This window comes from Streptomyces sp. TP-A0874 (assembly GCF_001748085.1).
Lineage (GTDB): Bacteria > Actinomycetota > Actinomycetes > Streptomycetales > Streptomycetaceae > Streptomyces.
In genome coordinates this window covers 288,358-346,028 of the sequence record NZ_BBZK01000003.1, presented here as the reverse complement: position 1 = coordinate 346,028, position 57,671 = coordinate 288,358, and the positions used below count along the sequence as shown (strand labels likewise).

The window sequence follows — 57,671 nt, the reverse complement described above, 5'->3', positions numbered from 1 at the left end:
TCGCGGCCCGGCTCTACCGCTTCGGCGCCTATCCCGCGGCCAACGTCGCCACCACGCTGGTGGCGCGTGGCGAGTTCGCTCTCATCCTCGCCACGATGGCCGCACTCGCCGGACTGGACGAGCGGCTCTCCCCCTTCATCGCCGGATACGTCCTGATCATGGCGGTACTCGGCCCGCTGGCCGCAGGACGTTCGCACTGGCTGGCCAGGCTGCTGCCGGGCGGTCGAGCCACCCCACCAGACCTCTATCCGGCCGACGAGCAGGAGGAACCGGCCGGCGGGAGCGGCGAGCCGGACCCGGCCCAGCGGGCCGCCACCTCATAGGCGCGAGCCGGTCAGCCCTCGGGCCGGCCGCCGTGCGGCGGGGCGTACTCCGATTCGGGGTACGCCCCATGCTTCTTCCCGGCTTACCCGATCGCCCGGCCTCCGGTGCCCCGGTCAGTCCCGGCAGAGGAGCAGCAGCGCCCGGTCGTCGTTGACGTCCTTCGCGACCGCCTCGATCAGGTGCCAGGCCGCACCGCGGAAGCTGGAGGTGATGTAGCGGTCGGCTTCTCCGGTGAGCCGGTCGATGCCCTCCGCCAGCTCGCGGTCGGCGGACTCGACCAGCCCGTCGGTGAACAGCATCAGCACGTCCCCGGGGCGCAGGGTGCCTTTGACCGAGTCGAACTGCGCCCCGTCGTACACCCCGAGCAGCGGGCCCTCGGCGCCTTTCTCCTCCCACCGTCCGGTTCCGGCGATGAGTTGCAGCCCGGGTGGGTGCCCCGCGGAGAGCAGCTCGTAGTCTCCGCTGTCGAGGTCGAGGACGAGGTGGATCGAGGTGGCGAAGCCTTCGTCCCAGTCCTGCCGCAGGAGGTAGCCGTTGGCGGCCGGGAGGAAGTTGTGCGGGGGCAGCGAGCCGAGCAGTCCGCCGAAGGCACCGGACAGCAGCAGGGAGCGGGAGGCCGCGTCCATGCCCTTGCCGGACACGTCGGTCAGCACCACCTCGAGGGTGCGCCCGCCGTTGGTCCGGGCCGCGACGACGAAGTCGCCGGAGAAGGACTGGCCTCCGGCCGGGCGCAGCGCCATCTCGTGGTGCCAGCCCTTCGGCAGCCGCGGCAGCTTGCTCTGGACGCGGATCCGCTCGCGGAGGTCGAAGAGCATGGTGCCGCCGCGCCGCCACGGCACCCCGACCCGGCTCCGGAACTGTGCGATGACCAGCCCGGCGAAGCCGACGGCGGCCACCACCAGGATCGTTCCGGGGGTGACCCGACCCGGTCCCCGGGTATAGGGGCCAAGCAGCGCGGACTCGACGATCAGCGCCGTGGCGGAGGCCGCGTACAGCAGCAGCAGACTTGAGGGCCGCAGCAGCAGCCCGCCGACCACGATCGGCAGGACGAGCGCGGCCGGCGGGCACCAGACGGGGGTACTCACCGTCAGGATGGCGATGGCGGGCACGGTGAGCAGCAGCGCGGCCAGTACGATCCAGTCGGAGCCGTCGCCGCGGAAGTAGTCGACCCCTGCTCGGCGCAGGCCGATTCGGGCCCGGTGCAGCGTTTTGCGCATTCGGGCCGTGAAAGTCTCAACTCCCGCGACGCGTGCCATTTCACCGGGACCCTATCCACCCGTTCGGCGGTGCGTCGATTCGCGGCGCGCCGAACCACACCCCGGTGCCGTCCGGGCACGGGGCAGAAGCAGCCAGAAGAACCCGCGTAAGCGTTGCCGCGGAGCCTTTCACAGACGCTGCCCACGGCGGCGCGCCGCAAACCGGCTTCGGGTCACCGAAGTGGTGTCCGGTGGGGGGCCAAGCCGGGCTCGGTTCAGGGGAGTTGGGTTCCCGGGCCGGCGGTCTCAGCGCCGTTGGCAGCCGGGGCACCAGAAGAGGTTGCGGGCGGCGAGTTCGGCGATACGCACCGGCTCGCCGCAGACCAGGCAGGGCTGCCCGGCCCGCCGGTAGACGTAGACCTCGCCGCCGTGGTCGTCGACGCGGGGCGGCCGGCCCATCGCCTCGGGCGTGTGCTCGGGTCGTACGGTGTCGATCCGGCTGTCGCGGACGCCCTGCCGCATGAGGGTCGACAGGTCGGACCAGAGGGTGTCCCATTCACCGCGGTCCAGGTCCCGGCCGGCGCGGTAGGGGTCGATGCCGTGGCGGAAGAGCGCTTCGGCCCGGTAGACGTTGCCGACGCCCGCGATGACCTTCTGGTCCATCAGCAGTGCGGCGATGCTGCTGCGGCTGCGGGATATCCGGGCCCAGGCGGGCTCCCCGGCGGCGGGCTCGCCGGCCGGGGATCGCAGCGGATCCGGGCCCAGGCGCTGGTGGACGGCTCGCTTCTCGTCCTCGGTGATCAGTGCGCAGAGGTTGGGGCCGCGCAGGTCGGCCCAGTGGCCGCCGTCCCCGGTGCCGCCGACGAGGCGCAGCCGGACGGCGCCCACCGGCGCCGGCGCCGGGCCGGCACCGAAGCGGAGCGATCCGTACAGACCGAGGTGGACGTGGACCCAGCCACCGTCCTCGAAGCCGAGGAAGAGGTGTTTGCCGTGGGCGTCGGTTTCCTCGAGGAGGCGTCCGTCGAGCAGGGCGGCGCCGTCGGAGAACTTCCCCTGCGGGCTGCTGGCCCGCACCGGCCGGCCCGCGAAGCGCAGCCGGCAGTCCGCGGCGAGCCGGTGGATGATGTGCCCCTCGGGCACCGGTCAGTCCTGGGCCGGGTGGTGGGCGGGGATGTCCGGCAGTGTCCCTTCGTTCTCGTAGGCGCTCAGCATCTCGATACGGCGGGTGTGGCGCTCCTCGCCGGAGTACGGGGTGTTCAGGAAGACCTCGACGAACCCGGTGGCCTCCTCGGCGGTGTGCATCCGGCCACCGATGCTGATCACGTTGGCGTTGTTGTGCTCCCGCCCGAGAGCCGCGATCTCCTTGTTCCAGACCAGCGCGGCGCGTACGCCCCTGACCTTGTTGGCCGCCATGGCCTCCCCGTTTCCGGAGCCGCCGATCACGATCCCCAGGCTCTCCGGGTCCGCGGCCGTGCGCTGGGCGGCTCGGAGGCAGAAGGGCGGGTAGTCGTCCTGGGCGTCGTAGATGTGCGGGCCGCAGTCGACGGGGTCGTGGCCCTGAGCCCGGAGCCACTCGACGAGGTGGTTCTTGAGTTCGAAGCCGGCGTGATCGGAGCCGAGGTAGACGCGCATGGCGCAGAGTCTGCCATGGGCCCGGGCGGGCACGCGTTCCCGGGTGGCCAGCACGTTCGCGGTTCGCCCGGTGCCGGTGCCCGCCACCGGGCGGGCACCGGCACCTGTTCTTCGCCTCTCCCGGTGGCCGGTGTCAGCCCCTGCGCCCCGCGAGCTTCCAGGCGGTGGGCAGCGCGCCCATCGCCAGGGCCGCCTTGAGGGCGTCGCCGATCAGGAACGGGACCAGTCCGGCGGCGACGGCCTCGCCGAGCGAGAGGTCGGCCGCGACCGCCAGATAGGGCACACCGACCGCGTAGATCACCGCCGAGCCGAGCGCCATGGTGCCCGCGGTGCGCAGCACGTGCCGGTCGCCGCCGCGGCGGGCCAGCGCGCCGACGAGGGTGCCGGCCAGCAGCATGCCGAGGACGTAGCCGAAGGAGGGGGCGAGGGCTCCGGAGCTGGCCTCCGCGAACCACGGCACGCCGACCATGCCCATCACGGTGTAGAGGGCGAGCGAGAGGAAGCCGCGGCCGGTTCCGAGCGAGGCGCCGACGAGCAGCGCGGCGAAGGTCTGGCCGGTCACCGGGACCGGCGAACCCGGAACCGGCACGACGAGTTGCGCGGCGACCCCGGTGAGGGCCGCGCCGCCGAGGACCAGGGCCGCGTCCCGGACCCGCGCCCGGGTGGCGGTGGCGGCGGGCAGCAGGTCGGCGAGGACCGTACCCGGGTGGGTGGTGACAGTGGTGCTGCTCATCAGGATCGCTCCAGCGAGTGAGGTGGACGAGGGCGCGGACCGGGCGGCCCGGGCCGCCGGGCGGCGGCACCCGGCCGGGGGACGGAGGTGTGGAGTTCGGACAGCGGGGCACGGCGGCGCCGCCTCCCGGGGTCAGACGCTAGCCCAGGAGTCAACGGTCGTTCACCGTCTGCCGTAGACAAAGGCCGCTCGGCGGGCTTGGTGACATCCACACAACGGGCGGCTCACCGGCGTTCCGCGCCCGCCTGGCCCGCGGCGTGATCCTGCTCACCCGCACGCTCCCCGTGACGGGGACGCCTCTCGGCCGCGCACCTCCTGGGCTCGGATCGGGCGACCTCCCCCACCGGAAGATCTATTGCTGTTAGCCTGCACTTGCAATTGATGCGCAACAGTGGAGGGCAAGGCTCGGTATGGCTACCTACACACTCCCTGAACTCCCCTACGACTACTCCACCTTGGAGCCGGTCATCAGCGGCGAGATCATCGAGCTGCACCACGACAAGCACCACGCGGCGTATGTCAAGGGCGCGAACGACACACTCGAGCAGTTGGCCGAGGCCAGGGAGAAGGACCAGTGGGGCGCGCTCAACGCGCTGGAGAAGAACCTCGCGTTCCATCTCTCCGGCCACATCCTGCACAGCATCTACTGGCGGAACATGTCCGGCGACGGCGGCGGTGAGCCGCTGGAGAAGGACGGCACCGGAGAGCTGGCCGACGCCATCGCCGAGCACTTCGGTTCCTTCGCCCGGTTCAAGGCGCAGCTCTCCAAGGCCTCCGCCAGCACCCAGGGATCCGGCTGGGGGGTCCTCGCCTACGAGCCGGTCAGCGAGCGGCTGATCGTGGAGCAGGTCTACGACCACCAGGGCAACGTCGGCCAGGGGAGCATCCCGATCCTGGTCTTCGACGCCTGGGAGCACGCCTTCTACCTGCAGTACCGCAACCAGAAGGTCGACTTCATCGAGGCGATGTGGCAGGTCGTCAACTGGCAGGACGTCTCCGAGCGCTATCTCGCCGCCAAGGAGCGGGCCGCCGGGCTCATCGTCGCCCCCTGACGACCCGCGGCGCCACTCCGGCGGGAGCGGGAGACGCGCCCGCTGTCGCGCACCAGACCGCGAACTCCGCGTACCGCACCGTCCGGGTCCGCCCCGGCCGGTGACGTCGCAGGCCCCTGCTCGTGATCGTCTTCTCACCCTTCACGGCAGGCGGAAGGCGAGGCCCCCGCACGGTCCGTGCCGTGCGGGGGCCTCGCCGTCCCTCCTCCGAGCGTCGGCGAGCGGTGCCCGCCCCGGGCCGGGTGCCAGAGGACGGGACGGTGGTCAGTCGAAGGACGGCCGCTCGGTGCGGGTCCGCTTGATCTCGTAGAAGCCCGGGGTCGAGGCGACCAGCAGGCTGCCGTCCCACAGCCGGGCCGCGGCCTCCCCCTTGGGGGCGGGCGTGACCACCGGGCCGAAGAAGGCGACCTGCTCGCCCTCGGGGCCCGGCACCGCGATCACCGGTGTGCCGACGTCCTGCCCGACCAGCTCGATGCCCTTCTGGTGTGAGGCCCTCAGCTCCGCGTCGTAGCGGTCGGAGTCGCCCGCCTCTGCCAGCTCGGCGGGCAGACCGGTGTCGCGCAGAGCCGCCTCGATCACCTCGCGGCCGCGCCCCTCGCCCCGGTTGTGGAAACGGGTGCCGAGCGCCGTGTAGAGCCGTCCGAGCACCTCGCTCCCGTGCTCCTGCTCGGCTGCGACGCAGACCCGTACCGGAGCCCAGGCCGTCCTGATCGTCTCCTGGTACTCCTTGGGCAACTCGTCCATCCGGGGCTCGTTGAGGACCGCCAGGCTCATCACGTGCCAGCGCACCTCCACCGCTCGGACCTTCTCCACCTCGGCCATCCAGCGCGAGGTCAGCCAGGCCCAGGGGCAGATGGGGTCGAACCAGAAGTCGGCAGGGGTCTTCTCGGGTGCGGTGGTCACGGAGCTCCTCCTCAGGAGAGTCGGGACAGCGGTCGTGGGCCGTTCGGACGGCGGCGCTTGAGGGGGAACCAGGCCGCAGCCCCCACCATTCCCGCACCGGCGTCCGTCGGACCTCCGTGACACTATGGCGATGTCCGGAGAATGAGACGCGGATATTCAGCCGTGAAGAGAACGAAGGAGCCGTCGTGCCCGGTGAGAACTTGACCCGTGACGAGGCCCGTGAACGGTCCAGGCTGCTGTCCGTGGACGGTTACGAGATCGCCCTCGATCTGCGGTCGGCCACCGGGGAGGCGGCTGAGGAGCCCCGGACCTTCCGGTCCACCACCACCATTCGCTTCCGCTGCGCCGAGCCCGGCGCCGCCACCTTCGTGGACCTGCTCGCCCCCGCGGTGGACTCCGCGGTGCTCAACGGCAGGCGGCTGGACCCGGCCGCCGCCTTCGACGGTACCCGGCTCGAGCTGGAGGACCTGCGGGCGGAGAACGTCCTCACCGTCGACGCCCGCTGCGCCTACAGCCGTACGGGTGAGGGGATGCACCGCTTCGTCGACCCCGCGGACGGCGAGGTCTACCTCTACACCCAGTACGAGCCGGCCGACGCACGCCGGGTGTTCGCCAACTTCGAGCAGCCGGACCTCAAGGCGCCCTTCTCCTTCTCGGTGACGGCTCCGGAAGAGTGGACGGTGCTGAGCAACGGCGCGCAGGACGGCGGGGTCTCACCCGCGGCCGACGGAGCCGGCGCGACCTGGCGGTTCCTGCCCACCGAGCCGATCTCCACCTACATCACCACGGTGCTCGCCGGCCCCTACCACCTGGTGCGCGACGACTACCGCCGGGTCTTCGAGGACGGCACCGAGCTGGAGATCCCGCTGGCCGCGCTCTGCCGCAGGAGCCTCGCCCCGCACTTCGACGCGGACGACATCTTCACCGTCACCAAACAGGGACTGGACTTCTTCCACGAACACTTCGACTACCCGTACCCCTTCGGGAAGTACGACCAGGCGTTCGTGCCCGAGTACAACCTGGGGGCGATGGAGAACCCGGGCTGCGTCACCTTCAACGAGGCGTTCGTCTTCCGCGGGAAGGTGACCGACACCTCCTACGAGAACCGGGCCACCGTCATCCTCCACGAGATGGCCCACATGTGGTTCGGCGACCTGGTCACCATGGAGTGGTGGGACGACCTGTGGCTCAAGGAGTCCTTCGCCGACTTCATGGGCACCTTCTCGTTGGTGGAGTCGACCCGCTTCCGCGACGGCTGGATCACCTTCGCCAACCGCCGCAAGGCGTGGGCCTACCGGGCCGACCAACTGCCCTCCACCCACCCGATCACGGCCGACATCCGCGACCTTGAGGACGCCAAGCTCAACTTCGACGGCATCACCTACGCCAAGGGCGCGGCCGTGCTCAAGCAACTGGTGGCGTACGTCGGCCGGGACGCCTTCCTGGAGGGCGCCCGCCGCTACTTCAAGCGGCACGCCTACGGCAACACCCGGCTGGAGCACCTGTTGTCGGTGCTGGAGGAGACCTCCGGCCGGGACATGGCGGCCTGGTCGCGGGCCTGGCTGCAGACCTCGGGCGTCAACACCCTGACCCCGCAGGCCACCTACGACGCCAACGACCGGATCACCCAGCTGACCGTCCACCAGGAGGCCGACCCGGCCGCCGACGGCACGGTGCGGCTGCGCCCCCACCGGGTGGCGGTCGGCCTGTACCACCGCCCCGACGCCGGCGGCTCCCTGGTCCGCTACGCCCGCGCGGAGCTGGACGTGACCGGTCCGAGCACCGTCGTCGAGGAGCTGACCGGCGTCCAGCGGCCAGAGCTGATCCTGGTGAACGACGAGGACCTGACCTACTGCAAGACCCGCTTCGACGAGGTCTCGCTCGACACCCTCCGCCACCACCTCGGCGACCTGAGCGAACCGCTGGCCCGGGCGCAGTGCTGGACGGCGCTGTGGAACCTCACCCGGGACGCGCTGATGCCGGCCCGGGACTTCCTCGACCTGGTGCTGCGCTGCGCCGGCGGGGAGAGCGACATCGGCGTGCTGCAGATGGTGCACGCCTGGGCCCGGTCGGCGCTGGTCCACTACACCGCGCCGGAGCGCCGGGAGCGCAGCGCCCGGGCGTTGGCGGAGGGTGCCCTCGGCGAACTGCGGCTCGCCGCTCCCGGTAGCGACCACCAGTTGGCCTGGGCGCGGTTCTTCGCCCAGGTGGCGGGCGAGTCGGCCGATCTCCAACTGCTGCGGGGGCTGCTCGCGGGCTCCGCGAAGATCGACGGGCTGGAGGTCGACCAGGAGCTCCGCTGGGCCTTCCTGGAGCCACTGGCCGCGCACGGTCTCGCGGACGACACGGTGCTCACCGCGGAGCTGACCCGCGACAACACCGCCTCGGGCCAGCGCCACCACATGCGCTGTCTGGCGGCCCGCCCGTCCACCAAGGTCAAGGCGGAGGCGTGGGCCGATGTCATCGAGTCGGACCGGCGCTCGAACGCGCTGGTCGCCTCGGTTGTCGCCGGCTTCAACCAGTCGGGGCAGCGGGAGCTCCTCGCTCCGTACGCGCCCCGGTACTTCGAGATGCTGGAACGGGTCTGGCAGGAGCGTTCCATCGAGATCGCGATGGAGATCGTCCGGGGCTTCTTCCCGGCGCTCCAGGCCGACCAGAAGACTCTGGACCTGGCCCGGGACTGGCTGGAGCAGCACCCGGACGCCCCGCCCGCCCTACGCCGGCTGGTGCTGGAGGCACAGGACGATCTGGCGCGCGGACTGCGCGGTCAGGCGTGCGACGCCGCGGCGGGCTGATCCCGGCCCGCCTCGGCTCGCAGCAGCCCGCTGACGGGGGCCGCGCCCGGCAGGCGCGGCCCCCCGCTCAGTCGGTGCCGCAGAACTCGGCCTCCGAGAGTTTCGAGAGGTCGCCCGCGTAGTCGGCGTTGATGTTGAAGACGGCCGAGTGGTCGCCGTCGCGGGTGGTGTGGGCGAGTGAACTCGATCCGTGGATGCCTCCGCCGTGTCCGTAGACGGTCACACCGCAGGAGAGGCGCTCGACGGAGAGGCCGAGCCCGTACCGCATGCTCCCCTGCCCGGTGGGCACGGTGGTCAGCAGCTCGCGCTGCTGGGGCTCGGGGAGCAGCTCACCGCGGAGCAGGGCCCGGTAGAAGCGGTTGAGGTCCCCGGCGGTGGAGATGATCTCGCCCGCCGGGCCCGCGATGGTGGGGCTGAGCTCGGTGGTGTCGCGGACCTCGTCGGTCAGCCCGGTGGCGCCGAGCGAGGAGTAGGCCCGACCGTGCGGCACGGGCATCGTGACGGCCACCCCCGGCAGGGCGGTGGAGCGCATCCCGAGGGGGGCGAGGATGCGCCGCTCGACCGCCTCGGCGTATGTGCCGTGCGTCGCCTTCTCCACGATCATGCCGGCGAGTACGTAGTTGGTGTTCGAGTAGCCCCAGGCGGTCCCCGGTGCGAAGTCCGGCTCGTGCCGCATGGCGATATCCACCAGCTGCCGCGGCGCCCAGGTGTCGAAGCGGTGCTTCTCGAAGCCCGGGCCGAAGACGCCCTCCTGGAGCTCGGGGTCGGCGTTGTAGCTGTAGACGCCGCTGGTGTGGTTGAGCAACTGCCGGATGGTGACGGCGCTGCCGTCGTGGCCGTGGCCCCGGACCACGCCGGGCAGCCACTCCTCCACGGTGTCGTCCAGGCTGAGCCTCCCCTCCGCCTCGAGCTGGAGTACGAGGGTGGCCACGAAGCTCTTGGTGATGCTGCCGGCCCGGAAGCGGTCCTCTGGCAGTCGCGGGCGCTCGGTCCGCAGGTCGGCGACGCCCGCAGTGCCTCCCCAGACCCGTCCGTCACCCGGCCCGACCCGGACCTCCCCGAGCACGCCGGGGACCCCTGCCGCCACCTGCGCGTCCATGGCTTCCCTGGTCGCCTGGTGCCCGGCGGGCGCCGAGTGGTCGAGGGCGGTCGCCGTGGGAATGGCGAACACGGCTCCGGTGGTGGCCAGCGCCACCAGGACTCCCACGATCTTGCCGCGCGCCGTACGTACGCCCATGAAGCCGTCCTTTCGCTGAGACCGCCGAGGTCGTCGGGCGCGCCGCGGCGCCCGTCCGACACCCGGGAGGACTCCAGCGTCCTCGCAGACCGTTGCTCCCCCCGGCGTGCTACCGGCCAAACTGACCGGAACCATTCCTCTGGCCGAATCCGGCAGTACAGAACACCATGAGGAAAGCGACATAAAGGGCGGAAAGCGGTCCGTGGGGGCGACCTGAGAAACTGGAGTGCCGGGGTGGGCGCGTATGCGCCTCCCCGATCCACCGGAAACACGGAAAGGCGTCTCATGAGGATCGGAATCGTCGGAGCCACCGGCCAGGTCGGCGGCGTCGCGCTGGGCCTGCTGGCGGAACGGGACTTCCCGGTCCGGAAACTGCGGCTGTTCGCCTCGGCCAGGTCGGCCGGCCGGACCGTGGAGTGGCAGGGCTCGGAGATCACCGTCGAGGACGCGGCCACCGCCGACTACTCGGACCTGGACATCGTGCTCTTCTCGGCCGGCGGCGCGACCTCCCGCGCGCTGGCCGCCCAGGTCGCGGCGGCCGGACCGGTGGTGATCGACAACTCCTCCGCCTGGCGGCTGGACCCGCAGGTGCCGCTGGTGGTCGCCGAGGTCAACCCGCACGCGGCGGCCCAGCGCCCCAAGGGGATCATCGCCAACCCGAACTGCACCACGATGGCCGCCATGCCGGTGCTCCGGCCGCTGCACGCCGAAGCCGGGCTGCGGAGCCTGGTGGTCTCCACCTACCAGGCGGTCTCCGGCAGCGGGCTGAGCGGCGTCGCCGAGCTGCACGAGCAGGTCCGCAAGGTCGCCGAGGACGCGGCGGCGCTGACCCATGACGGCTCCGCGGTCGAGTTCCCCGCACCGGAGACCTACGTCCGGCCGATCGCCTTCAACGTGCTGCCGATGGCCGGCTCGGTGGTCGAGGACGGGTCGAACGAGACCGACGAGGAGCAGAAGCTGCGCAACGAGAGCCGGAAGATCCTGGAGATCCCGGAGCTGAAGGTCTCCGGCACCTGCGTCCGGGTACCGGTCTTCACCGGTCACTCGCTGCAGATCAACGCCTCCTTCGACCGCCCGCTCAGCCCGGAGCAGGCCCGCGAGCTGCTCGCGCGGGCACCCGGGGTGGCGCTGTCGGAGATCCCGACACCGCTTGGGGCCGCCGGCCAGGACCCGACCCTCGTCGGTCGGATCCGGGCCGACGAGACCGTCGAGCACGGCCTGTCGCTGTTCTGCTCCGGCGACAACCTCCGCAAGGGCGCGGCGCTCAACGCCGTCCAGATCGCCGAGCTGGTCGCGGCGGAACTGGCCGGGTGAGTCCGTCCGTCGGAGCGGCGAGCTGGGGCCCGGACTGATCGTCCGGGCCCCGTCGCGTGGAAGGATGGCCCGAGTCCGAGAAAGCAAGGAGATGACCCGGTGCCTGGCACGAATCTGACCCGCGAAGAAGCCCGCGAGCGGGCACGCCTGCTGACCGTCGACTCCTACGAGGTCGACCTCGATCTGAGCGGGGCCCGGGAGGGCGGTACCTACCGCTCGGTCACCACGGTCCGCTTCGACTCCGCGGAGGGCGGCGCCTCCTCCTTCATCGACCTGGTGGCGCCCCGCGTGCTGGAGGTGGTGCTGAACGGCACCGCGCTCGACCCGGCCGCGGTCTTCCAGGACTGCCGGATCGCGCTGGCGGACCTCCGCGCCGGCGGCAACGAACTCCGGGTCGTCGCGGAGTGCGCGTACACCAACACCGGCGAAGGGCTCCACCGCTTCGTCGATCCGGTGGACCAGGAGACGTACCTCTACACGCAGTTCGAGGTGCCGGACGCCCGGAGGGTCTTCGCCTCCTTCGAGCAGCCCGACCTCAAGGCGACCTTCCGGTTCACCGTGAAGGCCCCGGAGGGCTGGACGGTGGTCTCCAACTCGCCCGCGCCGGAGAGCGTCGAGGACGGCGTGTGGCGCTTCGCCCCGACACCACGGATCTCGACTTACATCACCGCGCTCATCGCCGGCCCCTACCACAGCGTGCACAGCAGCTGGGAGGGCGGCGGGCGCACCGTGCCGCTGGGGCTGTACTGCCGTCCCTCGCTCGCCGAGCACCTGGACGCGGAGGCCATCTTCGACGTCACCCGGCAGGGGTTCGACTGGTTCGAGGAGCAGTTCGACTACCCCTACCCGTTCGAGAAGTACGACCAGCTGTTCGTGCCGGAGTTCAACGCCGGGGCGATGGAGAACGCGGGCGCGGTGACCATCCGCGACCAGTACGTCTTCCGTTCGAAGGTGACCGACACCGCCTACGAGACGCGGGCCGAGACCATCCTCCACGAGCTGGCCCACATGTGGTTCGGCGACCTGGTCACCATGGAGTGGTGGAACGACCTGTGGCTGAACGAGTCGTTCGCCACCTACACCTCGATCGCCTGCCTGGCCCACGCGCCAGGAAGCCGGTGGCCGCACGCCTGGACCACCTTCGCCAACACCATGAAGACCTGGGCCTACCGGCAGGACCAACTGCCCTCGACCCACCCCATCATGGCCGACATCAAGGACCTGGACGACGTCCTGGTCAACTTCGACGGCATCACCTACGCCAAGGGCGCCTCGGTGCTCAAGCAACTGGTCGCCTATGTCGGCCGGGACGAGTTCTTCAAGGGCGTGCAGAAGTACTTCCGCCGCCACGAGTGGGGCAACACCCGCCTCTCCGACCTGCTCAACGCGCTGGAAGAGACCTCGGGGCGGGACCTGAAGGCCTGGTCCGAGGCATGGCTCCAGACCGCCGGGATCAACGTACTGCGCCCCGAGATCGAGACCGCCGAGGACGGCACGGTCAGCTCCTTCGCGATCCGGCAGGAGGCGCCCGAGCTGCCGGCGGGCGCCCACGGCCGTCCGACGCTGCGGCCGCACCGGATCGCCGTCGGCGCCTACGAGCTGGTCGACGGCCGGCTGGTCCGCACCGAGCGGATCGAGCTGGACGTCGACGGCGAGCTGACCCCCGTACCGCAGTTGGTCGGCCGGGCGCGCCCGGCCGTGGTGCTGCTCAACGACGACGACCTCTCCTACGCGAAGGTGCGCCTCGACCCGGAGTCGCTGGCGGTGGTCACCCGGCATCTGGCCGACTTCGAGACCTCGCTGCCGCGCGCTCTGTGCTGGGCTTCCGCCTGGGACATGACCCGGGACGGGGAGCTGCCCACCCGGGACTACCTGGACCTGGTGCTCTCCGGCATCGCCGGGGAACCCGACATCGGGCTGGTCCAGTCGCTGCACCGCCAGGTGAAGCTGGCCCTGGACCTCTACGCCGCCCCGGAGTGGCGGGAGACCGGGCTGGCCAGGTGGACCGAGGCGACGCTGGACGGTCTCCGCTCCGCGGAGCCAGGCAGCGACCACCAGCTGGCCTGGGCCCGGGCGTTCATCGCCACGGCCCGTACCGATGAGCAACTCGACCTGCTCTCCCGGCTCCTGGAGGGAACCGAGACCATCGAGGGGCTGGCGGTCGACACCGAACTGCGGTGGGGGCTGCTCCAGCGGCTGGCCGCGACCGGCCGCGCCGGCGCCGAGGCCATCGAGGCCGAGCTGGAGCGGGACCGGACCTCGGCGGGTGAACAGCACGCGGCCGCCGCTCGGGCGGCGCGGCCGACCGCCGAGGCCAAGGCCGAGGCGTGGGCCGCCGTCCTCGACCCGGTCACCAAGAAGGCCGAGGGGCTGCCCAACGCCGTGCAGGAAGCCGTGATCGGCGGCTTCGTCCAGCCCGACCAGCGGGCCCTGCTGGCCCCGTACACGGGTGACTACTTCGCCGTCCTGAGCCAGGTCTGGCAGGAGCTCAGCCACGAGATGGCGCAGCAGATCGTGGTCGGCCTCTACCCGCGGCTCGAGGTATCGCAGGAGACCCTGGACGCCACGGACGCCTGGCTGGCGGAGGCGGAGCCGACACCGGCGCTGCGTCGGCTGGTGCTGGAGTCCCGGGCGGGCGTGGAGCGGGCCATGCACGCCCAGCGGGCCGACCTGGCGGCGGGCGAGCGCGGCTGAGCCGGTGCGGGTGGGGCGGGGCCGGTCGATCACGCCCCACCCCACCCGCGACGCCGGGACCGGTAGATGTGGCCCGTGACCGTCCTGCGGTGGAGGGCAGTCGGGTGCATGAGCGGGGCCCGTCCGGACTGAGTCGACGCTCGACCACTCCCGCCTGCCGAGGCCGCTCCGGCGCCGGTCCCCCCACCGACCGGTAAAGGGGAGTCACCGGCACCCCGCGACCGGACCAGCTGTCCACCTCAAGCAGAACGACGAGGCTACGGCGGGCTGGGTCAGCAGCTCCTGCAGCGGCGGGCCCGGGGGCCAGGCGCTGAGCCCGGATGGAGGGCCGCCCCCGGGTGGGGCCGCGGAGGCGTCCGCCGGCCGCACAGCGGTGCGGCCCGCCCCGAGCAGCGCTCGGGGCGGGCCGCACTTCACGGTCGGTCGCCGTTATCCGGTGACGTAACCCATGTAGGCGTCCCAGTCCCAGTGCGGACCGGGGTCGGTGTGGTCGTTGCCCGGCACCTCGACGTGTCCGACGATGTGGTCGCGGTCCTTCGGGATGCCGTAGGTGTCGCACAGGTGCTTGGTGAGCGCCGCGGAGGAGCGGTACATCGTGTCGGTGAACCAGGACGGGTCGTCCACGTACCCCTCGTGCTCGATGCCGAGGGAGTGCGGGTTGGCCGAGCGCGCGTGCCAGGCGGTGTCCGCGTCACGCACCATCTGGGTGATGTCGCCGTCCGAGGAGCGGACCACGTAGTGCGCGCTGACCTCGGCGTCCGGGTTCTGGAACCAGCTGATGGTGCCGGCGTAGGACCCCTGGGTGACGTGGATGACCACGGTGTCGATCGCGGCCGTCCGGCCGCTCGCGTAGTTGCCGCTGTCCGCCGGCACCCAGTGCGCCGGCGGGTAGTCGTCGCTACGGGTGCCGGCACCGCTCCGGGCGCCGCTGCCCACCGGCCCGTCCAGCGGGGTCACCCTGGCGTACTCGCCGCGTTCGGGCCGCACCCGGCGGGCCGCGCTGACGACGGACTCACCGCCTTCGACACCGGCCCGGACACCCTCGCTGACGGTCCGGTAGACGGTGTCGGCGTAGAGTCGCGCCAGCCGTGCGTCGGATGCGCCGCTGTACCGGGCGACCACCTGGTACCACTGGTCGAGGTCGGCTCGCTGGGAGGGCTTCAGCTCCAGTTCGTCGGCGTAGGCGCTCAGCAGCGCCGCGCCGCCGCGGATGTTCGCCGCCGACTCCTTCTTCAGGTCGGCCACCGACTCACCGGTGAGCTGGGCGGCCTGCTGGAGGGTGTGCTGCTCGGGGTTGCTGACCAGGTGCATCACGCCGTATCCGCCGGCCTGGCTGGGCTTGCCGGCGTGGCCGTCGAGATGGGTCTCCCCGTAGCCCACCGCCACCAGGAGGGCGCGGGGGACGTTGAACTCTGCGGCCGCCTGGGAGAACGCGTCGTCCATCGCGACCTGGGAGGGCCGCTCTGTGGGGGCGGCGGTCGCCGACTGGCCGGTGAGCGTCACGGTCACGGCGATGAGACCGCCGAGGAGGGCGGTTCCCCCTCGCTTCCAAGGGAGCTTGCTGGCTGCCATCGGATTCCTCTCCGTGTCCCGGCGGGAATGAGCGGCGCGCGGTTGCCGCCGTCCGCCCTCCGCCGGAGGATGGGCGCCGTCAGTCCGGCCGGGATCCGGGACGGCGACGAAAGCAGTTCCCCACAAGCCACTTCCGGTACGCACCTGCGCCCCCGTCTGTCGCAGGGGCGGTCACCTCCGGAGCCGGCCGCGTCCGGCTACTCGTCGGTCAACGAGCCCTAGCAGTCAAGGACATGACAAGTCGAAGGTCAAGACGACCACCGGGCAGCATCCGGCCACCGTCCCGGCAGGAAGAGCACACTCCTCCGAAGAGGGTCTCCCGTCCGTCGACTCCCTCCGCCGCGCCACGCAGAGCACCGTCCGCGGGCACACCGAAGGCCGCTCCGGCGTACCACATACCGGAACGGCCCTTCGTCGATCACCTGCGGAGCGGAGGCGCCCCCGGTGCGTCGGTCAGCGCTCCTTCTGGCCCATCCGCTCCCCCGCCACCACCAGGCCGGCGATCACCAGGAAGGCGACGATCGGGGTCACCACGTAGAGGCCCAGCGTCTCACCGACGCTCAGCCCGGGGCCGGGGTCGTCACCGTCATCGCGCACGAGCGCGAGCGCGGGGGACGACATCAGCAGCATCATCAGCGTCGAACCGGCGGCCACAGCTCCGGCGCGCAGTGAGTTCTTCTTGTCCACACCCCAAACGTAGCGAACCGGCCGCCGGAGCGGACACCCGGGTCCCCTCAGACCGGTTTTCGGACGCCGTCCCGCCGACCGCCGGGACCGGTCCCGGCGCGCGCCGGGGCCGCCGGGGAGGGGGCACCGGCGCGACCGGCCCCGGCGGCCGCCACCGCGGCCACCAGGGAACGCAGTCTGTCCGAGGCCATGAGCTGCCCGAGCGTGACCGGCCGGCCCCGGTCGTCGGCGATCGGCAGCCGCCAGTTCGGGTACTCCCGGCAGGTGCCGGGGAGGTTCTGCGGGCGGCGGTCGCCGACCCCGTCGGGCAGCCAGATGCCCACCATCCGGGCCGGGGTGCCGGCCACGAAACGGTGGACGGCCTCGATCACCGCCCGCTCGTCCGGCGCCCCGCTGCCGCCCCAGGCACCCTCGGGCAGCAGCCCCAGCCGGTCCAGCAGCACCCGCCACTGCCCCAACTCGGCATCGAGTTCGGCCTGCTCCACGGCGAGCGGACGAGCGAGCAGACCGAGCCGGTGCCGCAGCCGGAGGTGGTCGCCGGTGAGCCGGGCCGCGGTGCTGGGCAGGTCGTGCGTGGTGACGGTGGCCAGGCATCCGCTCCGCCAGGCCCCCGGCGCCAGGGGCTGCGAGAGCGGCTCAGCCGGCGGCGGAGCCGGCTCCCCGGCGGGCCGCCGCTCGGCGCCGGAAGGCCGGCCCTCGCCGCGCTCGAACCAGAGCACCGAGGTACCCAGCACTCCGCTGTCCGCCAGCCGCTCCCGGACACCCGGTTCGACGGTACCCAGATCCTCCCCCACCACCACCGCGTTCGCCCGGTGCGCGGCCAGGGCGAGCGTCCCGAGCATCGCCTCGGCGTCGTACCGGACGTACGTCCCCTCCGCCGGGTCGCGTCCCTCGGGCACCCACCAGAGCCGGAACAGGCCCATCGCGTGGTCGAGCCGCAGCCCTCCGGCATGGCGCAGCGCCGCCTGGAGCAGCTCCCGGTAGGGGGTGTATCCGGAGTCGGCCAGGACGTCCGGCCGCCATGGCGGAAGGCCCCAGTCCTGGCCTCGGGTGTTGAAGGCGTCCGGTGGCGCGCCGACGGACATGCCGGAGGCGAAGAGTTCCTGCTGAGCCCAGCTGTCCGCGCCTTCCGGGTGCACCCCCACCGCCAGGTCGTGGACGAGGCCGACGGGCATACCGGCCTCTTCGGCGGCCCGCTGGGCCCCCGCGAGCTGCTCGTCGGTGAGCCAGCTCAGCCAGCGGTGGAAGTCGACCCGGCCGCGCAGTTCCTCCCGGGCCCGCTCGGTCCGGGCCGAGCGGGGATCGTCGAGCCCGGCCGGCCAGGAGCGCCACCGCGGGCCGTGCACCTCGGCGAGCGCACACCAGGTCGCGTGGTCCTCCAGCGCCTGTCCCCGCTCGTCCAGGAAACGCCGGTAGGCGGCGTGCCGCCGGGAGGAGAGCGGCACGGTCCACACCAGTTCGAGGGCCGTACGCTTCAGCCGCCAGACCGCGTCCCGGTCGATCAGCGCTCCGCGGTGCAGCACGCCCGCGCGGAGCTCCCCGGCCCGGGCTGCGAGCTCCGCGGCCCGGGCCCGCAGTTCGCCGGGGAGCCGGGCGAACTCCGGTACGTCCGCCACCCGCAGGTACACCGGATCGGGGAAGCGCCGGGAGCCGGGCCGGTAGGGCGATGGGTCGGTCGGGCGGCCGGGTACGGCCGCGTGCAGCGGGTTGAGCTGGACGAATCCGGCGGCTGGCGCGCGCCCCGCCCAGGAGGCGAACTCGGAGAGGTCGCCGAGGTCGCCAAGGCCCCAGGATCGGTCGGAGAGGAGCGAGTAGAGCTGGAGCAGGAAGCCGTGCGTGCGCTCGGGGGGAGCCGGCATCCGGGCCGGTGCGACGATCAGCGTGGCGCGGCTCGAGCGCCCGTCCGGAGCGTGGGCGCGGAGGGTGTGGACGCCCAGTGGCAGCCGGATTTCGGGGGAGCTCCGGTCGAGTCCCCAGTCGAGGGAGTCACCGGACTCGGTCTGGACCCGCAGGACGGCGCCCTCGGGCAGATCGGGCAGTGTGCCGGGGCCTGGTGGACGGCCGGAGCGCAGCACGAGGGTGGGTGGTAGCAGTCGTTGGCGGGCGCCGTGGTCGTGGTGGTCGAGGGCGGCGCGGACGGCACCCGGGGTCGAGGCGTCGATCCCCAGGGCGGCGAGCACGGCGACGACGGTGGAGTCGGGGACCGCGACCGTGCCGCGGGGTGTGGGCTGATAGGAGGTGGCGACGCCGTGGAGGGCGGCGAGTCGCGCGCGGCCCATCAGACCTCCAGGGGCTCCGTACCCATGCCGGTGACGGTCGGTTCGCTGGTGAGCGGGGGTTCGGTGGCCAGCGGGGGCTCACTGGTGAGCGGGGCGCTGTCGGCCAGCGGCGGTTCGCTGGTCAGGGGCGGCTCGGCGTACTCGCCGGAGCTGGCGCCGTCCAGTCCGCAGTCGGGGTCGGAGAGGCCGTGGGCGTCCAACGGGTTGACGGGTTCCAGGCCGCCCGGAGGGGTGAGGTCGACGGGGCCGGCGGGTTTGGGGACGGCGGAGAGCATCAGCGGGACTGTGGCGACCACGGGGGCCTCCGGTCATTGGCGACAGGACAGGGCATAGCCCTACCCAGCAGACGGATCCGCAGACGTGAACACCACACGAACGTGTCTCAGGTCACACCATCGTGTTCGTCTTTTTCCCTGCGGAAGCCGAATTCGAGCGCAGAGGTTTGCGTCCGACCCCGCTCTTCGCGGCGGATTTGCGGCGCTCCGTGGTGACCGGACACCGTCGGCCGTCCGAGCCGGGAAGTGCACCTCACCACACGGCCGGTCGCCGGTGGGACCAGGGTGCGGCCGCCTCGAGCTGGGCCGCCAGCGCCAGCAGACGGGCCTCCTCACCATGCGCCGCGCCGAGCATCATGCCCACCGGCAGCCCGGCCTCCGTCCATCCCAGCGGCAGCGAGACCGCGGGCAGCCCGGCGATGTTCCACGGCCCCGTGAAGGGGGTGAAGGCGATCTGCGCCTGGAAGTCGGCGGCCGGATCCGCGTCGTTCCGCAGCGCTCCCACCGGGGCGGGCAACTGGGCGAGGGTGGGGGTGAGCACCGCGTCGTAGCGCGCCACGGCCGTGGCGAAGCGGCGCCCCACCCGCTGCATGGCGGCGAGTCTGCGGGCGTAGTCGACCCCGCTCACCCCGCGGCTCCGCTCGCGCAGCCAGCGGGTGAGCGGCAGCAGCTCCGCCTCGCGGTCCGCCGGCACCGGGGTGAGCGCCGCGAGCACCGCCCAGACCGGGGTGAAGGTGTCCCGGTCACCGGGGCGCAGCGGCTGCTCCACGTCGACCACCTCGTGGCCGAGGTCGGTCAACAGCCGGGAGGTCTCCTCGTAGACGGCCAGGACCTCGGGGTCCACCGCCACGTCCGGCACGTCCGGCTGGGCCCAGCGGCCGATGCGCAGACGCCCGGGGGGCCGGTCGCAGCCGCCCAGGAAGGTCTCCTCCGGCGCGGCCATCGGCACCGGGTCGCCGGGGAACGGCACCGCCAGCACATCGAGGAGGGCGGCGACGTCCCGCACGGTACGGGCGAGCGGGCCGTCGGTGGCCAGGCCGCTGACGTCCCCGTGGGGGGCCGGGCTGATCCGGCCCCGGCTGGGCTTGAGGCCGACCAGGCCGCAGCAGCTGGCTGGGATGCGGATGGATCCGCCGCCGTCACTGCCCTGCGCGGCGGGGGCGAGCCCGGCCGCGACGGCCGCGGCGGCCCCGCCGCTCGAACCGCCGGCGCCCCGGCCCGGGTCGTAGGGGGTGCGGGCCGGTGGTCCGACGTCGCCCTCGGTGTACGCCGGCAGCCCGAACTCGGGCGTGTTGGTCTTGCCCAGCAGCACCGTGCCGGCGTCCCGCACCAGTTCCACCAGGGAGGTGTCGCTCCCCTTCGGCGCGATCCGGTCGGCGAAGACCACCGATCCGGCGGTGAACCGCACCCCCGGCACCGGGTCCAGGTCCTTGATCGGCAGCGGCACTCCCAGCAGCGGCGGCGGTTCGCCGCCGTCGACCAGTAGCTGCTCGGCCCGCCGGGCGTCGTCCAAGGCCCGGTCCGCGGTCACGGTGAGATACGCGCCGACCGCGCCGTCCAGCCGCTCGATGCGGCGCAGGTAGTGCTCCGTCAGCTCGACGGGCGACAGCTCCGCCCGCCGAAGGGCGGCGGCCTGCTCCAGCATCGTCAGTTCGTGGGGTTCCGCCACGGCGCCATCATAGGGACCCGGTCCCGGGAACGGGGAGAGCGGCGTCCCGCCCGGCCGAAGTGGGGCGAACACGTCACACCGGGCGTGGTCGTTGACACTCCCAGCGGCCGGTGATGGGCTCTTTGTCCCGACTGCCACCAGGCGCGGGACGAGCGACCGCGCGCAACCGCGGCACGAGGTCACGGGTACTCAGTTCCAGGGCGAGGAGATGGCCGTGCAGTACCGCAGCCCGAAGCCGGCGGACGAGGAGCCCCGCGGCGCGCCGGGAAGCGCCCCCCGGCCGGGCCGCCGGCCTCGCGTCGCGCGGGCCACGGCGCTCGCCGCGGCCCTCGTCGGCGGGTTGCTCGGCGGCGCGCCCGGGGCAGCCGCGGCTCCCGTGAAGCCTTCGGAGGGTCCGGCCACCGCGGCCCCGCAGGAGCGGAACCGCTCCGGCGGCCGGTCCGTCCCGGCCGTCTGGCCGCGCCCGCACGACATCCGGGCCCAGGGCCGCTCCGTCCCGGTGGGCACCGAGGTCGCCCTGGTGGCCGCCGAGGGGGTGGACCCCCACGCGCTGGAGGCGCTGCGCGAGGTGCTGCGTTCGGCCGGGGCCGAAGAGGTCGGCGAGCTGGCCCCCGGGGCCGGACTCCCCTCCGAGGCGCTGGTGGTGCGGGCCGGCGGCCCTGGCGCCGAAGAGGCGCTGCGCGGTCTGCGCGCCCCGCTCCGCGCCGATCTGCCCGCTGGCGGCTACCGGCTCGCCGTCGGCCGGTTCGAGGGCCGGGACACCGTGGCGCTTTCCGGCGAGGGCCCCGACGGCCTCTTCCACGCCGTTCAGACCCTCCGCCAACTGGTGGTCGGGCCCTCCGGGGGCGGCGAGCGCGCCACCATCGCCGGAGCGGTCGTCCGCGACTGGCCCGGGATCGCCGAGCGCGGCACGACGGAGGGCTTCTACGGCACCCCCTGGACCCCCCGGGAGCGGCTGGCGCACCTGGACTTCCTGGGACGGACCAAGCAGAACCACTTCCTGTACGCCCCGGGCGACGACGCCTACCGGCAGGCCCGCTGGCGCGACCCCTACCCGGCCGAGCAGCGCGCCGCCTTCCGGGAGCTCGCCGACCGCGCCCGCCGCAACCACGTCACCCTGGGCTGGGCGGTGGCCCCGGGGCAGGCGCTCTGCTTCGCGGACGAGGACGATCTTCGGGCCCTCAACCGCAAGCTGGACGCGATGTGGGCGCTGGGGGTGCGCTCCTTCCAACTGCAGTTCCAGGACGTCAGCTACGACGAGTGGCACTGCGGGGAGGACCGCGACCGCTTCGGGTCCGGGCCGCGGGCCGCGGCGCGGGCGCAGGCGCACTTCGCGAACGCGGTGGCCGAGCACCTCGCCCGGCGCCACCCGGGCTCGGCCGCGCTGACGCTGATGCCGACCGAGTACTACCAGGACGGGCAGACCGAATACCGGCGGGCGCTCTCGAAGGCGCTGAGTCCCCGGGTGCGGGTCGCCTGGACCGGGGTGGGCGTGGTGCCGAGGACGATCACCGGGTCCGAGGTCGCGACCGCGCGGCAGGTCTTCGCACACCCGCTGGTCACCGTGGACAACTACCCGGTCAACGACTACGCCCGGGACCGGATCTTCCTGGGCCCCTACACGGGCCGGGAGCCGGGTGTGGCCACCGGCTCGGAGGCGCTGCTCGCCAACGCCATGGAGCAGCCGACGGCCTCCCGGATACCGCTGTTCACGGCCGCCGACTACGCCTGGAACCCCCGCGGGTACCGGCCCGCGGACTCCTGGCGGGCGGCCGTCGACGACCTCGCCGGCGCCGACCCCGGCCCCCGGGCGGCGCTGCGCGCCCTCGCCGGCAACGACGCGTCCTCGGTGCTCGGAGCGGAGGAGTCGGCCTATCTGCGTCCGCTGATCGAGGCCGTGTGGCGGAGCGACGACGGTGACGACGCCGAGCGGTTCGGCACGGCCACCGAACGGCTCCGGAAGGCCTTCGGGGTGATGCGGGGCGCACCCCGGCAGCTGTCCGAGGCACAGGGCGGCGCGCTGGCGCGGGAGGTGGGCCCGTGGCTGGAGCAACTGGCCCGCTACGGCGAGGCCGGGCAGCGGGCCGTCGATGTGCTGCTCGCCCTGCGGAAGGGGGACGGCGCCGCCGCCTGGCGGGCGGAGTTGGAGGTCCGGCGGCTCCGGAAGGCGATCGGCCGGGCACCGGAGACCGTGGGTGAGGGGGTCCTCGACCCCTTCCTGGACCGCACGCTGGCCCGGGCGGAGGCGTGGTCCGGCGGGGCGAACACCCGCCCGGAGTCCTCCGTGGAGGCGGGCGGCACCGAGTTCCGCGTCTCCCTCGGGCGTCCCCGTCCGCTGGAGGCGGTGACCGTCCTGACCTCCCCGACCGGTGACGGCGCCGGCCGCCGCACCGCGGTGGAGGTGCGGGTGCCGGGCGAGGGCTGGCGGCGGATCGGCCCGCTGTCGGGCAGCGGCTGGACGGAGCTGCCGGCCCGCGGGGTGCGTGCGGACGCGGTACGGCTCTCCTGGCCGCAGGGTGCCCGCCCGCCCGAGGTGCACCGGCTGGCGCCCTGGCACACGGACAACCCGGATGCCCGCTCGGCACTGGAACGCGAGGAGACCGACGTGGAGATCGGCGGCGGCCCGCAGCAGGTGCTGGCCGAGCTGACCTCCGACCGCCCCCGGGAGGTGCGGGGCCGGTTGCGCGCCAAGGCTCCCCGAGGCATCACCGTGGACCTGCCCGAGCGGGTGTCGCTCCGGCGCGGGGCGAAGACGTCGCTGCCGGTCCGGGTGCGGGCCGAGAAGGGCACCCCGCCCGGCAGCTACCGGGTGCCGCTGGACCTCGCCGGGCAGACCCGCACGCTGACCGTGCGGGTCTCCCACCGGACCGGCGGACCGGACCTGGCGCGCGGCGCCGAGACGGTCTCCTCCGGGGAGGAGACCGCGGACTTCCCGGCCTCGGCGGCCGTCGACGGGGATCGTCGGACCCGCTGGTCCTCACCCGCGGAGGACGGCGCCTGGCTCCAAGTGGAGCTGGACCGCCCGCGCCACCTCGGCCAGGCGGTGCTGCACTGGCAGGAGGCGTACGCCGCCCGCTACCGGATCCAGGTCTCCGCCGACGGCCGTACCTGGCGCACCGCGGCCACCGTGCGGAACGGCGGCGGCGGCCGCGAGGTGGTGCGGTTCGACGCGCCAGGCGCCCGGTTCGTCCGGATCCAGGGCGAGCGGCGGGCCACCCGGTTCGGCTACTCGCTCTGGTCGGTTGAGCTCTACGCGGTCGCCAGCGGCGACGGCCCGGCGGACGACCGGGGGCGCTGAACCGGTCCTCCACCGCGGCGAGCCGGGGTACGGCCTCCTCAGGCCGACACCCCGTCGATCCGACTCAGCGCGTCCTCCGCCCCGTACGGCTCCAGATAGGGCAGCCAGCGCGGGTCCCGGTGCCCGGTGCCGATGATCCGCCAGGCCAGGCCGGACGGTGGCGCCGGCTGGTGGCGCAGCCGCCAGCCGAGCTCGGCGACGTGCCGGTCGGCCTTGACGTGGTTGCAGCGCCGGCAGGCGGCGACCACGTTCTCCCAGACGTGCGGTCCGCCCCGGCTGCGCGGCACGACGTGGTCGACGCTGGTCGCGGTGGCACCGCAGTAGACGCAGCGGCCACCGTCCCGGGCGAACAGGGCGCGGCGGGTGAGCGGCACCGGCCCCCGGAAGGGGACCCGCACGAAGCGCTTCAGCCGCACCACACTGGGAGCGGGGATGACGCGGGTCGCACTGCGCATCAGGGCGCCGGAGTCCTCCAGGCTGACCGCCTTGTCGTTGAGGACGAGAATGAGCGCGCGTCGGAGCGGTACGACGCCGAGCGGCTCGTACGACGCGTTGAGGACCAGGACATGCGGCACGGGTGCCTCCTTGTACACCGCGGCGCGTGGCTCGCGCCCGGCGATCTGCCACACAGTCTCTCCTCAGCCCCGCCCACCGCGCCACCACGTACAGGTAACGCATGGGGGGTGTTTTCCACCACATGGGGCTGTTCCGGACCACCGCGGCCAGCCCCCGCGAGACGGACTGCGGCTCCGCTACGGGCGGCTCCGGGTGCCCGTACCACGGTGGCGGGGGCGGCGGAGCGGGTTCTGGCCGCGGCGCGGCCCCGCTCCCGGGGGATGCCACCGCGGCGGGTGTCACCGGTCACCCCGGCGGCTCGGGGACGACCGCGCCGCCGGGAGCGCCGTCCGGAGCGCCCGGTCGGCGGTGTCGGAAACGTCCAGTCGTTAGTGTGGTGAGCCGCGCCCGCCCGCAGCACACGGGACGGGTCGATCGACAGGGGGTTTCCACCGTGACGTGGTCGTCCGCACTCGGTACCACCGGATGGCCGCACCCGCTCGCGGCGGACTCGGGCGGCGGCCCGCTGGCCGCCGTCTGGACCCGGCTGGACTGGTCCCACTGGCTCTCCGTGGGCCTGCGGATCCTGCTCATCACGCTGACCGCCTTCGCCGTCCGGTACCTCCTCCGGCGGGCGATCACCAAGTTGGTCTCCCGGATGAACCGCCGCCGGGGAGCGGACGGAACCGCGCTCCGCGGCCTGCTGGGCAACGCCGAGCGCCGCCGCCAGCGCTCCGAGGCGATCGGGTCGGTGCTCCGCAGCGTCACCTCCTTCGTGATCTTCGGCACGGCGGTGATGAGCGTGCTCTCCGTGCTGGACATCGACCTCGCCCCACTCGCCGCCAGCGCGGGTGTCCTCGGTGTCGCGCTGGGCTTCGGCGCGCGCAACCTGGTCTCGGACTTCCTCTCCGGCACCTTCACCATCCTGGAGGACCAGTACGGCGTGGGGGACACCATCGACGCCGGGGCCGCCTGCGGCGAAGTGGTGGAGGTGGGGCTTCGGGTCACCAAGCTCCGCGGCGAGGGCGGCGAGATCTGGTACGTCCGCAACGGGGAGATGAAGCGGGTCGGGAACAAGAGTCAGGGCTGGGCGACGGCCGTCGTCGACGTCCAGGTCCACTACGAGGAGGACTTGGAGAAGGTCCGCCGGACCATCGAGGAGGCCGGCGAGCGACTGGCCGGCGAGGAGGCCTGGATCGAACGGCTGTGGAGCCCGGTCGAGGTGCTGGGGCTGGAGGCGGTGACGCTGGAGTCCATGATGGTGCGGACCCAGGTCAGGACGATGCCCGGCGAGTCGCTCGCAGTCGAGCGGGAGCTGCGCTGGCGGATCAAACAGGCGCTCGACGCCGCAGGTATCCGGATCGTGGGCGGTGCGGACACCGGTGTCCTGCCCACCACGGCGCCCAGGCAGGGGGCCGAACCGGCAGCTCCCGCCGGACCGTCCGGCTCCGGAGGCTCGGGCGGCTCCGGAGGCTCGGGCGGCTCCGGCGGCAGCCCCTCAGCGACCACCGGCACCGGGCCGCTGCCGTCCGCTCGCGGGCCGGGGGCACCGGGCCCCGCCGCGTCGCACGAGGGTTGACGGAGAATCAAGTTCCCGGGGGCGTCATCACGGGGCGCTTCGACCGAGCCCCGCGACCACCGGAGGAAGGGGCTGAACGAACATGCGACTGGCAGTGGTCGGCGGGGGGTCCACCTACACCCCCGAGCTCATCGACGGATTCGCCCGGCTGCGCGACGTCCTGCCGTTGACGGAGCTGGTCCTGATCGACCCGGACGCGGACCGGCTGGAACTGGTCGGCGGTCTGGCGCGGCGGATCTTCGCCCGGCAGGCCCACCCGGGGCGGATCTCCAGGACCGGTGACCTGGACGCCGGGGTGGACGGCGCCGAGGCCGTGCTGCTGCAGCTCCGCGTCGGCGGGCAGGCGGCCCGCCGGCAGGACGAGAGCTGGCCGCTGGAGTGCGGTTGCGTCGGTCAGGAGACGACCGGGGCGGGCGGCCTGGCCAAGGCGCTGCGCACCGTGCCGGTGGTGCTGGACATCGCCGAGCGGGTGCGCCGGCGCAACCCGGACGCCTGGATCGTGGACTTCACCAACCCGGTCGGCATCGTCACCCGGGCGCTGCTGACCGCCGGCCACCGGGCGGTGGGGTTGTGCAACGTGGCCATCGGCTTCCAACGGAAGTTCGCCCGGCTGCTGGAGGTCCCGCCGGAGCAGATCGAACTGGATCACGTCGGGCTGAACCACCTGACCTGGGAGCGCGGCGTCCGGGTCGGCGGTGTCGACCTGCTCCCCAAGCTCCTGGCCGAACACGGCGGGACGATCGCCGCGGACCTGCGGATGCCGCCCGCGTTCCTGGAGCGCCTGGGGGTGGTGCCCTCGTACTACCTCCGGTACTTCTACCAGCACGACGAGGTGGTCCGGGAGATGGCCACCAAGCCCTCCCGGGCGGCCGAGGTGTCCGCGATGGAGGAGCGGCTGCTGGAGATGTACGCGGACCCCGCGCTGGACGAGAAGCCCGCGCTGCTCGCCAAGCGCGGCGGCGCCTTCTACTCGGAGGCCGCCGTCGCCCTCGCCGCCGCGCTCCTGGGCACCGGCGGCGGGACGGGCGTCCCCGGCACCCAGGTGGTCAACACCTTCAACCGCGGCACCCTGCCCTTCCTCCCGGACGACGCGGTCGTCGAGGTCCCGGCGGCGGTGGACGCCGAAGGCACCCGTCCGCTGCCCGTCGACCCCGTGGAACCGCTGTTCGCCGGACTCATCGCGCAGGTCACGGCGTATGAGCGGCTGGCCCTGGAGGCGGCGCTCCACGGCGGCCGGGGCCGGGTCTTCGACGCACTGCTGAGCCACCCGCTCATCGGACAGATCGAGTACGCCGAGCGGCTGACGGACGATCTGATCGCACACAACCGGGAGTACCTGCCGTGGGCTTGACCGAGGTCGCCGGGGTGCTCGCGATCGACGCGGGCAACAGCAAGACCGATGTGGCACTGATCGGCGCGGACGGCGGTGTGCTGGCCACCGCCCGCGGTGGGGGCTTCCGCCCGCCGGCCGTCGGCGTCGGGCCCGCGGTGGACGTGCTGGCCGAGGCGGTGGCCCGGGCCGTGGCCGCCCGCGGCGGAGCCGGCGGCTCCGGAACGAGCGGCCCGCCGTACGCCCGCCGGGTGTCGGCCTGCCTCGCCAACGCCGACCTGCCGGTCGAGGAGCGGCGGCTGCGGGAGGAGTTGGAGCGGCGCGGCTGGGGGGTGGACACGGACGTCGCCAACGACACCTTCGCGGTCCTGCGGGCCGGCACCGACGAGCCGCGCGGGGTCGCCGTGGTGTGCGGGGCCGGCATCAACTGCGCGGGCATGCTGCCGGACGGCCGCACCGCACGCTTCCCCGCCGTCGGACGGCTCTCGGGAGACTGGGGCGGCGGAGCCGGACTCGCCGAGGAGGCGATCTGGTTCGCGGTCCGCGCCGAGGACGGGCGCGGCGAGCCGACGGAGCTGGCCCGCGCCCTGCCGGAGCACTTCGGGCTGCCCAGCATGTACGCGTTGATCGAGGCCGTGCACCTGGGGCGGATCGCGAGGGGGCGGCAACACGAGCTGGCCCCGGTGCTGTTCGCCACGGCGTCCGGGGGCGACCGGGTCGCGCGCTCGATCGTGTACCGGCAGGCCGAGGAGATCGTCCTGATGGCCTGTGTGGCGCTGGAGCGGCTCAGTCTCCTCGGTGAGGAGGCGCCGGTGCTGCTCGGTGGCAGTGTGGCCGCCGCCCGCCACCCGCTGCTGCACGACCGGGTGGTCGAACTGCTCGCCGACCGGGCGCCGAAGGCCGTGCCCCGGGTGGTGACCGCTCCGCCGGTGCTGGGGGCGGCGCTGCTGGGGCTGGACCGCCTCGGCAGCGGTCCGGAGGCCGCCGCCCGGCTCCGCTCGTACTACGCGTCCGCGCCGGACGGCCCGGCGCTCGGCGCCGCGCACTGAGGACGCCGGACCGGGGAGAGCGGCGCGCTCCGGCAGTCACCTGACGGCAAGTCAGTTGATAGCCGGGCCATGACGATTCGGCGTCCAACCGGGGCCGTTCCTGGTGTGGAGGTTGTGTGTGGGGCCATACTGCTGGCCGGGCACCTGTCCCCCGCCGCCCCGGGTGACGGGTCGGGGCCAGTGATCGTGGGGGAGGGCAAGTGACGTATCCGCCGAGCGGGAGGGTTCCGCCCCCGCCCGTTCTCCACCACGGAGCGGAACTGCGGGCGGGGCCGCCGGCCGCCGGGTGGCCGCAGCAGGCGGTGGCGGAGGCACCGGACCCCGAGCCGCACGACTCCTGGTCCGACCGGGTGCGTCGGCTGCGGCGGGCGGCGACCACCGAGCCCGGCCGGCTGCGCATCATCAGCGTCGTGGTCGCGGTGCTCGTGATGGCCTTCGGCTCGGTGACGGCCTGGCAGGTCTCCGACCGGTCGGACGGTGCGACCCGGGTGGTGCCCGGCAGCCAGCAGCTGAGCGCCGACGCCGCGAGCCTCTACCGCTCACTGGCCGACGCCGACACCACCGCCGCCGCCGGCTTCCTCTCCGAGGGCCAGTGGTCACCGGAGATCCGGGAGCGCTACCAGCAGGACATCGACCGGGCGTCCGAACTGCTGGTGAAGGCGGCGGCCGACAGCCACGCACCCGGATCGGCCCGCACCCAGATCGACCGGATCAGCCAGCAACTCCCGGTCTACACCGGCTTGGTCGAGCAGGCCCGGGCCAACAACCGGCAGGGCCTGCCGCTCGGCGGCGCGTACCTGCGCTACGCCAACGAGCGGATGCGGACCGAACTACTGCCCGCCGCCCGCGCGCTCTACGAGGCCGAGACGGCCCAGCTGCAGACGGACCACCGGAAGGCGATGGAGTGGCCGTGGTTCGCCCTCGGGCTGGGTGCGGCCGCCCTGCTGGCGCTGGGGTGGGCCCAGCGGCGCGACTTCCTGAGAACCAACCGGGTGTTCAACCGGGGCCTGCTCGCGGCCACCGCCGCCAGCACCGTCGTCCTGCTCTGGCTGGTCGCCGGGCACGGCCTGGCCAGGTCCGGGCTGACGGACTCCTACGAGTACGGGTTCAAGTCGCTCCAGGTACTCAACGAGGCCCGGATCAGCACCCTCCAGGCCCGCGGGGACGAGAGCCTGACACTGGTGGCCCGGGGCGCGGTCCTCACCGACGACGGTGAGGACTTCTACGAGCAGGGCTACCAGGCCGCGATGCGGGAGACCGCGGGCGGCTCCGAGGACGGGGTCAGCCCGGAGAGCCTGCTCGGGCGGGCGCAGGATCTGGCCAACGACTTCAAGGGGCGGAAGCCGGTGGCCGAGGCGGTCACCGGGGTCCGCGAGTGGCGCGAGCGGCACGCCGCCGCCCGGGCCACCGACGAGAGCGGTGACTACGCCGGAGCGCTGAAGAAGGTGATCGGCGCGGAGGGCACCACCGCTGAGTGCTTCGACCAGGTGGACGCCAGTCTGAAGGCCGCGCTGGCGCACGAGCAGCAGGAGTTCAAACAGGCCGTGGAGCGTGGGGGCGGCGCCCTCACCGCACTGCCGACCAGCGCCGTCCTGCTCGCCCTGCTCGGGGCCGTCGCGGCCGTGCTGGGCGTCGGCCGGCGGCTTGCGGAGTACCGGTGAACAGGGCCCGCACGGCCGGGTACGCGGAGCAGGTGGAGAGCGGACGCGCGGCGGTACGGCGTGCGGGGATGAGGAGCGGAATGCGGAGTGACGGGTCTCGGGCGACCCCCGCGCGGAGGTTGCGCGGCTGGGGCGGCGTCGCGGCCATGGCGGTGACGTGCGCCCTGGTCAGCACGGTGCTGCCGCTGGCCGCCGACAGCGAGCGGGATTCGAGCGCCGGCAGAGCGTCCGGCCCGGGGCCCGTGCGGGCCGTGCGGGCGGCCGAGGAGGACTGCCGGGATCCGGAGGCCAGTCTGCCGCCGTCCGAGGTCGACGGTGCGGCCGTCAAGCGGATCAAGAAGAACGGCAAGCTGATCGCCGGTGTCGACCAGAACAGCTTCCGCTGGGGCTACCGGGACCCGGCCAACGGCAGACTCAGCGGCTTCGACATCGACTTGGTGCGGGCCGTCGCCGAGGAGATCCTCGGCGACCCGGACGCCGTCATCTACCGGACGATCCCCACCAACCAGCGCATCACCGCGCTCCAACAGCACAAAGTGGACATCGTGGCCCGTACGATGACCATCAACTGCGCACGGATCAAGGAGGTCGCCTTCTCCACCGCCTATTTCGAAGCGGGACAGCAGGTCCTCGCGCCGAAGGACTCCCCCATCACGGCCTTCGACAACTCGCTGCGCGGCAAGAAGGTGTGCACCGCGTCCGGTTCCACCGGTGAGAGCGAGTTGGAGAAGGAGTCGCACGGCGCCGAGGTCATGACCGTCCCCAACCAACTCGACTGCCTGGTGCGGCTGCAACTGGGCGAGGTGGACGCGGTGGTCACCGACAACGCGCTCGCCGCCGGCCAAGCCGCCCAGGACCCCTCCGTGCGCCTGGTCGGTGAGCCGTTCACCGAGGAGCCCTACGGCGTGGCGATGAACCTGGAGGACAAGGACCTGGTGCGCCGGGTGAACAAGGTCCTGGAGGACTACCGGAGCGGTGGGTCGGGCAGCCCCTGGATGCAGGCGTACCACCGGTGGCTCGCGGCGGACCTGAAGGGCATCGACGGCCCTCCGGCCCCCAAGTACCGGGGTTCTTGACGATCGACGGCCGGTGGCCGCACACATTGGAGAGGTGATCGATGGGGGTCTCAGGGCCGCCCCTCCCCGACTCCGCGGGGCAGGCACGGGGTCCGGTCATGGACCGGGAAGCGGTGGACCAGGCCCTGGCCCGGCTCAGCGCCGAGCACCAGGCCATCGAGGCCTCGCTGCTGACGCTCCAGGAGCACGCCGGCCGCCGAATGCTGGAGGGCACCGAGCTGACCGGGGAGACCAGAGCCCGCTGGGCCGCGGCCGAGGAGGCCACCGCCCGCCTGTGGACCCACTTCGAGGCGTACACCGAGGGGCTCCGCCGGGCCCGCGCCGTCCGGGAGCGCCGGCGTTGGCCCGACCACGCGGAGCTGAGCGAGCTCACCGAGCTGCTGAGCGGCGGCTGCGTCGTCCCCCCGGTCGGCCGCGCCCCGGAGCGCAGCACCGAGCAGCCGGCGGCCGGCGGGCCGGAGCCGGCCCCGTCCGGCGAACCGCTCGGCTTCCGGGAGCTCGTCGACCGGATCAACGGCTGGTACCGGCAGGCGCTGGACGTGGTCATCGCCGCCGACAAGGTCTGGTCGGCGCTGCCCGCCCGGATGGACATGCTCGGCGCCGAACTGCGGCGGATCCGGTCGCTGGCGCGCTCCGTCGGGGTGCGTCCCGGCGAGCACCCCGCCGGTGACGAGCTGGAGCACATCACCGCCGAACTGACCGCCCTCCGGGCGCGGGTGGTCTCCGATCCACTGGCCTTCTGGTCGGCGGCCGGAGGCGGCTCGGCGAGTTCGGCACCCGGCAGCGGACGGCCCGACACCTCGGCCTACGACCGCGCGGCCCGCGCCTTGGAGGACGTCCGCCGGGACGTCGAGGCGGTGCTGACCGTCCGGCAGGACGCGGAACAGCGGCTGTACCGGCTCCGCGACGTCCTCTCGCGCGCCGACCGCACGTTGGCCGAGGCCCGCACCGCGCGGGGCGAGGTCCTCGCCAAGATCGCCGCGTCCGAGGTCCCCGCGGTCAGCGGCCCGCCGACGGTGCTGCACGAGCAGTTGACGGCCGCCGCCCGCTACCGCCGCCACTCCCAGTGGCACCGGCTGTCCCCCCTGCTGGACAGCCTGGAGGAGCGTGCGGAGGAGGAGCTGTCCCGGGCACGGGAGTCACTCACCGCGGTGACGGCCCCGCTGGCGGTCCGGGCCGGACTGCGCAGCCGGCTCGACGCCTGCCGGGCGCGGGCCACCCACCAGGGGGTCGCCGGGGATCCGCTCCTCGAGGAGCTCTACGACACCGCCCGCCGACTGCTGTGGAGCGCACCGTGTGATCTGCGCGCCGCCGAGCGGGCCGTCAGCAGGTACCAGCGGGCCACCGCCGAGTCGGCGACCACGGGCCCGGCGGCGGGACCGCTCCCCGGCGACGGGCCGGTGAGCGGCGGGCCGCCGAACAGTTCAGCGGAGAGCGGGAGACCATGTTGACCAGGTGCCAGCGGCCCGACTGCCCGGGCTCGTACGAGGACGTCGGGGGCGGCGAACTCTACTGCGACACCTGCGGGCTGGCTCCTGAGGTCGCCTCGAAGGGCGTGGTCTACTCTGCCGCCACCAGCACCGCGAGCGCGGGGCGCCGCGCGGCGGCGCCCTCCTCCCGGCCCTCCGCCTCCTCCTCGGCCGCCTCCTCCGGACGGTCCTCCCGCTCGTCCTCCTCCCACCGGTCGGTCTCCGGCCGCCTCTCCCGGTCCTCTTCCGGGCAGTCCAGCGCCCGATCGGTGTCGGTGCGCACCTCGGGGTCGGTGGCGGCGGCGACCTCGGGCCGCAGCAAGCTGGGCGCGGGGCTGGTCACGGTGCCGGACGTGCCTCGCCCGGACCCGCGGACGGTGGTGCTGCCCAATCCGGAGGTGCCCGAGCGGAAGCGGTTCTGCAGCCGCGGGGACTGCGGAGCGCCGGTCGGCCGGTCCCGCGGCGACCAGCCCGGCCGCACCGAGGGGTTCTGCACCAAGTGCGGCCACCCGTACTCCTTCGTGCCGAAACTGCACGTCGGCGAGGTGCTGCACGGCCAGTACCAGGTCGCCGGCTGCCTGGCGCACGGCGGGCTGGGCTGGATCTACCTCGCCGTGGACCGGGCGGTGAGCGACCGCTGGGTGGTACTGAAGGGCCTGCTGGACACCGGTGACGAGGACGCGCTGGCGGCGGCCGTCTCGGAGCGCCGCTTCCTCGCCGAGATCGAGCACTCCAACATCGTCCGGATCTACAACTTCGTCGAACACCTCGACCGGCGGACCGGCAGCCTCGACGGCTACATAGTGATGGAGTACGTCGGCGGCAAGTCGCTGAAGGAAATCGCCAACGGTCTGCGCACCCCGGAGGGGCGGCGCCAGCCGCTTCCGGTGGAGCAGGCGTGCGCCTACGGCCTGGAGGCTCTGGAGGCGCTCGGCCACCTGCACAGCCGGAACCTCCTCTACTGCGACTTCAAGGTCGACAACGCCATACAGCAGGACGACCAGCTCAAGCTGATCGACATGGGCGCCGTCCGGCGGATGGACGACACCGAGAGCCCGATCTACGGCACGGTCGGCTACCAGGCCCCGGAGGTCCCGGAGATCGGGCCGTCCATCGCCTCGGACCTCTACACCGTCGCCCGTACCCTCGCCGTGCTGACCTTCGACTTCCAGGGCTACACCAACGTCTTCGTGGACAGCCTGCCCCCGCCTGACGGCATCGAGCCGTTCACCCGCTACGAGTCGTTCTACCGGTTCCTCGTCCGGGCCACCGACCCCGATCCGAAACGGCGGTTCGCCTCCGCGGAGGAGATGTCCGAGCAGTTGACCGGGGTGCTGCGGGAGGTCGTGGCGCTGCGGACGGACCGGCCCCGGCCGGCGCTGTCCCGGCTCTTCGGCCCCGAGCTGCGGGTCACCGACAGCCGTCTCTTCGCCGAGCGGTCGGAACCGGTGTCGCCGCTCGGTCTCCGCCGGCCACCCCGGTGGTGGCCGGCGCGGTCGGGCTCCCGGCCCGCCGCCCCGGCCGGCTTGATCCCCGCGCAGCCGGCCGGTCCGCACCCCGCCCACCGGCCCGGCGGCTCCAGCGCGCCCGCGGTGGCCGACGGAACGGCGCACCACCCCGGTTGGACAGGTGGCGGCGCCCCGGACCGGGGCCTCGGCGTGGAACCGCTGGACGTCACGGCCGCCGCGCTGGCGCTGCCCGTCCCCCGAGTCGACCCCGCAGATCCCAACGCGGGCTTTCTGGCCGGGCTGTCGGCCTCCAACCCGGCCGATCTGCTCCTCGCCCTCTGGTCGGTCCCGGTCGACTCGGTGGAGCGGCAGTTGCGTGAACTCCGCGCCCGACTGGAGCTGAACGACTCGGCGTCCGCCTCCCAGGCGCTGGACACCCTGGAGTGGCGCCATCCGACCGACTGGCGGGTGGTCTGGCACCGCGGGCTCTTCTCGCTGGTGGCGGGCGACCGGGAGATGGCCGCGCTCTCCTTCGACGCGGTCTACGACGCCTTCCCCGGGGAGCCCGCGCCGAAGCTCGCACTCGCCGTCTGCGCCGAGGTGCTGGGCCAGTTGGACAACGCCGCCGAGTACTACCGTCTGGTGTGGACCACCGACCCGGGCTTCGTCAGCGCCGCCTTCGGCCTGGCCCGGGTGCGGCTGGCCACCGGGGACCGGCCCGGCGCGGTACGGGCGTTGGAATCCGTCCCCGAGGGGTCGATCCACTACACGGCGGCGCGGATGGCGGCGATCCGCGCCCGGCTGCGGGGGCGCGCCCCCACCGAACCGCTCCTCGACGACCTGGTCGCCGCGGCCGAGCAGGTCGAACTGTTGCGAGAGGTCGGATTGGACACGGTACGCGAACAGCTGCTGGCGACCGAGGTACTGGGCGCCGCACTCGACTGGGTACTCTCCGGGGAGCGCGGCGCGCCACCCAGCGCTCCGGCCGAAGCCGGCCTCGCGTCAACGACCGGACCGTGGCCGAGCGGTGACGTCGGCGGCCGGCCGTCGACGCTGCTCGGCACCAGGCTGGACGAGCGGGGTCTGCGTTCGGGCCTGGAGCGCTCCTACCGGGTCCTGGCACGGCTCGCTCAGCGCGGCGAAGAAAGAATCGAACTGGTGGAGCGGGCCAACCGCTTCCGCCCCAGGACGTGGGTGTGATAGATGCCGCAGCTGCCTCGACTGTCCGTCTGCCCGAGCTGCGATGAGCCACTGGAACCGGGCGACAACTTCTGCGGGGCCTGCGGTGCCGACCTCGCAACCGCGGACCCGACGACGGGTGGGGGTGCCCCGGCACTCTCCTACCCGGCCCCCGGAGCCCCCTGGACCGCGGGCGGCGAGCCTCCGGCCGGGCCGTCCGCCGGCTGGCCGGCCGCGGATCCGAGCGGCCCCGGGGCGCACCGGCCGGACGATCTGCTGACCACCGACTCGGCCGACCCGGGAGCAGCCGCTCCCGGCGGCGCGCCTGGGGGCGCGGAGTCGGGCCTCCAGCCGGCCACCGGGGACTGTGTGGCCTGCCGGGCGGGCCGTGTCGACCGGGACGGCTACTGCGAGCACTGCGGTCACGCCCAGCCCCGGGAACGCGACCACATGGAGCAGGAGTTGGCGGGGGTGGCCGCGGTAACCGACCGGGGACTGCGGCACCACCGCAACGAGGACGCGTTCAGCATCGCGACCGCCGCGCTGCCCGACGGCTCGCCCGCCGTACTCGCCGTCGTCTGTGACGGCGTCTCCTCGGCGAGCCGCCCGGACGAGGCCTCGGAGGCGGCGGCCGGGGCGGCCACCGAGTCCCTGCTGTCCGCCGTCTCCCGCGGGGTGGCCGCCGAGCCCGCCACCCACGAGGCGATCGTCGCCGCGGCCCAGGCCGTCAACCAGCTCGCCGAGACCGGTCCGTCCCCCGGTCCGGAACAGCAGAACGCGCCGGCCTGCACCATTGTGACCGCGGTCCTCGCTTCCGGCGTACTCACCGTCGGCTGGATCGGCGACAGCCGGGCGTACTGGGTACCCGACGACCGGGCGGCGCAGTCCGCCCGGCTGACCGAGGACGACTCCTGGGCCGCGCAGATGGTCGCCGGCGGCCTGCTGTCGGAGGCCGAGGCCTACGCCGACGACCGGGCGCACGCGATCACCGGCTGGCTCGGGGCGGACGCCTACGAACTCCAGCCGCACACCGCCTCCTTCACCCCGGACCGGCCCGGCGTGGTGGTGGTGTGCACCGACGGCCTGTGGAACTATGCCGAGGCGGCCGGCGAAATGGCGCTGGCCGTCCCGCCGGAGTCACGCAACCGCCCCCTGCACGGCGCACAGGCCCTGGTCGGCTACGCCCTCGACGGTGGCGGCCACGACAACGTGACCGTGGCGGTGCTCCCCGTTCCGGAGCCGCCGAGCCGGGCCGTCTCCGCCTGAGACCGGACGCTTCCGCGGGCCTCGGCGGCTGATGCCCGCCGAGGCCGGCCCCCCGGGGCCGCCGTCCGGTCCGTCTTCGTCCGAGTCCGTCCACACCGGAGCGCCGAGGAGCTGGCCATGGCTGTTTTCTCCAAGTCGTACGTGCCCCGGTTCTCCGTCCAGGTGCACCAGAACCCCTACCTCCCCGGCGACGGCTGCGAGGTGAACGCCGTCCTGACGGTGACCGCCACCGGCGGCGGCACCATCGGCGGCGAGTACCTCCGGTCCTCCGGCGCCCGGCACACCCACACCGGCGGCGGGCCCGACGCCGCCGTCGCCCTGATGGTCGACTGCTCGGGCTCGATGGCCTACCCGCCGGCCAAGCTCGCCAACGCCCGCACGGCCACGGCCGCCGCCATCGACGCGCTGCGCGACGGGGTCCGGTTCACCGTGATCGCCGGCACCCACCGGGCCACCGAGGTCTACCCCGGTGGCAGTCGGCTGGCCACGGCCGACGCGGCCAGCCGGGTCCGTGCCAAGGAGGCGCTGGCCGGGCTCACCGCGGGCGGCGGCACGGCCATCGGCACCTGGCTGCGGCGGGCCGACCAGCTCCTGGCCACCGCCGACGTCTCGATCCGGCACGGGATCCTGCTGACCGACGGGCGCAACGAACACGAGCCGCCGGAGGCGCTGCAGGCCGCTCTGGACGCCTGTGCGGGACGGTTCACCTGCGACGCCCGCGGCGTCGGCACGGACTGGGAGGTCGCGGAGGTGACCCAGATCGCCGCGGCGCTGCTGGGCACCGCCGACATCGTCGCCGATCCGACGGGCCTCGCCGCCGACTTCGTCCGGATGATGGAGAGCACCATGGGCAAGGAGGTGTCCGGGGTGGCCCTGCGGCTGTGGACACCGGTCGGCAGCGAGGTGCTCTCGGTCCGACAGGTGGCCCCCACGGTGCAGGAACTGACACACCGGCGCGCCGATGCGGGTCCGCGCAACGGCGACTACCCCACCGGCTCCTGGGGGGACGAGTCCCGCGACTACCACCTGCGCCTCCGGGTTCGGGCCGCCGGGGTCGGCCAGGAGATGCTGGCGGCGCGGGTCTCGCTGCTCCTGCCGCAACCGGAGCCGGACGCACCGCGGCCGTTGGCGCAGGGGTTGGTGCGCGCCGTGTGGACCGACGACCTGTCCCGGTCCTCCGTAATGGATCCCCAGGTGGCTCACTACCTGGGGCAGACCGAGTTGGCGCAGGCGATCCAACAAGGCCTGGAAGCCCGCAAATCAGGCGATATCGACGGAGCTACGAGCAGACTCGGGCGCGCTGTGCAACTCGCCGTCCGGTCCGGAAACGAAGAGACTGCGAAACTTCTGTCGAAGGTGGTGGACGTGGTCGACGCGGCGAGCGGTACTGTGCGACTCAAAGCGAAGGTCACGGAAGCCGACGAGATGACACTCGAGACGCGCTCCATCAAGACAGTTCGCGTCAAGAAGTGACGGAAGACGGTCCGGAAGGGGCCGAGCCGAGAGGGGGAAGCACCGACATGCCGACCTGCCCGAACGGTCACCAGTCGGGTTCCGACGACTGGTGCGAGGTCTGCGGACACCGCATGGCCGGTGGGCCATCCGCGGGAGCCGTCCCGCCGCCTCCACCGCCCGCGCCCGGCCACGGTGGACCGCCTCCACCCCCTCCACCAGCCGCCACCGGCGGCTACGGGTACCCGCAACCGCCGGGTGGCGGAAGGCCCCAGGCGGAGCTGTGCCCGCAGTGCCGCACCCCGCGCGAGGCCCAGGCGCCGTTCTGCGAGCAGTGCCGCTACAACTTCCTCACCCACTCCCCCACCTCGTTCACCCCGCCGCACCAGCAGCCGCACGGCATGCCGCCGCCACCGCCCGGCTTCGCCCAGCACACCCAGCAGCCCCAGCCGGGCTTCCAGCCCGGGCAGCCGCAGGCACCGCAGGGCGGATCGCCGGCCGAACAGCGCCTCGCACCCCCCGCCGGCCTGCAGGTTCCTGCACCCCAGCCGCCGGCCCCGGCCCGCGGTGCCGGCTCCGGGGGCGGTGACGACTGGACGCTGCCGCCGCCGCCCGGTTCGGCACCGGCACCGCACGGCGGCGGTCCGTCCTTCGGCGGCGACCACGGGCCCGGCCGGCCCGGTCCGGCCGCACCTCCCCAGCAGACCAGTTGGGTGGCGGTGGTGGCCCCGGACCGCGAGTACTTCACCGCGATGATGGCGCGGAGCGGTCCGGAGGCCTCCGGTCTCAGCCTGCCGGCCTACTCCCCCGAGCAGCAGCTGACGCTCAGCGGGCAGCAGGTCACCATCGGCCGGCGCCGGCAGAGCACCGGCGAGTCCCCCGACATCGACCTGTCCCGTCCGCCGGAGGATCCGGGCGTCTCGCACCAGCACGCGATCCTGGTGCAGGGGCCGGAGGGGAACTGGTCGGTCATCGACCAGAACTCCACCAACGGGACCACCGTCAACAACGGGGAGGAACCGATCCAGCCGTTCGTCCCGGTACAGCTCAACGACGGCGACCGGGTCCATGTCGGTGCCTGGACCACCATCACGGTCCGCCGCGGCTGAGCCCGCCGTACCCCGCCGGTCTCCAGCGGGGTACGGCGGGCCCGGGGCCGGGGTCCCGGCCCGGCAGGACGGAAGCAAAGAGGACGGCCCGCCGCTCGGCGGGCCGTTCCCGCTTCTCCGGCACGGAAGGCGCCCCCTCCCGAAACCGGGACGTCGCACGTCCCCGCCCGGTCCGGAGGCCCATCTGAGAGCATGGAGGAGTGACTGAGATTCCACGCGGCACGGTGCAGCAGACCTTCTACGAGCAGGTCGGCGGTGAGCCGACCTTCCGGCGGCTGGTGCACCGCTTCTACGAGGGCGTCGCCGAGGACCCGCTGCTGCGGCCGATGTACCCGGAGGAGGACCTGGGTCCGGCCGAGGAGCGACTGGCACTCTTCCTGATGCAGTACTGGGGCGGTCCCCGCACCTACAGCGAACGCCGCGGCCACCCGCGGCTGCGGATGCGGCACGTCCCCTTCGTGGTGGACCGGGCCGCGCACGACGCCTGGCTGAAGCACATGCGGGTCGCGCTCGACGAGCTGGAACTCGCACCCGAGCACGCGGAACAGCTCTGGAACTACCTGACCTACGCGGCCGGTTCGCTGATCAACACGCCCGACTGACGCACGCTCCGGCGACCGGGCGCGGCCGCTGTGACCGCGACGGCCCCCGCCTCGCGGCGGCGGGCCCCACCCAGTCGGTGGCTCAGGCCGTTCGGTGGCTCAGGCCGGGGTGAGCTCCAACCCGGGCGGTCCGGTGCGCCGGACCGCGACCGAACCGTAGGGCGTGCGCAACCGGAGCCAGCTGCCCGAGGTGAACAGCGTCAGCGGTTCGGGTCCCCGCTCACCGGCGGCGCCGACGGCCTCCCGCTCCGCGGCCCGGCCGAGAAAGCCCAGCGACCGGGCGGCGTGCACCGCCCGCACCGGGAGGTCGGTGGTGCCGAGCGTGCGGGACCAGATCTCCCGGCCGATGGCGTCCAAGGCGCTCCGGGTGCGCTGCTCGGCGCTGAGGGCCTCCGTCCGCATCCGGAACTCCCGCACCGAGGCCGATACCGCGGCCCGCAGTTCGGCCGGCTCCGGCAGGCCGTCGGCCCGCTGCCAGCCGCCTCGGGGCGGAAGGAGCCCCGTCCAGGGCGGTCCGGTGACCGGGGCGGGGAGCGTGAGCGACAGCCCCCGGCCCGGGCGGGCCTCCGTCACGGCGTCGGGCAGGGCGGTGTCGATCGCGTCCGCCAACTGCCCCGCCGAGACGGTCAGGTCGAACCGCCCGCCACCGGGCGCGGGCTCCGCACCGCCCTCAGAGGGCCCGGGATGTTCCGGTTCCCCGGCGAGCCGGGCGGTGCGGACCGCAAGGACCTCGAAGGAGGCCGGGCGGCCGAAGACCGCCAGCACCCCGTCGCCCGCCTGGAGACGCACCGCCGCGGCCCGGTCGTAGTGGATCAGCCGCTCCAGGAAGGCGGCGAGGTCCGCCGCCTCCCCGGCGTCGGCGAGGGCCAGCGCCCTCATACCGCTACGGCCTTCTCCGGGTCGTCCAGGTACTCCTCCAGGAAGAAGTGCTCCTCGGGGGTGATCCGGCGCGGCCGGGCCGCCTCGAGGTCGTAGGGCACCACGACGGTGGAGGCCCGGACGTAGACCTCCTCGTCGTCCTTGATCTCGTAGGCGATGGTCAGCGAGGCGGCGCTGATCCTCGTCACCCACAGCTCGATGGTGACCGGCTCGTGCCGGTGCACCAGCGGACGCAGGTAGTCGATCTCGTGACGGGCCACGACCGACCCCCCGCTGAAGGACTTGCTGTCCTTGCCGGGGGCCAGTCGCCACATGAAGTCGATCCGGGCCTCCTCCAGGTAGCGGAGGAAGACGACGTTGTTGACGTGCCCGAAGACATCCATGTCGGCCCAGCGCAGTGGGCAGAGGTAGACGTGTCGCACCGCTCAGCCCCTGGTCAGCTTCTTGTAGGTGGTGCGGTGCGGCCGGGCGGCGTCCGGGCCGAGCCGCTCGATCTTGTTCTTCTCGTAGGACTCGAAGTTGCCCTCGAACCAGAACCACCTGGAGTCGCCCTCGTAGGCGAGGATGTGGGTGGCGATCCGGTCCAGGAACCAGCGGTCGTGGGAGACGACCACGGCGCAGCCGGGGAAGTCCAGCAGCGCGTTCTCCAGCGAGGAGAGCGTCTCGACGTCCAGGTCGTTGGTCGGCTCGTCAAGCAGGAGCAGGTTGCCGCCCTGCTTGAGGGTGAGCGCGAGGTTGAGCCGGTTGCGCTCGCCTCCGGAGAGGACGCCGGCCGGCTTCTGCTGGTCGGGGCCCTTGAAGCCGAAGGCGGAGACGTACGCCCGGGAGGGCATCTCGACCTGGCCGACGTTGATGTAGTCCAGTTCGTCGGAGACGACGGCCCACAGCGTCTTCTTCGGGTCGATGTTGTCGCGGCCCTGGTCCACGTAGGAGATCTTGACGGTCTCCCCGACCTTGATCGAGCCGCTGTCCGGGCTCTCCAGTCCCTGGAGCATCTTGAACAGCGTCGTCTTGCCGGCGCCGTTCGGACCGATCACGCCCACGATGCCGTTGCGCGGGAGGGTGAAGGAGAGGTCCTCGATGAGGAGCTTCTCACCGAAGCCCTTGCTGAGGTTCTCCACCTCCACCACGACGTTGCCCAGCCGCGGCCCCGGCGGGATCTGGATCTCTTCAAAGTCCAGCTTCCGGGTCTTCTCGGCCTCGGCGGCCATCTCCTCGTAGCGGCTCAGCCGGGCCTTCGACTTCGCCTGCCGGCCCTTGGCGTTGGAGCGGACCCACTCCAGCTCGTCCTTGAGGCGCTTGGCCCGCTTGGCGTCCTTCTGGCCCTCGACCTTGAGCCGGGCGGCCTTCTTGTCGAGGTAGGTGGAGTAGTTGCCCTCGTACGCGATGGCCCGGCCGCGGTCGAGCTCCAGGATCCACTCGGCGACGTTGTCCAGGAAGTACCGGTCGTGGGTGACGGCCACGATGGTGCCGGCGTACTTGGCCAGGTGCTGCTCCAGCCACTGCACCGACTCGGCGTCCAGGTGGTTGGTGGGCTCGTCGAGCAGCAGCAGGTCGGGGGCTTCGAGAAGCAGTTTGCAGAGGGCGACCCGGCGGCGCTCTCCACCGGAGAGGTTGGTGACGGGCCAGTCGCCGGGCGGGCAGCCGAGCGCGTCCATCGCCTGCTCCAGCTGGCCGTCCAGTTCCCAGGCGCCGGAGTGGTCGAGCTGCTCCTGGAGCTTGCCCATCTCCTCCAGCAGCTCGTCGGAGTAGTCGGTGGCCATCTGCTCGGCGATCTCGTTGAAGCGCTTGAGCTTGGCGATGGTCTCGGCGACCCCGTCCTGCACGTTCTCCAGGACCGTCTTGGACTCGTCGAGCGGCGGCTCCTGCTGGAGCATGCCGACGGAGTAGCCGGGGGTGAGGATCGCGTCACCGTTGGACGGCTGCTCCAGCCCCGCCATGATCTTCAGAACGGTGGACTTGCCGGCGCCGTTCGGGCCGACCACGCCGATCTTCGCACCGGGCAGGAAGCTCAGCGTGACGTCGTCGAGGATCACCTTGTCGCCGTGCGCTTTGCGCGCCTTGCGCAGGGTGTAGATGAACTCAGCCAAGAGAAACCGTCCGGCAATCGAGGAGGACCAATGTGCGGCTCCGCCGTGTGGAGGCAGATACATCCCATCCTGCCGCACGGCTGCCGTCCGGGGAAAACCAGACGGTCTCGGCGCGGCCCGGGCCGCGGTCCGGGAGGAGCGGGGATGTGAGCGGCGGAGGGCCGGAGCCCCTTGGGACACTGGGAGCTCCGGCCCTCCGGCCTGGTCGGTCAGGTCAGCTCAGCGGGTGCTGGGCCGCGACCGGTGTACTGATCGGGGCGACAACCTCACTCACCCGCGGTGACGGCCTTCTTCCTGCGGAGGAAGAACACCGTGCCGCCGCCGAGGACGACGAGGGCGATGGCGACGCCCGCGATCACCGGGGTGGCGTCGCTGCTGCCGGTCTCGGCGAGGTCGCCGGACGAACCGCCGACGCTGGCCGGGCTCGGCTCGGAGGAGGGCTCGTCGGTGTCGACACCGGCGGTCTCACAGTCGAGGACTCCGGAGAACGTCTTCTCGAAGCCGTTCGGGCCCTTGATGGTGAACTCGTAGGCCTGGTCCTCCTCCACCGGGACGGTGATGGTCTCGGACTTGCCCGCCTCGACGGTGTGCTTCTCACCGGCCAGCTCGAAGGTGAACGGCTCGTCGCCCTTGTTGGCGGCCGAGATGTCCACACCGCCCTTGGCGCAGTTCTCCTCGGCGGAGAGGGCCGGGATCGGGCCCTGCTTCGCCCAGTTGGCCGTGGCGGTGGCGGAGACGGTGCTCTCGCTGGAGCCGGCCAGGATCATGGTCTGGCTCTTGCTGTCGCTGGCGAACGCCCGGCCGATCTCGACCTTGGTGCTGGCCTTGACGACGGCGGAGGCCGAGCCGGGCTCGGCTCCGGCGGGCACCTGGAAGAACAGCTCGGCGCCGTTGCTCGCGTTGGTCACCGGCTTGCCGTCGGCATCCACGATCTTGATCCCGGCATCGGCGGCGTCGGCGGCCGGGGCCACGGTGACGCTTCCGGCGTTGGTGGCGACCTTGATCGGACCGAGCAGGTCACCGGCCTTGCCGGAGACCGCCGGCGGGTCGAGGTGCAGCGAGGCGCCGGGCTCGTCGAGGTTCTCCGCGCTCTGCTCCAGGTAGTCCGCCAGCTTCTCGGCCGCCGGGTCCACCGCCTCGACGTCGGCGTGGTCCGAGAAGCGCCAGATGGCCACCTGGGTACCGGCCGCCGCGGTCTTCTCGGTGAGCGCACCGGAGCCGGCCTTCTGGGCGAGCGCCGCCAGGTCGTTCACCTGCGGGTAGGAGTTCTGGAGAATCCAGTTGATCTTGCCCGCGTCGTTGTTGTCGTGCAGCGAGGTCTCGGCCCAGGAGCGCTCGTTGTACTTCGCCCGCTGCTGCGTGGGGTTCTTGATGTCGATGCAGTAGGTCAGCAGCGAACCGCCGCCGTCGACGGTCAGCTCGAACAGACCGCCGCTGAGCTTCTGGTCCGGGCGGCCCTGGTGGTGGATGACCACCTGGTCGTAGGTCTTCAGACCGGCCAGGGTCGCGGTGGCACCCCCCTTGTGGGGAACCGCGTCGTCGGCCACGGCCGGACTCGCGGTGGCTATCGCGCCCGCGGCGGCCAGGCCCGAGGCCAGAACCGCGGCGGTGAGGCGGGCGGAACCCCGCCTGCGTACAGAAATCATGGATGTCCCCTCCGGGCGAGGCGGCACCTGGTGCCGCACCTCGCGACGAATAACTCAAGTCCCCGTGAGTACGCCCGGATACTAGGGAACGAAAAGCGATCCGATTCCCCGTCAGGACTCCAGGAGAACCGATCGAATCGCAATCGTTACCCCGTGAGACGATTGAAACTTGCTATATCGACAAATCCCCGTGCCGAAACGGGAGTTACCGGACCTCCGTGCGGATGCGGAGATTCGTCGGGGACTTCAGGGAGCGTCCGCGGCCACTGTCAGGTACTGCTCCCTCACTTCCCGGTACCGCAGCAACTCCGCGGCGACCGGTTCCAGCACGCAGGAGCGTCCGCAGGAACCCGCCGTGCTCCGCAGCCGCCGCTCCACCTCCCGACCGTGTTCCCGGGCCGGCTGCCGGGAGGCTCTCCGGCAGCACCACGCCAGCAGCGGGCCGCTGACCGCGGCCGCTCCCAGCATCAGGAGCGGGGCCCGGACGGCCTCCCCCAACCCCCCCGTGGGGCCGGCGACCACCGCCACCAACCAGGCGGCCGCCGCCAGCTGCGCGGCCAGCAGCAGCACCTGGGTCACGGCGGCCAGCGTCCACCAGCGCGGCCGGGACAGCTGCCCGTCGCCCACCAGTTGCGCGGCGGCGGTCTCCTCAAGGGTCTCCGGCAGCCACTCCGCGCCCTGCGCCGCGGACTCCCGCACCGCCCGCGCCCAGGGCTCCGGCAGCCCCGCGGAGGCATCCTCGGCCACCGCGCGGACCGCCTGCTCGACCATCGCCCGGTCGGCTCGGGGCGCCCGCCCCTCGTCCTGCTCCGCCGGGAGCGGAGCCCTGCCCGCCGCGCGGGGAGTGGGCCGGAACCTGGGGCGGTACAGCCCAGTGCTGAGTACCCCCGGACGCCGGGCGCGGGGCCGGCCTGGTGCGGGGCGGACGGTCACGCCGGCGGCGGCCCGCCTCCTCCGGTAGCGCCGGCGCAGCCGCCACCAAGGCCCTCCGTAGGCCAGTTCGGCCAGCCGCAGCCACTCCCGCCGTGCCGCCCGTCCGGCGGCCTGGGCGCCGATCGCCTCCGCCAGCCGCTCCTCGAAGACCTCCCGGGTCCCCTCGGTGAGGACGGTCCTGCCCTTGGAGAGGTAGACCGGCCGCAACCGCTCGGCCGCCCCGGCCACGTCGGCGGTGAGACGGCGCTCGGCGGCTCCGCGCTCCTCACAGAAGCGGCCGAGCTGCTCGCGGAGTTCCGCCATCCCCTCGCCGGTGAGGGCGGAGACGGCCAGCACGGCCGCGCCGGGCTCACCGTGTTCGCCCAGCGCGAGGCCGTCGTCGTCCAGCAACCGCCTGAGGTCCTCCAGCACCTGGGCCGCGGAGTCACCGGGCAACCGGTCGAGCTGGTTCAGCACCACGAAGGTCACCTCGGCGTATCCGGCCAGCGGACGCAGATAGCGCTCGTGCAGCACCGCGTCGGCGTACTTCTCCGGGTCCACGACCCAGATCACCGCGTCGGCGAGCCCGATCAGCTGGTCCACCTGCTCCCGGTGGCCGCCCACCGCGGAGTCGTGGTCGGGCAGGTCGACCAGGACCAGCCCGCTCAGCCCGGGGTCGGAGCAGAGCTGCGCCTGCCGCCTGAGCCGGTGCGGGACACCGAGCCGGTCGAGCAGGCCGTCGGCCCCCTGGGACCACGTGCAGGCCATCGGGGCCGAGGTGGTCGGCCGGCGTACCCCCGTCTCCGACAACGGGGCCCCGGCCAGGGCGTTGAACAGCGTCGACTTGCCGCTACCGCCCGCGCCGGCGACCGCCACCACGGTGTGGTCCAGCGAGAGCCGGTGCCGGGCGGCGGCCTCGTCGAGCACCCGGCCGGCCTCGGCGAGGGTCTCGGGCGCGAGCCGGACCCGGGAGAGGCCGACCAGCCGGCGCAGCGCCTCCAGCCGGCCGCGGAGCGCGGCGCCGAACTCCAGTCTCCGGGCTCCTCCGTAGGGCGAGGCTACGGTCGGCGCCGTGCCGGGGGTCCAGAGGGGGCCCGTGCCTGGCGCCCTAGCGCCGGAGCAGTCGGTGGGCCGGACACCCTCGCCGTCGGTCCACCCGGCACCGCCGGGGCTGTGGCTCACCCCTGCGACGCCGGGGCTGTGGCTCGCCCCTGGGACGCCGGGGCTGTGGCGGGGTGTGGGCGGCTCTTTCCGGCGGTCGCCGTCCCGGGGAGGCGAGAGGGGGCTTTCCGGGACGGGGATGACCGCCGACGGGCCGTCTCCGGCAAGGCCGGTGACCGCCGCCGCGGTGCCCAGCCCTCCACCGGTCGGGCCCTCGGGCGCGGTGGCCCGCTCGTCCCGCGGGGGCGGCGGGGCGGAACGCTCGCCCGTCTCGCCCGCCGCGGCCGGCCCGCTCCGTGCCGCCGCGCGGGAGAGGGCGCGCCGTGCGATCAGTCCGTCGTTCCAGGCGCGGGCAGGCTCGCCGGGGCCGTGCTCCTCCGGATCGGCGCGGTCCTCGCGGGACCGACGCGCGGGGAGTCGCGGGGATGCGACCGGAGCGGCGCCGGCGGGCCGCTCCCCTCCATCCTCGACACCGGTCGGCGGCTCGCCGCAGGGGGTGTCGGCCCCCGCCGGGGACGGGGACGGAGGACCGCCGGCGTCTTCCGGCCGATCGGCTGTGGTGGAGGACACTCCGGTCACCTTTCCTTCCGCAGTACGGACAGCGCGGCGATCAGCTCGCTCTGCCGCACCGGGTTCACGTCGAGTTCGTCCAACGGAGCCAGCCGCAGGTCCCGTTCCGCGGCCAGGACCCCGCGCACCGAGTCAGCCAGCAGCCGGTCTCCGTTCTCCCGCAGCCGTGCCGCTCCTCGTTCTCCCAGTTGCGCGGCGAGCGTGTCGGCGGCGGAGCCCGCGGCCGGGCCGCCGAGCAGGGCGGCGGCGAGGAGGGCGGACACCTGGGCGGGGTCCACGGCACCGGCGGTCTCGGTGCGGTCCGCCGCCTCCTCGGCGAGTTCCTCCAGTCGGCGGCGCCAGCGCCGGACCGCCACCCCGACGCGCTCCGCGGAGCTGGCGAGCCCGGTCTCGGCATCGGCCGCCGGGGTTCCGGCGGCGCCGAAGACCCCCAGCCGCTCGGCCCAGCCGGCCCCCTCGGCTCCGCGATCGTCCGGGGCGTCCACACCGTGGCCACCGGCCGAGCGGGCCGCTCCGACCGTCCCGCTGCCCGGTCCGCCCTCCGCGGGTCCGCCGGCGGTTCTGTCGGCCAGTTCCTTCCGCCAGGCCGACTTCGTACGCTCGTCGGTGTCCGCGACCACACAGCACAGCAGCGCCGTCACCCCGTCGACCAGCGCGTCCAGCAACTCGCCGGCGGTGCTGTCCTCGGGGTAGCCGCGCCAGTGCGCGAGGGCCGAGCCGGCGAGCAGGCCGCCGCCCGCCGCTTCGGAGCGGGCCTGGTCGACGGCTTCGAGATAGGCCGCCTCCACGCACCGGGCCAACCGGAGGGCGGTGGCGTGCTGCGCGGCGGTGGCGGCGGCCAACCCGGGCAGCCGGGCGTTGAGGGAGTCGAGCACGCCCGTGGCGGTACGGGCGGCGGAGACCGCCCGGGCGGCCGGGTCCTGCGCGCGCTGGATGAGCCAGCCCCGCAGGGCGGCGACGGCGCTGACCGGGAGCAACCCCGCGCCGTCGCCGGCCGACTCGGGCAGCTCGGGGATGGTGAACCGGGGGACGTCGCCCAGTCCGGCCTGTTCCAGCAGCCGGTCGAAGTGGCCGGAGAGCTCCGCCACGACCTGGTGCGGCACCCGGTCCAACACGGTGACCAGGGTGACGTCGTACTCCCGGGCGGCCCGCAGCAGGTGCCAGGGGACGGCGTCGGCGTAGCGGGCGGCGCTGGTGACCAGCACCCACACATCGGCGGCGCAGACCAGCCGGGCGGCCAGTTCGCGGTTGCCGGTGACGAGCGAGTCGATGTCCGGGGCGTCGAGGAGGGCGAGGCCCCGGGGGATGCTCGGCACGGTCTCGACCCGCAGCCGGCACGGGGCGTCCTCGGCGCCACCCCCGGGACGGTTCTCCCCCGGTCGGGGCAACGTACCGCCGTCGGGGCCGGGCCGCCGCGGGATCGGCCGTTCGGCGGTGTGCGCGGGCCGTCCGCCGCCCGCCGCGGCCGGTACAGCGCCACCGGGGCGCCCGGCGGCTGACGGGATGTTACGGCGCAGTTCCCGGCTCAGCTCCGGCAGCACCCGGCGGCCGGTGAACCAGTGCCGGTCGTCGGGGTGGCAGACGAGTACGGGGGTGCGGGTGGTGGGCCGCAGCACTCCGGCCTCGCTGACCCGGCGCCCGACGAGCGAGTTGAGCAGCGTGGACTTCCCCGCACCGGTCGACCCGCCGAGAACGGCGAGCAGCGGCGCGTCCGGGGCCTGGAGGCGGGGCAGGAGGTAGTCGTCCAACTGCGCCAGCAGCTCCAGCCGGGTCCGCCGGGCCCGCGGCGCGTCCGGAAGGGGGAGCGGAAAGCGTGCGGCAGCGACACGGTCGCGCAGTGCGGACAGTGCGTCGATCAGCTGAGGCTGTACGTCCAAGGTCGCCACACGCGAAGAATGCCCAATTTTGTCACCGTTTTAAAGCGTATAGCCATCCTGCGCGCCGCCCCCCGGGCCGCGGGGCGGGCGCCACCCGACCGCCGCGCGCCCACCCGGGGATTACCGGGCGGCCCAGCGGCGTGACGCCGCGTTACCCACGGGCCGTCAGGCATAACGAGTGCACAACACCCGGCTTCCGAGAGCGCAAAAGCGATGCGGGAATCGCCCCCGCCTGCGAGTATCAGGACCGCTTCACGGAACCTCCACAACGTGTCACGGAGGTGAAGCAAGCCGGACAAGGTACGCGGACGCCTATCCTTGTCCCCGGCAACGCCACGGATCCGCCGAACCCGGGTACCGAGCAGCATCGCCCGTACGGTCGGAACCGTCGGCACGTCGGGGACCGGGTTCCGCGGCGCCTTCAGGCCCCCGTAGCTCAGTGGATAGAGCAGGCGCCTTCTAAGCGCTTGGCCGCAGGTTCGAGTCCTGCCGGGGGCGCCCTCCGCGATTCTGCTGGATCGGCGGTTGTTTCCGCGAGTCGGCATAGAGCTCAGGGGTTCGCCAGGTCAGCCGGTGGCGCCCTTGTCCCGGGAACGGCCCGGCCAGCTCCCGGGGCCAGCCCGGTCGGCCGTCACCGACTGCCCGCGGCCGAGACCGACTGCCTGCGGCCCCGGGGCGGCCCGGTGGAGACGGCGCCGGGCGACGAGCTCGACCGTCACCGCCACCGCGACGGACTGCACCGCCATGAGCGCGATGAGCACGAACAGCTGCACCGCGCCCGCCATCAACGGGCTGGCCCCGCCCAGCAGCATGCCGACGAACGCCCCCGGCAGGGTGACCAGCCCGACCGTGCGGGTCTGGTCGAGACCGGGCAGCAGCGCGTCCGAGGCCGCCGGCCGCGCGATCTCCATCCGGGCCTCCCGGTCCGGGAACCCCAGGGCCATCGCCGCCTCCACCTCACCGTGGCGCTGGGCCAGTTCGTCCAGTGCCCGGCGGCCGGCCAACACGGTCACCGTGAGCGCGCCGCCGATGAGGATCCCCGTGATCGGGATCAGGGCGATCCCCTCCGGCGGGACCAGCCCGGTCAGCAGCAGCGCGGCGACCACCGGGACCACCCCGGCGGCGATCGGGGCCGCCGTCAGCCACCAGGTGTGGTTGCCGGTCAGTCTCCGCCCGGCCGTGCGCACCGCGACGCCGAACATGACGACCAGGAAGGTCAGCAGCCCGGAGAGGGCCGTGACCGCCCAGCTGATGACGAGAGAGACCGCAGCGAGCTGGACCGCGGCGCGCACGCCGGCGACGAGGATCTGCTTCCGGCGGTCCACACCGGAGTCAGGGGACAACCGGAACCAGTGCGTGACTCCGGCCGCCACCAGGAGCAGAGCGAACAGCAGGACGCCGAGCTTCACGTTGACCGGTAGAAGAGACGCCACCGCAGTCACCCGGCCAGCCTAACTCGGTCTCCGACCTCGCAGGTCGGGCTCGCCCGACCTGCTCAGGCGAGCAGGAGGCCGTTCACGGTCAGTTCGGAGAGGCGGCCGGCCACCTGGGCCCCCGACCGCCGTGGTGCCGGTCGAGCGAACGAGGTTCGCGCGCTGTCGGCCTGGAGTGGCACCCCCCAGTTGCTTGGCCCACCCCGGGCATCGAGTGCAGAGCGTTGGAAACCCAATCCGATGACTCCGCCCAAAGCCGGAACCACAGCTGGATCACCGCAGAGAGTAACGACAAGTGTTTGCTCGCTGAGGAGCAGCGTCCAGTACGTCCTGGACGCTGCTGGGCTTTCAGGCAGTGCAGCGAGGCGATCGTTGCCTGGTGCCGCAGCAGCGGCTGCGAGGACCGCGGCGACGCACCGCCCGGTCACTCCACGGCAGTTCCCCGGGAAGCAGTCCTGCGGCGGGTCGAACCATGTCGCAGATGCGCCACAACGGAGGTGTGAAAGCCGTCCACGGCGTCGTAGACGCTACGGATGAACCCGGTCTCAGCGTTGCCTCGGCTGCTTCCCATACTCTTGCTCAGCGCCACCCCAAAACCGGCAATCTTCGCACCGTCCTGGGGAAGGAGGTCGGCCGGTTCGGAACGCAAGCGCGCCAAAGTGCTACGCGGACCGGTCTGCCCGTCGATGAGAGTCTCGATACGCAGATCGGCTGGCGCTTCGGCTAGTTGTCGTACCAGCCGTTTGGCCCAGGTCAGCGGATAACCCTGTTCGGGCGCGGGCACTTCGATCGAGGTACGCAGCTTGCCTGTGCGTAGATCAGCGACGATGGCCAGCGTGCCCGGCGTGCCCTCGATACGGATCTCGGCGGTCAGCCGTCCGGTCTCGCAGAAGCGCTCGGCCAGGGCGGTACGGCGGCTTTGCGGGTCGGTGCCCCGCTTGGCCCGCTGCACTGGCAGTACCTTCTGGCCGAGTTCGCCACCCAGCCACAAGCAGACCTGGCGCATGAGCCGTTCCCAGCTCTCGACGACCTCCACGGCCCGCTTGTCCCCCGGACAGAGCGTCTCGTCCTCGATCCCCCTGCGTACCGGCACCCAGGCCGGACCCATGTTCTGAAAGCCGTGGCAGCCCGAGTTCTCGTGCTGCAGGTAGTGCAGGAGTTCCCGGAGGAGCCAGGCGTGGACAGCGCTGCCGACGCCTTCATGATGGATCAGCGTCTGCGCCTGGTGGGCGACTTCCGCCCAGGAGAGGTGCCACAGCGTCACCTTGTGCTTACGACGTCGATCGATCTTGACGTCGATGAGCGAACTGCCGTCGAGTGCCACGTCATTGGAGAGTGTGATCACGGCTTCATAGCCGCGCCGCGCGGCGATGTCCACGTAGTCCTGTACCTGCCCGGACCTCAGCGCATTGCCATTGGTCTTCGTCTCCACCAGCGCCGTCCACAACTTGCCGGCCCGTTCGACGCGGACGACTCCGTCAGGGCGTCTGGGCCTGTCGCCATGAGGCAGAGAAACCTCGGTGAAGGTCTCCATCCGACCGGCCGGGGCACCGAACGCGGCGGTGAGCCGGCGGCCGAATTCCGGCACCTGGGCCATCACCGACAGTAAAACGGACGTGGCGCGCATCTCCCGCTCTCGGTCGTTCTTGAGCGAGGAAGCAGGGAAGAGCCGGGCCTGCCGCCATGCGTCGTCCTCGGCGAGCGATTTCCGGTCCGTCTTGGGCAGGGTGACCTTCTTCTTGGCGGTACGGGGGCGGCGCTTCGCGGGGACGGCAGATACGGCGCTCCCAGCATCCGCCAGTTGTTCAGGGATGGTCACCGACTGTTGTGGAGCAGGCGATCCGACAACCTCCGCGGTGCCAGCCGAGCCGGCCTCCCCCTCGCGTCCGTCGGAGCCCTCCGCATCGTCGGCCTCCTCTTCCGAAGTGTCGTCCACATCGATACCGAAGTCGGTGGCCAGCCCTGCCAGCCCGGTCGCGTACCCTTGGCCGACGGCGCGGAATCTCCACTCTCCGCCCCTCCGGTACAGCTCACCGAAGATGAAGGCACTCTCCATACCGGCGTCGGTGATGGAGAACCCGAGAAGGGCCTCCCCGGCGGGGTCGGCGATCGTCAAGCGCAGATCGTCCAGGTCACCGAAGTGCGCGCCGCCGTACCTGCTCGCGGCCAGCACCACGCGCTCCACATCTTCCGGCACCGCTGTCAGATCAAGGCCGATGCGGTCCTCGCTGCCGTTGGCGGTCGGCGTCTTACCCAACAGCTCGACGCTTCCGTCAGCTGCGGTGGGGTTGTTGTAGAAGAAGAAGTCCGCATCGCCGCGTACTTTGCCGTCCGGTGCCAATAACAGCACGGACACATCAGCATCCCCGTCCCCCGTCGTGCTGCACCACGCCAGGCGCACGACCAAGGACCCGACATCCTCACTCAGAGTGTCCAGCCCGACGTTGGCCCCCTTGGCCATTTCCTGCATGCCGCCCCCCAGCGCAGAGGTCGTCACTGCTCTCGACAGGCCGACCTTTCACCAAATCTATGCAACACACCCTTATTTGAATCACCCTAGCGTTCGGGGGCCCTTCCAGCCGGTGACTCGCAGTTTCCGATCATGACCGTCGGGCGCGGTCTTCGTGCACCGACTCCGACTCGGTAGAGCTGGTCGGGACTCATCGGACGCACGAAGAAAAAAACTTGCACGCCTCACCATGCGAGGTGGACAAGCCGACACGGCCTTCGACAGACCCTGGTGGCGAACACCACCGGCTGTGCCACCGAACCAGCCCCACGGTGAGCTGCGGAGCATCCCGGCGCCCGGCCATGCCGGATCTGCCGCGCCGGTCGGTCAGCGCCGGCCGGGCTTCCGGTTGATCTTCATCAGATCCATGTCCGTCGCCGAGGAGCGCAGGTCGCGGTAGCCGAGGCCCTGCTCCCGCAGCGCCGTCTCGGCCTGCTCCTCGGCGATCGCCGCAGCCATCTCCTCGCCGTCCGCCGCGTCGGAGACCACCACGAAGCGGTAGCTGAAGTGCTTCAGGGCGCTGTCGTACGAGAGGCACCCCTCCTCACTGAACCGCATCTGGTCGAGGCCGTGCTCGTCGACCTCCGACAGCAGTCGCGCACGGGCCTCGTCCGTGAGGTCGTGCCAGGTGCCGCGCACGATCACCCGGTAGGTGTGCTGCTCAGCCATAGCTCTGCTTCTCTTCTGCTCGACGACGTGGCGGGCGGAGTGGCCACGGGAACCACGAGCCTACAGAGCGCTGCCGGGACACCCCACCGGTTTTTCGAGCGCTGCCGAGCGCGCCGGCGGACGCGGCACGGCCGCCGCGCCGAGGGGGCGGGCGGCGGCCGTGTCGAGGGGTGGTGCCGGCGTCAGCAGTCGGGGACGCCCGGCAGCCAGGCGTCCGGGACGGCCATGAAGATGTTGGAGACGTACCCCCCGTAGTCCGGGAGGTAGGACCAGGCGTCGTTGGTGTAGCCCTGGTACTGCACGAGTTCGCCGTGCACCTGGCACTGCACCCGCACGGTCGTCGGGCCGGCCAGCGAGCCCACCCTGGTGGAGGCGGTGGTGGCGGCCTGCCGGACGCTCACGTCGGTGCCCCAGGTCGGGAAGGACTTGGTCGCGCCGCCGTCGTCCCCGGTCCACAGGTAGGTGACGGTCACCCAACCGTTGTCGTTCAGGCCGACGTTGTAGAAGGTGCCGTCGGCGAGGTCGATGCCGGCCGGGTTGAGGACCGCGCGCCCGAACTCGTCGCGGCCTCCGTTGTAGCCGTCCTGGTACGCCGCCTGGGCCTCCGGCTTGCCCCGGGGCAGGTCCTTGAAGCTCTCGCGGTTCGCCGAGGGGTTCCAGTAGTCGTCGTGCGTGTTCCACGGGCCGACGTCCCACACCGGCGCCGTCTCGCAGCGCGCCGGCCCGCACACCCGCACGGAGTACTCGCCGCTGCCGTTGGCCGACAGGCCCCGCCGGGAGGGCAGCGCCACGAAGTGGTCGTTCGGCTGGATCACGTGCCCGTTGGCGGTCGTGTAGCCGACCAGGCCCTCGCGGGTGGCGTAGACCTGGGCGGTGAACGGCTCCGCCGTCTGCTTCAGCGGAGCGGCCTTCGACACCCGGTCCGCGGTCAGCCGCAGGCTCCGCACCGCGGGGCCGGCCCCGTCCTTCCCACTGGAGAGGGTGAGGCGCGCCTGCACCTCGGTGACGGCGCGTGGGAGTTCGGCGGGTGCGCCGGGGGTGGCCTCGCGCCACTCCGTCCAGGCCCCGTGCTCGCCGTCACGGCCACGGACGTCCACTACCGCCCGCGCGCCCGCGGGCGCGTCCGCCCGCACGTCGGCGGCGATCCGGTTGACGGCGCGCTCGACGGTGTGCACCGGGAGTACGCCCGATCCGTAGCCGCCTGCTCCATCCGCGGAGGCGAGGCCGACACCGGTGTCGCGGATGCCCAGGGCGCCGTCGGCGTAGCGGAGGTTGGCGCCGTCCTCCCCACCCGTGGCGGACAGGTCGACCCGCCAGGAGGCGGCGCTCTGCTTCGCCGTCCCCGAGGGCACGGAGGCCGATGCCCCGGTCGCCGGTGCCGCGGAGGCCGCGCCGGAAGCCATGGCCAGTCCTCCGACCGCCGCCAGCGACACAGCCCCGGCCAGCACCCGGCGGCTCGCTCTTCGGCGGCCGCCGGCCTCGCTTCTTCCTCGCATGTGCCTGCTTCCCTTCGTCCGACTGCGGTCCGCTGCTCGCGGGCACCGATCAGCCAGGGTGAACACCGAAGTTGTCAGGTGCAAGACATTTGACACGACAAGAACAGGACAGCCTCGGCACCCTCGCGCACCGAGGGGAGCACGCCGGACGGGGCGGCGCCACCGGTCGCCACACTGCCGGCCGGAAAAGCAGCGGAGGGGGTGGTCCGAGGACCGCCCCCTCCGCCGGCTCACGGTCTCACCGAAGGTGGCGGTGAGACGCGCCGGATGCTCAGCCCAGGGTCGCCAGCGCCTGGTTGAGGGTCTTCGACGGGCGCATGACCGCGGAGGTCTTGTCCGGGTCGGGCTGGTAGTAGCCGCCGATCTCGACCGGCGAACCCTGCACCGCGACCAGTTCGTCGACGATCGTCTGCTCCTGCTCGCTCAGCGTCCTGGCCAGTTCGGCGAAGTCCTTGGCGAGTTCGGCGTCATCGGTCTGCCGCGCCAGCTCCTGCGCCCAGTAGAGCGCGAGGTAGAAGTGGCTGCCGCGGTTGTCGATACCGCCCAGCTTCCGGCTCGGCGACTTGTTCTCGTTGAGGAAGGTGGCGGTCGCCCGGTCCAAGGTGTCGGCGAGCACCTGGGCGCGTGCGTTCCCCGCGGTCTGAGCGAGATGTTCGAAGCTGACCGCGAGGGCGAGGAACTCGCCCAGGCTGTCCCAGCGCAGGTAGTTCTCCTTCACCAGCTGCTGGACGTGCTTGGGGGCGGACCCCCCGGCTCCCGTCTCGAACAGCCCTCCGCCGTTCATCAGCGGGACGATCGAGAGCATCTTGGCGCTGGTGCCCAGCTCCAGGATCGGGAAGAGGTCGGTCAGGTAGTCCCGCAGCACGTTGCCGGTGACCGAGATGGTGTCCTCGCCACGGCGGATCCGCTCCAGGGAGAAGGCGGTTGCCTCGGCCGGCGTCATGATCTCGATCTGCAGGCCCTCGGTGTTGTGCTCGGGCAGGTACTGCCGGACCTTCTCGATGAGCCGGGCGTCGTGGGCGCGCCCCTCGTCCAGCCAGAACACGGCCGGGTTTCCGGTGGCCCGGGCGCGGGTGACGGCGAGTTTGACCCAGTCCCGGATGGGGAGGTCCTTGGTCTGGCACATGCGGAAGATGTCGCCGGCGCCCACGACCTGCTCGAGCACGGCCTTGCCGCTCTCGTCGACGACCCGCACGGTGCCCGTGGTGGGGATCTCGAAGGTCTTGTCGTGGCTGCCGTACTCCTCGGCCTTCTGCGCCATCAGTCCGACGTTGGGCACCGAGCCCATGGTCGACGGGTCGAAGGCGCCGTTCGCCCTGCAGTCGTCGATCACGACCTGGTAGACGGCCGCGTAGCTGCTGTCGGGGATGACGGCGAGGGTGTCGGCCTCCTGCCCGTCCGGTCCCCACATGTGGCCGGAGGTGCGGATCATCGCGGGCATCGAGGCGTCGACGATGACGTCGCTCGGCACGTGCAGGTTGGTGATGCCCCGGTCGGAGTCGACCATGGCCAGCTCCGGGCCTTCGGCGAGCTCGGCGTCGAAGGAGGCCTGGATCTCCGCGCCGCCGGGCAGCGACTCGAGGCCCTTGAGGATGCCTCCGAGCCCGTCGTTCGGGGTCAGACCGGCCGCTGCCAGCGTCTCGCCGTGGGCGGCGAAGGTCTTCGGGAAGAAGGCGCGCACCACGTGGCCGAAGATGATCGGGTCGGAGACCTTCATCATGGTGGCCTTCAGGTGCACCGAGAAGAGGACGCCCTCGGCCTTGGCCCTGGCGACCTGGGCGGCGAGGAACTCGCGGAGCGCGGCGACGCGCATCACGGAGGCGTCGACCACCTCGCCGGCGAGTACGGGTACCGACTCGCGCAGCACGGTGGTGCTGCCGTCGTCCCCGTCCAGCTCGATGCGGAGCGAGCCGGCCTCCTCGATGACCACGGACTTCTCGGTGGAGCGGAAGTCGTCACCGGTCATGTGGGAGACGTTCGTCTTGGAGTCGGAACTCCAGGCCCCCATCCGGTGCGGGTGCGCCTTGGCGTAGTTCTTCACCGAGGCGGGCGCGCGGCGGTCGGAGTTGCCCTCCCGGAGCACGGGGTTCACCGCGCTGCCCTTGACCTTGTCGTACCGGGCGCGGATCTCCCGCTCCTCGTCGGTCTTCGGGTCGTCCGGGTAGTCCGGCAGCGCGTAGCCCTGCTGCTGGAGTTCGGCGATCGCCGCCTTCATCTGCGGAATGGAGGCCGAGATGTTCGGCAGCTTGATGATGTTGGCGCCGGGCGTCTTGGCCAGCTCGCCGAGTTCGGCGAGCGCGTCGTCGATGCGCTGGCTCTCCTCCAGGTACTCGGGGAAGACCGCGATGATCCGCCCGGCCAGCGAGATGTCACGGCTCTCCACGGTGACCCCCGCCGTCGAGGCGTACGCCTTGGCCACGGGCAGGAAGGAATACGTCGCCAGGGCCGGGGCTTCATCCGTGTGGGTGTAGATGATGGTCGAGTCAGTCACCGGGTGCTCCGCTCCACGTCGTAACATTGCTCGACATCAAGATATCTCCTCCGGGTTCCCCTCTCGACCGCGCCCCGGGTTCCGGCCCGCGGTGACCCGCCCCGCCAGGCGCCGGTGACGCCTCGGTCCGGTGCCCACGCCGGGCGGGCGCCCGGCACAGTGAACGGCCCCCACCGGGGAACCGTCGGCGGACACGCGGCCGGTTCGGGGCGACCGTCGCGCGCGTCTGGTAGTGGTTGCCGCGGGTCGGACGGCCGGAAGCAGCGGGGAGGGCAGAGGTTCCCGCCGGCGAGGCGTCGCGGTGCGCGCAGGCGAGGAGGAGCCGAACGGATGGAGCCATCCGGCGTCGGACCGGCGGGGCCCGCCGCACGCGCCGTCCGGCCGCTCGGCGCGCCCTTCGGACGGCTCCGGAGGCTGCTCCGGCATCGGGTCCTGGAGGCGGTGGGCGGCCCCGACCAGTTGACGGTCATCGTGCTGCTGGCCGCGGTGGTGGCGTTGAACGG

41 protein-coding genes, 1 tRNA gene and 1 pseudogene (2 of these 43 only partly in view) are annotated in these 57,671 nt (G+C 72.8%); 19 read left to right on the top strand and 24 right to left on the bottom strand.

Going from position 1 to position 57,671, the window contains the following annotated elements; genetic code table 11:
• On the top strand, positions 1-323 hold the 3' portion of the coding sequence (locus BGP73_RS01330; protein ID WP_069812042.1) for a cation:proton antiporter. Its footprint begins 910 nt before the window's first position; 323 of the gene's 1,233 nt are visible here — the last part of the coding sequence; its start codon lies off the left edge, out of view; the stop codon is at positions 321-323.
• A 114-nt stretch (positions 324-437) separates the two neighbouring features.
• Here BGP73_RS01330 and BGP73_RS01325 read toward each other — a convergent pair whose 3' ends face one another.
• The 4 genes from BGP73_RS01325 to BGP73_RS01310 form a co-directional block, all read right to left on the bottom strand.
• Positions 438-1,541 carry a PP2C family protein-serine/threonine phosphatase gene (locus tag BGP73_RS01325; protein ID WP_244501041.1) on the bottom strand — a complete coding sequence of 368 codons (1,104 nt, stop codon included), beginning with the start codon at positions 1,539-1,541 and terminating at the stop codon, positions 438-440.
• A gap of 285 nt (positions 1,542-1,826) precedes the next feature.
• Positions 1,827-2,660: an Fpg/Nei family DNA glycosylase gene (locus BGP73_RS01320; RefSeq protein ID WP_069811398.1), complete on the bottom strand. Its 834-nt coding sequence runs from the start codon at positions 2,658-2,660 to the stop codon at positions 1,827-1,829.
• A 3-nt stretch (positions 2,661-2,663) separates the two neighbouring features.
• Complete coding sequence (locus tag BGP73_RS01315) at positions 2,664-3,152, bottom strand: ribose-5-phosphate isomerase (protein WP_069812041.1); 489 nt, start codon at positions 3,150-3,152, stop codon at positions 2,664-2,666.
• 133 nt (positions 3,153-3,285) lie between these two features.
• Positions 3,286-3,885 carry a biotin transporter BioY gene (locus BGP73_RS01310; RefSeq protein ID WP_069811396.1) on the bottom strand — a complete coding sequence of 200 codons (600 nt, stop codon included), beginning with the start codon at positions 3,883-3,885 and terminating at the stop codon, positions 3,286-3,288.
• A 410-nt stretch (positions 3,886-4,295) separates the two neighbouring features.
• Here BGP73_RS01310 and BGP73_RS01305 point away from each other — a divergent pair, with 410 nt between their 5' ends.
• On the top strand, positions 4,296-4,937 hold the full coding sequence (locus BGP73_RS01305) for a superoxide dismutase (RefSeq protein ID WP_069811394.1): 642 nt from the start codon (positions 4,296-4,298) through the stop codon (positions 4,935-4,937).
• Between the two features lie 264 nt (positions 4,938-5,201).
• On the opposite strand, the gene BGP73_RS01300 is transcribed toward BGP73_RS01305, so the two are convergent.
• Positions 5,202-5,840, bottom strand: a complete 639-nt coding sequence (locus BGP73_RS01300) for a mycothiol-dependent nitroreductase Rv2466c family protein (RefSeq protein WP_069811393.1) — start codon at positions 5,838-5,840, stop codon at positions 5,202-5,204.
• Between the two features lie 185 nt (positions 5,841-6,025).
• Between BGP73_RS01300 and pepN (BGP73_RS01295) the strand changes: the two genes are divergently transcribed.
• The gene (gene pepN / locus BGP73_RS01295) at positions 6,026-8,635 is read left to right on the top strand and encodes an aminopeptidase N (RefSeq protein WP_069811391.1); all 2,610 of its coding nucleotides are present in this window, start codon (positions 6,026-6,028) and stop codon (positions 8,633-8,635) included.
• Positions 8,636-8,702: 67 nt separating this feature from the next.
• Here the strand turns inward: pepN (BGP73_RS01295) and BGP73_RS01290 are convergent, their stop codons facing one another.
• Entirely contained in the window at positions 8,703-9,872 is a 1,170-nt protein-coding gene (locus tag BGP73_RS01290) for a serine hydrolase domain-containing protein (RefSeq protein WP_079127110.1), read from the bottom strand.
• A gap of 285 nt (positions 9,873-10,157) precedes the next feature.
• Between BGP73_RS01290 and BGP73_RS01285 the strand changes: the two genes are divergently transcribed.
• Positions 10,158-11,186, top strand: a complete 1,029-nt coding sequence (locus tag BGP73_RS01285) for an aspartate-semialdehyde dehydrogenase (protein WP_069811389.1) — start codon at positions 10,158-10,160, stop codon at positions 11,184-11,186.
• A 99-nt stretch (positions 11,187-11,285) separates the two neighbouring features.
• A complete protein-coding gene (gene pepN, locus BGP73_RS01280) occupies positions 11,286-13,880 on the top strand; it encodes an aminopeptidase N (RefSeq protein WP_069811387.1) in 2,595 nt (864 codons plus the stop codon).
• Positions 13,881-14,312: 432 nt separating this feature from the next.
• On the opposite strand, the pseudogene BGP73_RS01275 reads toward pepN (BGP73_RS01280), so the two are convergent.
• From BGP73_RS01275 to BGP73_RS01255, 5 genes and pseudogenes are all read right to left on the bottom strand, one after another.
• A pseudogene (locus BGP73_RS01275) lies at positions 14,313-15,452 on the bottom strand (N-acetylmuramoyl-L-alanine amidase); the annotation flags it as partial.
• Positions 15,453-15,905: 453 nt separating this feature from the next.
• Entirely contained in the window at positions 15,906-16,139 is a 234-nt protein-coding gene (locus BGP73_RS01270; RefSeq protein WP_069811384.1) for a hypothetical protein, read from the bottom strand.
• Positions 16,140-16,186: 47 nt separating this feature from the next.
• Positions 16,187-18,418 (bottom strand): 4-alpha-glucanotransferase, encoded by a 2,232-nt coding sequence (gene malQ / locus BGP73_RS01265; RefSeq protein ID WP_069811382.1) that lies wholly within the window; start codon positions 18,416-18,418, stop codon positions 16,187-16,189.
• The gene (locus tag BGP73_RS01260) at positions 18,418-18,714 is read right to left on the bottom strand and encodes a hypothetical protein (protein ID WP_079127109.1); all 297 of its coding nucleotides are present in this window, start codon (positions 18,712-18,714) and stop codon (positions 18,418-18,420) included. The genes malQ and BGP73_RS01260 overlap by 1 nt, the downstream gene beginning before the upstream one ends.
• A gap of 232 nt (positions 18,715-18,946) precedes the next feature.
• Positions 18,947-20,362, bottom strand: coding sequence for an amidase (locus BGP73_RS01255; RefSeq protein ID WP_069811381.1), 1,416 nt, complete (start codon positions 20,360-20,362; stop codon positions 18,947-18,949).
• Positions 20,363-20,702: 340 nt separating this feature from the next.
• Here BGP73_RS01255 and BGP73_RS01250 point away from each other — a divergent pair, with 340 nt between their 5' ends.
• A complete protein-coding gene (locus BGP73_RS01250; RefSeq protein WP_069812038.1) occupies positions 20,703-23,660 on the top strand; it encodes a beta-N-acetylglucosaminidase domain-containing protein in 2,958 nt (985 codons plus the stop codon).
• 38 nt (positions 23,661-23,698) lie between these two features.
• Here the strand turns inward: BGP73_RS01250 and BGP73_RS01245 are convergent, their stop codons facing one another.
• A complete protein-coding gene (locus BGP73_RS01245) occupies positions 23,699-24,235 on the bottom strand; it encodes an HNH endonuclease (RefSeq protein WP_069812037.1) in 537 nt (178 codons plus the stop codon).
• A 434-nt stretch (positions 24,236-24,669) separates the two neighbouring features.
• Here BGP73_RS01245 and BGP73_RS01240 point away from each other — a divergent pair, with 434 nt between their 5' ends.
• The 6 genes from BGP73_RS01240 to BGP73_RS01215 all read left to right on the top strand — a co-directional run bounded on the left by BGP73_RS01240 (position 24,670) and on the right by BGP73_RS01215 (position 32,361).
• A complete protein-coding gene (locus BGP73_RS01240) occupies positions 24,670-25,794 on the top strand; it encodes a mechanosensitive ion channel family protein (protein WP_069811379.1) in 1,125 nt (374 codons plus the stop codon).
• A gap of 82 nt (positions 25,795-25,876) precedes the next feature.
• Positions 25,877-27,145: a 6-phospho-beta-glucosidase gene (locus tag BGP73_RS01235; protein ID WP_069811377.1), complete on the top strand. Its 1,269-nt coding sequence runs from the start codon at positions 25,877-25,879 to the stop codon at positions 27,143-27,145.
• The gene (locus tag BGP73_RS01230) at positions 27,136-28,173 is read left to right on the top strand and encodes an N-acetylglucosamine kinase (protein WP_079127106.1); all 1,038 of its coding nucleotides are present in this window, start codon (positions 27,136-27,138) and stop codon (positions 28,171-28,173) included. Before BGP73_RS01235 ends, BGP73_RS01230 begins: the two co-directional genes overlap by 10 nt.
• A gap of 200 nt (positions 28,174-28,373) precedes the next feature.
• Positions 28,374-29,834 (top strand): hypothetical protein, encoded by a 1,461-nt coding sequence (locus tag BGP73_RS01225; protein WP_374701105.1) that lies wholly within the window; start codon positions 28,374-28,376, stop codon positions 29,832-29,834.
• Between the two features lie 80 nt (positions 29,835-29,914).
• Positions 29,915-30,910 carry a glutamate ABC transporter substrate-binding protein gene (locus BGP73_RS01220; protein WP_069811374.1) on the top strand — a complete coding sequence of 332 codons (996 nt, stop codon included), beginning with the start codon at positions 29,915-29,917 and terminating at the stop codon, positions 30,908-30,910.
• A gap of 41 nt (positions 30,911-30,951) precedes the next feature.
• The gene (locus tag BGP73_RS01215) at positions 30,952-32,361 is read left to right on the top strand and encodes a hypothetical protein (protein WP_069811372.1); all 1,410 of its coding nucleotides are present in this window, start codon (positions 30,952-30,954) and stop codon (positions 32,359-32,361) included.
• 109 nt (positions 32,362-32,470) lie between these two features.
• Here BGP73_RS01215 and BGP73_RS24005 read toward each other — a convergent pair whose 3' ends face one another.
• Complete coding sequence (locus BGP73_RS24005) at positions 32,471-32,722, bottom strand: hypothetical protein (protein ID WP_441350748.1); 252 nt, start codon at positions 32,720-32,722, stop codon at positions 32,471-32,473.
• A 10-nt stretch (positions 32,723-32,732) separates the two neighbouring features.
• Here BGP73_RS24005 and BGP73_RS01205 point away from each other — a divergent pair, with 10 nt between their 5' ends.
• The 5 genes from BGP73_RS01205 to BGP73_RS01185 all read left to right on the top strand — a co-directional run bounded on the left by BGP73_RS01205 (position 32,733) and on the right by BGP73_RS01185 (position 39,435).
• Complete coding sequence (locus BGP73_RS01205) at positions 32,733-35,027, top strand: tetratricopeptide repeat protein (protein ID WP_441350747.1); 2,295 nt, start codon at positions 32,733-32,735, stop codon at positions 35,025-35,027.
• A gap of 3 nt (positions 35,028-35,030) precedes the next feature.
• Positions 35,031-36,272, top strand: coding sequence for a PP2C family serine/threonine-protein phosphatase (locus tag BGP73_RS01200; RefSeq protein ID WP_069811369.1), 1,242 nt, complete (start codon positions 35,031-35,033; stop codon positions 36,270-36,272).
• A gap of 117 nt (positions 36,273-36,389) precedes the next feature.
• Complete coding sequence (locus tag BGP73_RS01195) at positions 36,390-37,745, top strand: vWA domain-containing protein (RefSeq protein ID WP_069811368.1); 1,356 nt, start codon at positions 36,390-36,392, stop codon at positions 37,743-37,745.
• Between the two features lie 47 nt (positions 37,746-37,792).
• Positions 37,793-38,833, top strand: coding sequence for an FHA domain-containing protein (locus BGP73_RS01190; protein WP_069811366.1), 1,041 nt, complete (start codon positions 37,793-37,795; stop codon positions 38,831-38,833).
• A gap of 200 nt (positions 38,834-39,033) precedes the next feature.
• Positions 39,034-39,435, top strand: a complete 402-nt coding sequence (locus BGP73_RS01185) for a globin (RefSeq protein ID WP_069811364.1) — start codon at positions 39,034-39,036, stop codon at positions 39,433-39,435.
• Between the two features lie 99 nt (positions 39,436-39,534).
• On the opposite strand, the gene BGP73_RS01180 is transcribed toward BGP73_RS01185, so the two are convergent.
• From BGP73_RS01180 to BGP73_RS23385, 6 genes are all read right to left on the bottom strand, one after another.
• Positions 39,535-40,314 carry a hypothetical protein gene (locus BGP73_RS01180; protein WP_069811362.1) on the bottom strand — a complete coding sequence of 260 codons (780 nt, stop codon included), beginning with the start codon at positions 40,312-40,314 and terminating at the stop codon, positions 39,535-39,537.
• Positions 40,311-40,736, bottom strand: coding sequence for an acyl-CoA thioesterase (locus BGP73_RS01175; RefSeq protein ID WP_170837724.1), 426 nt, complete (start codon positions 40,734-40,736; stop codon positions 40,311-40,313). The genes BGP73_RS01180 and BGP73_RS01175 overlap by 4 nt, the downstream gene beginning before the upstream one ends.
• Before the next feature lie 3 nt (positions 40,737-40,739).
• Positions 40,740-42,404: an energy-dependent translational throttle protein EttA gene (ettA, locus tag BGP73_RS01170; protein ID WP_069811360.1), complete on the bottom strand. Its 1,665-nt coding sequence runs from the start codon at positions 42,402-42,404 to the stop codon at positions 40,740-40,742.
• 266 nt (positions 42,405-42,670) lie between these two features.
• On the bottom strand, positions 42,671-44,050 hold the full coding sequence (locus BGP73_RS01165) for a Cys-Gln thioester bond-forming surface protein (RefSeq protein ID WP_069811358.1): 1,380 nt from the start codon (positions 44,048-44,050) through the stop codon (positions 42,671-42,673).
• Between the two features lie 246 nt (positions 44,051-44,296).
• Entirely contained in the window at positions 44,297-46,693 is a 2,397-nt protein-coding gene (locus BGP73_RS01160) for a YfjP family GTPase (protein ID WP_244501039.1), read from the bottom strand.
• 5 nt (positions 46,694-46,698) lie between these two features.
• Positions 46,699-48,570, bottom strand: a complete 1,872-nt coding sequence (locus BGP73_RS23385) for an ATP-binding protein (RefSeq protein WP_079127178.1) — start codon at positions 48,568-48,570, stop codon at positions 46,699-46,701.
• Between the two features lie 425 nt (positions 48,571-48,995).
• Here BGP73_RS23385 and BGP73_RS01150 point away from each other — a divergent pair.
• Positions 48,996-49,068 (top strand) — tRNA-Arg (locus BGP73_RS01150).
• A 68-nt stretch (positions 49,069-49,136) separates the two neighbouring features.
• On the opposite strand, the gene BGP73_RS01145 is transcribed toward BGP73_RS01150, so the two are convergent.
• The 5 genes from BGP73_RS01145 to BGP73_RS01125 form a co-directional block, all read right to left on the bottom strand.
• Positions 49,137-50,012 (bottom strand): ABC transporter permease, encoded by an 876-nt coding sequence (locus BGP73_RS01145; RefSeq protein WP_079127104.1) that lies wholly within the window; start codon positions 50,010-50,012, stop codon positions 49,137-49,139.
• 415 nt (positions 50,013-50,427) lie between these two features.
• Positions 50,428-52,464 (bottom strand): TerD family protein, encoded by a 2,037-nt coding sequence (locus BGP73_RS01140; RefSeq protein WP_069812034.1) that lies wholly within the window; start codon positions 52,462-52,464, stop codon positions 50,428-50,430.
• Positions 52,465-52,839: 375 nt separating this feature from the next.
• A complete protein-coding gene (locus BGP73_RS01135) occupies positions 52,840-53,181 on the bottom strand; it encodes a DUF6204 family protein (protein ID WP_069811353.1) in 342 nt (113 codons plus the stop codon).
• 182 nt (positions 53,182-53,363) lie between these two features.
• Complete coding sequence (locus tag BGP73_RS01130) at positions 53,364-54,677, bottom strand: hypothetical protein (protein ID WP_069811351.1); 1,314 nt, start codon at positions 54,675-54,677, stop codon at positions 53,364-53,366.
• Between the two features lie 271 nt (positions 54,678-54,948).
• On the bottom strand, positions 54,949-57,168 hold the full coding sequence (locus BGP73_RS01125) for an NADP-dependent isocitrate dehydrogenase (protein ID WP_069811349.1): 2,220 nt from the start codon (positions 57,166-57,168) through the stop codon (positions 54,949-54,951).
• Between the two features lie 330 nt (positions 57,169-57,498).
• On the opposite strand from BGP73_RS01125, the gene BGP73_RS01120 reads away from it, so the two are divergent.
• A protein-coding gene (locus BGP73_RS01120; protein ID WP_079127103.1) for an MFS transporter crosses the window boundary here: on the top strand, positions 57,499-57,671 show its 5' end (the start). 1,342 nt of this gene lie beyond the right edge of the window; the window shows 173 of its 1,515 coding nt (coding positions 1-173); the start codon lies at positions 57,499-57,501; its stop codon lies beyond the right edge, outside the window.

Bases quoted from the DNA above. Each gene is read 5' to 3' on its own strand.
- BGP73_RS01135 (WP_069811353.1), bottom strand. From the start codon at position 53,181: ATGGCTGAGCAGCACACCTACCGGGTGATCGTGCGCGGCACCTGGCAC.
- BGP73_RS01130 (WP_069811351.1), bottom strand. From the start codon at position 54,677: ATGCGAGGAAGAAGCGAGGCCGGCGGCCGCCGAAGAGCGAGCCGCCGG.
- BGP73_RS01195 (WP_069811368.1), top strand. From the start codon at position 36,390: ATGGCTGTTTTCTCCAAGTCGTACGTGCCCCGGTTCTCCGTCCAGGTG.
- BGP73_RS01285 (WP_069811389.1), top strand. From the start codon at position 10,158: ATGAGGATCGGAATCGTCGGAGCCACCGGCCAGGTCGGCGGCGTCGCG.
- BGP73_RS01325 (WP_244501041.1), bottom strand. From the start codon at position 1,541: ATGCGCAAAACGCTGCACCGGGCCCGAATCGGCCTGCGCCGAGCAGGG.
- BGP73_RS01235 (WP_069811377.1), top strand. From the start codon at position 25,877: ATGCGACTGGCAGTGGTCGGCGGGGGGTCCACCTACACCCCCGAGCTC.
- BGP73_RS01190 (WP_069811366.1), top strand. From the start codon at position 37,793: ATGCCGACCTGCCCGAACGGTCACCAGTCGGGTTCCGACGACTGGTGC.
- BGP73_RS01305 (WP_069811394.1), top strand. From the start codon at position 4,296: ATGGCTACCTACACACTCCCTGAACTCCCCTACGACTACTCCACCTTG.
- BGP73_RS01215 (WP_069811372.1), top strand. From the start codon at position 30,952: ATGGGGGTCTCAGGGCCGCCCCTCCCCGACTCCGCGGGGCAGGCACGG.
- BGP73_RS01180 (WP_069811362.1), bottom strand. From the start codon at position 40,314: ATGAGGGCGCTGGCCCTCGCCGACGCCGGGGAGGCGGCGGACCTCGCC.
- BGP73_RS01290 (WP_079127110.1), bottom strand. From the start codon at position 9,872: ATGGGCGTACGTACGGCGCGCGGCAAGATCGTGGGAGTCCTGGTGGCG.
- BGP73_RS01315 (WP_069812041.1), bottom strand. From the start codon at position 3,152: ATGCGCGTCTACCTCGGCTCCGATCACGCCGGCTTCGAACTCAAGAAC.
- BGP73_RS01165 (WP_069811358.1), bottom strand. From the start codon at position 44,050: ATGATTTCTGTACGCAGGCGGGGTTCCGCCCGCCTCACCGCCGCGGTT.
- BGP73_RS01200 (WP_069811369.1), top strand. From the start codon at position 35,031: ATGCCGCAGCTGCCTCGACTGTCCGTCTGCCCGAGCTGCGATGAGCCA.
- malQ (WP_069811382.1), bottom strand. From the start codon at position 18,418: ATGGGCCGCGCGCGACTCGCCGCCCTCCACGGCGTCGCCACCTCCTAT.
- BGP73_RS01310 (WP_069811396.1), bottom strand. From the start codon at position 3,885: ATGAGCAGCACCACTGTCACCACCCACCCGGGTACGGTCCTCGCCGAC.
- BGP73_RS01140 (WP_069812034.1), bottom strand. From the start codon at position 52,464: ATGGCCAAGGGGGCCAACGTCGGGCTGGACACTCTGAGTGAGGATGTC.
- BGP73_RS01220 (WP_069811374.1), top strand. From the start codon at position 29,915: ATGCGGAGTGACGGGTCTCGGGCGACCCCCGCGCGGAGGTTGCGCGGC.